The organism is Kitasatospora sp. NPDC036993, assembly GCF_055607525.1.
Map to the genome: position 1 here is coordinate 1 of NZ_JBVJRP010000017.1, position 57,671 is coordinate 57,671.

At 75.0% G+C, this 57,671-nt stretch carries 32 protein-coding genes (1 of these 32 running past the window's edge); 28 read left to right on the forward strand and 4 right to left on the reverse strand.

Translation table 11 applies throughout. The features are described 5' to 3' along the window. The 5 genes from ACZ7C5_RS29825 to ACZ7C5_RS29845 all read left to right on the forward strand — a co-directional run. A partial coding sequence (locus tag ACZ7C5_RS29825) for an amino acid adenylation domain-containing protein (RefSeq protein WP_470323816.1) occupies positions 1 to 6,770 on the forward strand: 6,770 nt, incomplete at its 5' end. 291 nt (positions 6,771 to 7,061) lie between these two features. Next, entirely contained in the window at positions 7,062 to 7,694 is a 633-nt protein-coding gene (locus tag ACZ7C5_RS29830; RefSeq protein WP_401088200.1) for a helix-turn-helix transcriptional regulator, read from the forward strand. A gap of 59 nt (positions 7,695 to 7,753) precedes the next feature. Continuing rightward, the gene (locus ACZ7C5_RS29835; RefSeq protein WP_401088202.1) at positions 7,754 to 8,344 is read left to right on the forward strand and encodes a response regulator transcription factor; all 591 of its coding nucleotides are present in this window, start codon (positions 7,754 to 7,756) and stop codon (positions 8,342 to 8,344) included. A 234-nt stretch (positions 8,345 to 8,578) separates the two neighbouring features. Next, positions 8,579 to 9,880: a diaminobutyrate--2-oxoglutarate transaminase gene (ectB, locus tag ACZ7C5_RS29840; RefSeq protein ID WP_401088204.1), complete on the forward strand. Its 1,302-nt coding sequence runs from the start codon at positions 8,579 to 8,581 to the stop codon at positions 9,878 to 9,880. A 30-nt stretch (positions 9,881 to 9,910) separates the two neighbouring features. Next, the gene (locus ACZ7C5_RS29845; protein ID WP_401088206.1) at positions 9,911 to 10,906 is read left to right on the forward strand and encodes an ornithine carbamoyltransferase; all 996 of its coding nucleotides are present in this window, start codon (positions 9,911 to 9,913) and stop codon (positions 10,904 to 10,906) included. 126 nt (positions 10,907 to 11,032) lie between these two features. Here the strand turns inward: ACZ7C5_RS29845 and ACZ7C5_RS29850 are convergent, their stop codons facing one another. Beyond that, entirely contained in the window at positions 11,033 to 18,355 is a 7,323-nt protein-coding gene (locus ACZ7C5_RS29850; protein ID WP_470323817.1) for an amino acid adenylation domain-containing protein, read from the reverse strand. 207 nt (positions 18,356 to 18,562) lie between these two features. Here ACZ7C5_RS29850 and ACZ7C5_RS29855 point away from each other — a divergent pair, with 207 nt between their 5' ends. The 3 genes from ACZ7C5_RS29855 (at position 18,563) to ACZ7C5_RS29865 (ending at position 21,543) form a co-directional block, all read left to right on the forward strand. Continuing rightward, positions 18,563 to 19,831, forward strand: coding sequence for an MFS transporter (locus tag ACZ7C5_RS29855; protein ID WP_401088209.1), 1,269 nt, complete (start codon positions 18,563 to 18,565; stop codon positions 19,829 to 19,831). 327 nt (positions 19,832 to 20,158) lie between these two features. After that, positions 20,159 to 21,148, forward strand: coding sequence for a 2,3-diaminopropionate biosynthesis protein SbnA (gene sbnA / locus ACZ7C5_RS29860; protein ID WP_401088213.1), 990 nt, complete (start codon positions 20,159 to 20,161; stop codon positions 21,146 to 21,148). Then, positions 21,142 to 21,543, forward strand: a complete 402-nt coding sequence (locus tag ACZ7C5_RS29865) for a hypothetical protein (RefSeq protein WP_470323818.1) — start codon at positions 21,142 to 21,144, stop codon at positions 21,541 to 21,543. Before sbnA ends, ACZ7C5_RS29865 begins: the two co-directional genes overlap by 7 nt. Before the next feature lie 62 nt (positions 21,544 to 21,605). On the opposite strand, the gene ACZ7C5_RS29870 is transcribed toward ACZ7C5_RS29865, so the two are convergent. From ACZ7C5_RS29870 to ACZ7C5_RS29880, 3 genes are all read right to left on the reverse strand, one after another. Further along, positions 21,606 to 24,512, reverse strand: coding sequence for a helix-turn-helix transcriptional regulator (locus tag ACZ7C5_RS29870; protein WP_470323819.1), 2,907 nt, complete (start codon positions 24,510 to 24,512; stop codon positions 21,606 to 21,608). Positions 24,513 to 24,622: 110 nt separating this feature from the next. Next, positions 24,623 to 24,826 carry a hypothetical protein gene (locus tag ACZ7C5_RS29875; RefSeq protein ID WP_401088218.1) on the reverse strand — a complete coding sequence of 68 codons (204 nt, stop codon included), beginning with the start codon at positions 24,824 to 24,826 and terminating at the stop codon, positions 24,623 to 24,625. 40 nt (positions 24,827 to 24,866) lie between these two features. Next, positions 24,867 to 27,809, reverse strand: coding sequence for a type 2 lanthipeptide synthetase LanM family protein (locus tag ACZ7C5_RS29880; protein WP_470323820.1), 2,943 nt, complete (start codon positions 27,807 to 27,809; stop codon positions 24,867 to 24,869). 597 nt (positions 27,810 to 28,406) lie between these two features. On the opposite strand from ACZ7C5_RS29880, the gene ACZ7C5_RS29885 reads away from it, so the two are divergent. From ACZ7C5_RS29885 to ACZ7C5_RS29980, 20 genes are all read left to right on the forward strand, one after another. Beyond that, positions 28,407 to 30,140 carry a peptidoglycan-binding protein gene (locus ACZ7C5_RS29885; protein ID WP_470323821.1) on the forward strand — a complete coding sequence of 578 codons (1,734 nt, stop codon included), beginning with the start codon at positions 28,407 to 28,409 and terminating at the stop codon, positions 30,138 to 30,140. Between the two features lie 19 nt (positions 30,141 to 30,159). After that, positions 30,160 to 30,591 (forward strand): hypothetical protein, encoded by a 432-nt coding sequence (locus tag ACZ7C5_RS29890; RefSeq protein WP_470323822.1) that lies wholly within the window; start codon positions 30,160 to 30,162, stop codon positions 30,589 to 30,591. 225 nt (positions 30,592 to 30,816) lie between these two features. After that, positions 30,817 to 32,664, forward strand: a complete 1,848-nt coding sequence (locus ACZ7C5_RS29895; protein WP_401088225.1) for a phage tail sheath family protein — start codon at positions 30,817 to 30,819, stop codon at positions 32,662 to 32,664. Positions 32,665 to 32,671: 7 nt separating this feature from the next. Continuing rightward, entirely contained in the window at positions 32,672 to 33,196 is a 525-nt protein-coding gene (locus ACZ7C5_RS29900) for a phage tail protein (protein WP_401088227.1), read from the forward strand. Between the two features lie 10 nt (positions 33,197 to 33,206). Beyond that, entirely contained in the window at positions 33,207 to 34,028 is an 822-nt protein-coding gene (locus tag ACZ7C5_RS29905) for a hypothetical protein (protein ID WP_401088229.1), read from the forward strand. Beyond that, a complete protein-coding gene (locus ACZ7C5_RS29910; RefSeq protein ID WP_470323823.1) occupies positions 34,021 to 34,722 on the forward strand; it encodes a hypothetical protein in 702 nt (233 codons plus the stop codon). Before ACZ7C5_RS29905 ends, ACZ7C5_RS29910 begins: the two co-directional genes overlap by 8 nt. Positions 34,723 to 34,738: 16 nt before the next feature. Then, positions 34,739 to 36,007 (forward strand): Pvc16 family protein, encoded by a 1,269-nt coding sequence (locus tag ACZ7C5_RS29915; RefSeq protein ID WP_470323824.1) that lies wholly within the window; start codon positions 34,739 to 34,741, stop codon positions 36,005 to 36,007. A gap of 19 nt (positions 36,008 to 36,026) precedes the next feature. Next, positions 36,027 to 38,081: an ATP-binding protein gene (locus ACZ7C5_RS29920; RefSeq protein WP_470323825.1), complete on the forward strand. Its 2,055-nt coding sequence runs from the start codon at positions 36,027 to 36,029 to the stop codon at positions 38,079 to 38,081. Beyond that, positions 38,072 to 38,452: a hypothetical protein gene (locus tag ACZ7C5_RS29925; protein WP_470323826.1), complete on the forward strand. Its 381-nt coding sequence runs from the start codon at positions 38,072 to 38,074 to the stop codon at positions 38,450 to 38,452. The genes ACZ7C5_RS29920 and ACZ7C5_RS29925 overlap by 10 nt, the downstream gene beginning before the upstream one ends. Next, a complete protein-coding gene (locus ACZ7C5_RS29930; RefSeq protein ID WP_470323827.1) occupies positions 38,449 to 44,553 on the forward strand; it encodes an eCIS core domain-containing protein in 6,105 nt (2,034 codons plus the stop codon). The genes ACZ7C5_RS29925 and ACZ7C5_RS29930 overlap by 4 nt, the downstream gene beginning before the upstream one ends. A gap of 66 nt (positions 44,554 to 44,619) precedes the next feature. Next, positions 44,620 to 45,159 carry a hypothetical protein gene (locus ACZ7C5_RS29935; protein WP_470323828.1) on the forward strand — a complete coding sequence of 180 codons (540 nt, stop codon included), beginning with the start codon at positions 44,620 to 44,622 and terminating at the stop codon, positions 45,157 to 45,159. Continuing rightward, positions 45,156 to 45,803, forward strand: a complete 648-nt coding sequence (locus ACZ7C5_RS29940) for a CIS tube protein (protein ID WP_401088241.1) — start codon at positions 45,156 to 45,158, stop codon at positions 45,801 to 45,803. Before ACZ7C5_RS29935 ends, ACZ7C5_RS29940 begins: the two co-directional genes overlap by 4 nt. After that, the gene (locus ACZ7C5_RS29945; RefSeq protein WP_470323829.1) at positions 45,800 to 46,153 is read left to right on the forward strand and encodes a hypothetical protein; all 354 of its coding nucleotides are present in this window, start codon (positions 45,800 to 45,802) and stop codon (positions 46,151 to 46,153) included. Before ACZ7C5_RS29940 ends, ACZ7C5_RS29945 begins: the two co-directional genes overlap by 4 nt. Further along, positions 46,146 to 47,303, forward strand: a complete 1,158-nt coding sequence (locus ACZ7C5_RS29950; protein ID WP_401088244.1) for a hypothetical protein — start codon at positions 46,146 to 46,148, stop codon at positions 47,301 to 47,303. The genes ACZ7C5_RS29945 and ACZ7C5_RS29950 overlap by 8 nt, the downstream gene beginning before the upstream one ends. 71 nt (positions 47,304 to 47,374) lie before the next feature. Further along, on the forward strand, positions 47,375 to 47,884 hold the full coding sequence (locus ACZ7C5_RS29955; RefSeq protein ID WP_401088246.1) for a phage baseplate assembly protein V: 510 nt from the start codon (positions 47,375 to 47,377) through the stop codon (positions 47,882 to 47,884). A 13-nt stretch (positions 47,885 to 47,897) separates the two neighbouring features. Further along, entirely contained in the window at positions 47,898 to 48,230 is a 333-nt protein-coding gene (locus ACZ7C5_RS29960; RefSeq protein WP_401088248.1) for a hypothetical protein, read from the forward strand. Further along, on the forward strand, positions 48,227 to 48,613 hold the full coding sequence (locus ACZ7C5_RS29965; protein WP_401088250.1) for a GPW/gp25 family protein: 387 nt from the start codon (positions 48,227 to 48,229) through the stop codon (positions 48,611 to 48,613). The genes ACZ7C5_RS29960 and ACZ7C5_RS29965 overlap by 4 nt, the downstream gene beginning before the upstream one ends. Next, positions 48,610 to 51,906, forward strand: a complete 3,297-nt coding sequence (locus ACZ7C5_RS29970; RefSeq protein WP_470323830.1) for a putative baseplate assembly protein — start codon at positions 48,610 to 48,612, stop codon at positions 51,904 to 51,906. Before ACZ7C5_RS29965 ends, ACZ7C5_RS29970 begins: the two co-directional genes overlap by 4 nt. Next, a complete protein-coding gene (locus ACZ7C5_RS29975) occupies positions 51,903 to 55,676 on the forward strand; it encodes a putative baseplate assembly protein (RefSeq protein WP_470323831.1) in 3,774 nt (1,257 codons plus the stop codon). Before ACZ7C5_RS29970 ends, ACZ7C5_RS29975 begins: the two co-directional genes overlap by 4 nt. Continuing rightward, positions 55,673 to 57,671: the 5' portion of a hypothetical protein gene (locus ACZ7C5_RS29980; protein ID WP_470323832.1), read on the forward strand. 233 nt of this gene lie beyond the right edge of the window; only the first 1,999 of its 2,232 coding nucleotides appear in the window; it begins with the start codon at positions 55,673 to 55,675; the stop codon falls past the right edge of the window. Before ACZ7C5_RS29975 ends, ACZ7C5_RS29980 begins: the two co-directional genes overlap by 4 nt.

The window sequence follows — 57,671 nt, forward strand, 5'->3', positions numbered from 1 at the left end:
CCCACATGCTCCCCACCCACTACCACACCCTCCCCACCCTCCCCCTCACCCCCAACGGCAAAATCGACCGCAACAACCTCCCCACACCCGACCAGCCGTCCTCGGAGCGCGAGTACCTGGCTCCGCGCACCGCGCTGGAAGGCGCCGTCGCGGGAGTCTGGGCGGAGTTCCTCGACGTGTCGCGGATCGGGGTGCACGACGACTTCTTCGAGCTGGGCGGGCACTCACTGCTGGCCGCCCGGGTCGCGTTCCGGCTGCGCGAGGAGCTCGGGGCCGAGCTGCCGCTGAGCGAGGTGTTCGCCGCCCGGACGGTGGCCGGGCTGGCCGAGCTGATCGAGGCGGACCCGGGCCGCGCCCGGCCCGCCGTCCTCCCGCTGCCGCCCGGGCAGCCGGCGCCGCTCTCCTTCGCCCAGCAGCGGATGTGGTTCCTCGACCGGCTGGTGCCCGGTGCCACCGACTACCTGGTGCCGCTGCCGCTGCGGCTGCGCGGGCCGCTGGACGTGCCCGCGCTGCGGGCGGCGCTGGACGCACTGGTGGCCAGGCACGAGATCCTGCGCACCCGGTACGTCGAACGGGCGGGCGAGCTGACGCAGTTGACCGATCCGCCGGGCGAAGTGCCGGTGGCGTGGCTCGACCTGGCCGAGGAGCCGGGCGGCCCGGCCGAACGGGACCGGGCGCTGCGCGAGACGGTGGCGGCCGACCTGCGCCGCCCGTTCGACCTCTCGCGAGGGATCCCGGTGCGCGCGACGCTCGCCCGGATCGGCGCCGAGGACCACCTCTTCCTGCTGACGCTCCATCACATCGCCTCCGACGCTCGGTCCATCGAGGTGATCGGACGGGAACTCGGCGCGCTGTACGCGGCGTTCCGGGCCGGCGCGCCCACCCCGCTCACCGCGCCGGCGCTGCGGTACGCGGACTTCGCCGGCTGGCAGCGCGGTTGGGCCGACGGCCCCGCCCAGGCCGGCCAACTCGCCTTCTGGCGTGAGCGGCTGGCCGGCGCCGCCACCCTGGACCTCCCCACCGACCGGCCGCGCCCGGCCACCCGGGACCCGCGCGGCCGGGACCACTTCAGCACCGTTCCGGCCGACGTGGCGCGGGCGGTGGTCGGGGTCGGGCGACGGCACGGCGCCACCCCGTTCATGGTGCTGCTCGCCGCCTTCCAGACGCTGCTCTCCCGCCACAGCGGCCAGACCGACATCGTGGTGGGCACCCCGGTCTCCGGTCGCGGTCAGGCCGAGGTCCAGGACCTGGTCGGGCTCTTCGTCAACACCCTGGTGCTGCGGGCCGACCTCTCCGGCGACCCGGCCTTCCCCGACCTCCTCCGCCGGGTCCGGGACGGCGCGCTCGCCGCCTACGCCCACCAGGACCTCCCGTTCGAGCACCTGGTGGACGAACTCGCGCCCGACCGGGACACCTCCCGCAACCCGCTCTTCCAGGTCGCCTTCGAGCTGCGGCACGCCTCCCCCGACCCGTTCGCCCTGGACGGCCTGCGGGTCGAGCCGTACCCGGTGGACTCGTCGGTCGCCAAGTTCGACCTGATGCTGTCGGTCGAGGAACTGCCCGACGGCGCGCTGCGCTGCGGATTCGAGTACGCCACCGCGCTGTTCGACCAGGAGAGCGTGGAGCGGCTGGCGGACCACTACGGCCGGCTGCTGGCGGGCCTGGCCGCCGATCCCGAGCGCCCGCTCAGCCGCTTCGACCTGCTGGACGCCCCCGAGCGCCACCGCCTCGACGAGGCCGGCCTCGGCCCGGTGGTGCCGCGCCCCGACCGCTGCCTGCACGAGCTCTTCGCCGACCAGGCCGCGCTCACCCCCGAGGCCACCGCCGTGGTCTTCGGCGCCGAGGAGCTGACGTACCGCCGGCTCGACCGGCGCGCCAACCGGCTGGCCCGCCACCTGGTCGGCCTCGGCGCCGGCCCCGAGGTCCCGGTGGCGGTGGCCCTGCGCCGCGGCCCGGACCTGGTCACCGCGCTGCTGGCGGTCCTCAAGGCGGGCGCGGTCTACGTCCCGGTCGACCCCGAGCACCCGGCGGCCCGCCGCGAGCACCTGCTCCGGGACAGCGCGGCCGCCCTGCTGATCGCCGACCCCTCGCACGACCTGCCGGAGTTCCCGGCCCACGTCGTCCTCGACGGCGGGGACCCGGCCTTCCTGGCCGGCTACGACCCCGCCGCGCTGCCGCCGGTCGACCCGGCCTGCGCCGCGTACGCCGTCTACACCTCGGGATCGACCGGCCTGCCCAAGGGCGTGCTGGTGCCCCACGAGGGAATCCGCAACCGGGTGCTGTGGACCGTCGACCGGCACGGCCTCGCGGCCGGCGACCGGGTCCTCCAGAAGACCACGATCGGCTTCGACGCGGCGATGTGGGAGTTCCTGGCCCCGCTGGTGTGCGGCGCCACGATCGTGCTGGCGCCCGACGGCGCCCACCGCGACCCGGCCGAGATGCTCCGGGCGGTGGCCGAGCACGACGTCACCGTGCTACAGCTCGTGCCGTCGGTCCTGAGCACCCTGGTCGACCAGCCGGGCCTGGACCGGTGCACCAGCCTGCGCCTGGTGTTCTGCGCCGGCGAGCCGCTGCCGGCCCGCCTCTGCGACCGGCTGCTCAGCCGGGTGAAGGTGGAGCTGTACAACACCTACGGGCCCACCGAGTGCTCGATCGACGTGACCGCCTGGCGCTACCGGGCCGACGACGCGGCCCGGATCGTCTCCATCGGCCGGCCGCTGGACAACCTGCGGATCCTGGTCCTCGACCGGGACGACAACCTCGCCCCGGTCGGCGTCCCCGGGGAGCTGTGCGTGGTCGGCGTCGGACTGGCCCGCGGCTACCTGGGCCGCCCCGGGCTGACCGCCGAGCGGTTCGCCCCCAGCCCCTTCCCGCGGCAGCCCGGCGAGCGGCTCTACCGGACCGGGGACCGGGCACGGTGGTGCGCCGACGGCCGGATCGAGTACCTGGGCCGGATCGACGGCCAGCTGAAGGTCCGCGGGGTGCGGATCGAACCCGGCGAGGTGGAGGGCGTCCTGTGCGCCCACCCGGGCGTCGCCGCGGCCGTGGTCGGCGTGCAGCGCCGCGACGACGGGGACCACCGGCTGATCGCCCACGTGGTGCCCGCGGCCGCGGCGGTGCTCGACGCGCAGCGGCTGCGGTCGCACCTGGCGGGCCGGCTGCCGGAGGCGATGATCCCCTCCGCCTTCGTCCTGCTGGACGCGCTCCCGCTGACCGCGAGCGGCAAGGTCGACCGCGCGGCCCTGCCCGTGCCCGACACCGGACGGACCGAGGCCGCGGGCGCGTACGTCGCACCGCGCTCCCCCGTCGAACAGACCCTGGCCGCGGTCTTCGCCGAGGTCCTGGGGCTGGAGCGGGTCGGCGCCGGGGACGACTTCTTCGCGCTCGGCGGGCACTCGCTGCTCGCCACCCGGGTCGCCTTCCGGCTGCGCGACGCGCTGGGCGTCGAGCTGCCGCTCGCCCAGGTCTTCGCCCTGCGCACCCCGGCCCGGCTGGCCGAGCTGATCGAGGCCGGCTACCGGGGCGTCGAGCTGCCGCCCGTCACCCCCGCCCCCAGGACCGGCCCGCTGCCGCTCTCCTCGGCGCAGCAGCGGCTCTGGTTCCTCGACCGGCTGGAGCCCGGCAGCGCCGAGTACCTGGTGCCGACCGTGCTGCGGCTCACCGGCCGGCTGGACGAGCGGGCGCTCGGCCTGGCCCTGGACCACGTGGTGGCCCGGCACGAGGTGCTGCGCACCCGGTACACCGAGGCGGACGGGGTGCCCGTGCAGGTGATCGACCCCGCGCGCCCGCTCGGCCTGGCCGCGCTGGACGTACGCGGCTCGACCGGGCGGGAGCTGCGCGAGCTGCTCGCCCGGGAGACCGGCCGGCCGTTCGCGCTCGACCGCGAGCCGCCGTTGCGGGCCGCGCTGCTGCGGACCGCGGCCGAGGAGTGGCACCTCGTCCTGACGTTCCACCACATCGCCACCGACGCCTGGTCGACGGAGCTGGTGACCGGCGAGATCGGGCGGTACTACCAGTGCCTCACGCACGGCCTGCCGCTGCCGGGCGCCGCACCCGCCGTGCAGTACGCCGACTTCGCCGCCTGGCAGCGCGACCGGCTGGACGAGCCGGTGGTCTCGGCGCAACTGTCCTACTGGAAGGAGCGGCTGGCCGGCCTCCAGCCGCTGGAGCTGCCCACCGACCGGCCGCGCCCCGCGGTGCGCGACCCGCGCGGCGAGCTGCTCGGCGTCGACGTGCCCGCCGATCTCGGCGCGGCGGTGGCGGCCGTCGCCCGGGCCCGTTCGGCGACCCCGTTCATGGTCCTGCTCACCGCGTTCCACGTGCTGCTGGCGCGCTACAGCGGGCAGTCGGACCTCGCGGTCGGCACCCCGGTGGCCGGCCGCACCCGCGCCGAGACGGAGGACCTGGCCGGCCTGTTCGTCAACACCGTGGTGCTGCGGGCCGACCTGTCGGGGGCACCGACCTTCGCCGGGCTGCTCGACCGGGTGCGGGCCGACGCCGTACAGGCCTACGCCCACCAGGACCTGCCGTTCGAGCGGCTGGTCGACGAGCTGCGCCCCGACCGCGACCCGTCCCGCAACCCGCTGTTCCAGGTGATGTTCGAGCTGCTGCACACCCGGCAGAGCCCGCTGGAGATCGACGGCGTCGAGGTCGAGGAGCTCCAGGCCGACTGGCGGGTCGCCAAGTTCGACCTCACCGTCTCCTTCGAGGAGCGGCCGGACGGCACCCTCGCCTGCTCCTTCGAGTACTCCACGGCGCTCTTCGACCGGTCCACCGTGCAGCGGATGGCCCAGCACTACCTGCGACTGCTGCGCAGCGCCGTCGACACGCCGGACGCCCGGATCGGCGAGCTGGAGATGCTGACGGAGCCGGAGCGGCGGCAGCTGCTCACCGACTGGCGCGGCACCGCGGCCGGGCAGCCGGGGCGCTGTGTGCCCGAGCTCTTCTCGGCGCGGGCCGCCGCCCGGCCCGACGCGCTCGCCGTGGTCTTCGCCGGCCGGTCGGAGATCAGTCTGACCTATGCCGAACTCGACGCCAGGGCCAACCAGTTGGCGCACCACCTGCGGGCCTCCGGGGTCGGCCAGGAGAGCGTGGTCGGGGTCTGCCTGGAGCGCGGGCCCGATGTCGTGGTCGCCCTGCTCGCCGTCCTGAAGGCCGGCGGCTGCTACGTGCCGTTCGACCCCGAACACCCCGCCGAGCGGCTCGCCTTCATGCTGGCGGACGCCGGGGCCGGGACGGTGCTGACGCACAGCCGGTTCGCCGACCGCCTGGCCGCCGGGCGGGCGCGGGTGATCAGCCTGGACGGCGACCGCGCGGAGCTGGCACAACGTCCGACGACGGCCCCGGCGGTGACCGTCGATCCGGAGCAGCTCGCGTACGTCATCTACACGTCCGGGTCCACCGGACAGCCCAAGGGCGTGCTGATCCAGCACGGCTCGTACGCCCACCACTGCGAGGTCATCGCCGAGGCCTACGACATCGGCGCGGACGACCGCGTCGTGCTGCTGTCGGCGCTCACCTTCGACGTGGCCATGGACCAGATCGCGGCCACCCTGCTGGCCGGTGCCACCGTGGTGGTGAGCGATCCGCTGTTCTGGAGCCCGGCCGAACTCGCGGACCGGCTGGCCGAGCACCGGGTCACGATCATGGAGATCACCCCGGCCTACTACCGCGAACTGCTCGCCGGCCTCGGGCCGGACGACCGCCGGCTGGACCGGCTGCGGCTGATGAACGTCGGCAGCGACGTGGTCACGGTGGACGACGCCCGGCACTGGGCCGCCACCGGCCTGCCCGCCCGCTTCCTGTGCAACTACGGCCCGACCGAGGCCACCGTCACCTGCGTCCTGCACCCCGTCAGCGGCGAACTGCCGGGCGCCCGCGGGGAGTCCACGCTGCCGATCGGCCGTCCGGTGCCCGGCACCACGGCGTACGTCCTCGATCCCGACCTGAACCCGGTGCCGGTCGGGGTGCCCGGCGAGCTGTACCTCGGCGGGGTCAGGGTCGCCCGCGGCTACCACCGCAGGCCCGCGCTGACCGCCGAGCGCTTCGTCCCCGACCCGTTCTCGCCCGCGCCCGGCCGCCTGTACCGCACCGGCGACCTGGTCCGCTACGCGGCCGACGGGGTCATCGAGTTCCTCGGCCGGATCGACCAGCAGGTCAAGATCCGGGGGTTCCGGATCGAACTCGGCGAGATCGAGGCGGTGCTCGCCCAGCACCCCGGGATCCGGGCGGTCGCCGTGGTGGCCAGGGACCTGCGGCCCGGCGACCGCCGACTGGTGGCCTATCTCGTCCCCCGGGACGGCACGGCCCCCGACATCGCGGCCCTGCGCGCCTTCCTCGGCGACCAGCTCCCCGAGTACATGATCCCCTCGCTCTGGGTGGAACTTCCCGAACTGCCGCTCACCAGCAGCAAGAAGGTGGACCGCAAGGCCCTTCCGGCCCCCGAGGCGGGCCGCCCGCAGCTGGAGCGCGACTACCTCGCGCCCCGCACCCCCGCGGAGGAGCTGATCGCGCGGACCTGGGGCGAGGTCCTGGGCCTCGACCGGATCGGCGTGCACGACGGCTTCTTCGACCTCGGCGGGCACTCGCTGCTCGCCACCCGGGTGCTGGCCCGGCTGCGCCTGGCGTTCGCGGTCGAGCTGCCGCTGCGCCTGCTCTTCGAGGCGCCGACCATCGCCCTCCAGGCGGAGGCCGTCGAACGGGCGGTCGAGGACGAGATCGCCGGGCTCTCCGACGAGGAGGTCGCGGCACTGCTCGCCGAGGAGGCGTAGCACCGGCGCCCTTCATGGGGGCATCGCCCCCATGTTTCTCCCCGGGCCCTGATGGGGGCGCGGTGGCACGCCCCACGGCCGTACGGCCCCCGCCGTCCGCCCGGCAGCCAAGTGCCGGGCGGACGGCGGGGGCCGTGGACGGGCGGCGGCGCAGGTCGGCGGCGGCCGGTGCCGGCCCGGCCCGCGGGCGGGTCGGGAAATCTGGGGGCCGTCACCCGATGCCGCCGGGCGCCCACCGGTCCATGATCTCTTCCTGTCGGGGGCACGGGGCCACATCCCGAGGAGGAGCCGATGGGCGATCCGGTGAGAGTCAGCGTCGTCGCGCAGGACCCGGTGCTGGAGGCCGGTGCGCGGATCAGCTTGCAGTGTCACGGCGACATCGCGGTGGCGCTGCCCGGGGAACAGGCGCAGGTCGCGGTCATCATGGTGGACCGGGTGACCCCGCAGGTGATGGAGACGGTGCGGGCGGCACGGGAGGCGGACCAGCGCCGGGAGGTCGTCCTGGTCGCCACGGAGCTGGCGGCCGGCGACGCGGTCCAGGCGTTCACGGCGGGCACCCGGGGGCTGCTGCGCCGCTCCGAGGCGACCGCCGAGCGGCTGGCGTGGACGGTCGTGGCGGCCGCCGCCGGCGACTGCACGCTGCCGCCCGACCTGCTGGACGGGCTCCTGGAGCACCGGGAGGCGGGTGGCACCCGCCGGGCGGGTGCGGGCGGGCCGGCGGCGCCGGCGGGGTGGGAGCTGTCGGAGCGGGAGCAGGCCGTCCTGCGGCTGGTCGCCGACGGCCGGGAGACCGAGGAGATCGCGCGGGAGCTGTGCTACTCCTCCCGCACCGTGACCACCGTGGTGCACGACGTCACCCGGCGGTTCCGGCTCCGCAACCGCGCCCACGCGGTGGCCTTCGCCCTGCGGGCGGGTCTGCTGTGATCGCGGCGACGACAGCCGCGCCGGCGGCCGTCCTCCCCACCGCGGGGCCCAGGGTGCGGGTGCGGTCGAGCGACGCGGTGGCGCGGGCGGCGGTGGAGGCCAAGCTGACCGTCGCGGGGCTCCGGCCCGACCACGCGCCGGACCCGTCCTCGCGGGACGTGCTGGTGGCCGTCGGCGACACCGCGGAGCGCGCGATCGAGGCCTGCCGCCCCGCGTTGCCAGGCGGTGGTGAGCGGCTGCTGGTGGTGGTGGCCGACGTGCTGTCCCGGCACAGCGCGCTGCGGGCGCTGCGGGCGGGCGCGCGGGCCATCCTGCTGTCCGCCGAGGCGACACCGGCCCGGCTGGCCGCGGCCGTCCACTCGGCCCACCGCGGCGAGGGCCGGCTGTCCCACCCGGTGCTGGCCTGCCTGCTCGACGGGTCGCCGGAGCCGCCCGGCCCCGGAGGGCACCCGGGCACCTCGCCGCTGACCGGCCGCCAGACCGAGGTGCTGCGGCTGATGGCGGACGGCCACGGCAACGAGGCCATCGCCCGGACGCTGCGCTGCTCCAAGCACACCGTCAAGAACGTGATCTACGAGCTGATGGGCCAGCTCCAGGTGCACAACAGGGCCCACGCGGTGGCCCACGCCGTGCGGACCGGGCTGATCTGACCCGCCGGCCGGTGCGGGTCCCGGTCCCGGAACCCGGACCGGGCCCCGCACCGGGACAAACGCGCAGTGACACCGGCGCCGAGGGCTGCCGCTCGTTCCCTGGTACCGGGCCGTGCTCCGGCGACACGCTGCTCCTGCCGATGTCCGTCCGGCGGGCATGGCGAACCCTCACTCCACCCGTGGGCGGCGCCACGAGCACTCCACCGCGGGTTCGATCGCTGCCGAGAGGACCTGATGGACATCACCCAGGACACCCGGAACACTGGCCAGGAGCCTTTGCCGGAGCACGAGTTCAAGGTCTTCGAGGAGCTGGAGTCGGAAGTCCGGCTGTACTGCCGCACGTTCCCGGCCGTCTTCGAGCGGGCCAAGGGCGCCGAGCTGCACACCGAGGACGGCCGTACGTTCATCGACTTCTTCTGCGGCGCCGGGACGCTCAACTACGGGCACAACAACGACGCCATCAAGGCCCGGGTGGCCGAGTACCTCGCCGCCGACGGCATCACGCACGGCCTGGACATGTACACCGTGGCCAAGCGGGAGTTCCTGGCCGCCTTCGCCGACACCGTGCTGCGGCCCCGCGGGCTGGACTACAAGGCGCAGTTCACCGGCCCGACCGGCACCGACGCCGTGGAGGCCGCGCTCAAGCTCGCCCGCAAGCAGACCGGCCGCACCGGCCTGGTCGCGTTCACCGGCGCGTACCACGGCATGTCGCGCGGTTCGCTCGCGGTGACCGGCAGCCGCCGGGCCCGCCGGGCGGGCGGGGTCAGCGGGCAGGACGTCACGTTCATCCCCTACGAGGACGGCCCGCAGGGCCCGTTCGACTCGATCGGGTACCTGGAACGGCTGCTCGCCGACTCCTCCTCGGGCGTCGACCTGCCGGCCGCGGTGATCCTGGAGCCGATGCAGATGGAGGGCGGGGTCTACCCGGCGAGCGCCGGGTGGCTGCGCGCCCTGCGCGAACTCACCGAGCGGCACGGCATCCTGCTGATCCTCGACGAGATCCAGGCGGGCTGCGGCCGCTCGGGCCGGTTCTTCTGCTTCGAGCACGCCGGGATCACCCCGGACGTGGTGACGCTGTCCAAGTCGCTCAGCGGCTACGGGCTTCCGCTGTCGCTGGTGCTCTTCAGACGGGAGCTGGACGCCTGGGAGCCTGGTGAGCACACCGGGACGTTCCGCGGCAACCAGCTGGCCTTCGTCGCCGCCACCGCGGCCTGCGAGCTGTGGCGGCAGGACTCCTTCCACACCGGGCTCGCCGCCGGGACCGCCCGCCTGGACCGGTTCCGCGGCGAACTGGACGGGCTGGGGCAGGGCCTGGTGACGCGCGGGCTCGGGATGGCGCTCGGCATCGACCTCGGGGCCGCCGGCGGCCCCGAGCGCGCCAAGCGGCTCCAGCGGTACGCCTTCGAGCAGGGGCTGATCGTCGAACTGTGCGGCCGTGCGGACGAGGTGGTCAAGCTGCTGCCGCCGCTGACCGTCGACCCCGCGCTGCTCGACCGGGGCCTCGACGTACTGCGGCAGGGCCTGCAAACGATCTGACATCCCGTCCCGTCACGGAAGGAGAAGGCCATGTCCCGTCCGCCACGCCGCCACCTGATCTCGATCGACGACCTCGGCTTCGAGGAGATGCACCGCATCGTGCAGCGGGGCGCCGACTTCGCCGCCGGCCGGCGCGAGGACGCCCGCCTGCCGCGCGACACGGTGGTGGGCGTCCTGTTCCGCAGGACCTCCACCCGCACCCGTACCGCCTTCTCGGCCGGAGCGCTGCGGCTGGGCGGCCGGTTGATCACCTACGGCCCCGACGACCTCCAGGAGAACACCGGGGAGACGGTCGAGGACACCGCCGCCGTGCTGTCCCGGATGCTCGACGTGCTGGTGGCCAGGACCGCGGGCAGCGAGGCCGAGCTGCGGGCCTTCGCCGCCCAGGAGCGGATGGCCGTCGTCAACGCGATGAGCGCCGCCGAGCACCCCACCCAGGCGCTCACCGACCTCACCACGCTGCTCGGCCGGTTCGGGCGGATCGAGGGCCTGCGGGTGCTCTACGCCGGCGAGGGCAACAACACCGCCTCGGCGCTGACGCTGGCGCTGTCCCGCTACCCGGGGACGGCGCTGTACCTGCGCACCCCGGACGGCTACGGGGTCGAGCGGCGCTACCTCGACCGGGCCGCCGAGTACGCGGCGGGCAGCGGCGCGCTGGTGGAGCAGCGGCACGACATGGCCGACCTGCCCGAGGTCGACGTGGTCTACAGCACCCGCTGGCAGACCACGGGCACCACGAAGGCCGACCCCGACTGGCGGCTCGCCTTCGAGCCGTTCCGGGTGGACAAGGCCGTCATGGACGCCAGCCCCGGCGCGCTGTTCATGCACGACCTGCCCGCGCACCGCGGCGACGAGGTGACCGCCGAGGTGCTCGACGGGCCCGCCTCGATCGCCTTCGAGCAGGCCGAGAACAAGTACCACAGCGCCCGCGCGGTGCTGGAGTGGTGCGTCGGCGGCCCGGAGGACAGCGGCCCCGGGAACGGCGGCCTGGAGGACGGCGGCCCGGCGGGAGACGGCCCGGAGTGATCCCGGCGAAGGGGCCGCCTCCCGGAATCCACCGGGAGGCGGCCCCTTCGGCGTGTCCGGCCGCGGGCGCGCGGAAGGGCGGCTCCCCGCGGCGGAGCCGCGGGGAGCCGCCCTTCCCTGCGACCGTCAGTCCGTCTCCGCCATCAGCCGGTCGAGCACCTCGGCGAGCCCCGCGACGTGCGGCGGACGCAGCACACCGAGGTGGTCGCCGCCGACCCGGTGCAGCTCCAGGCCGCCGGGGGTCAGCTCGGTCCAGCGCGCCAGGTAGTCCCTGAAGGGCTGGCCGGAGGCCACGTCGTGCCCGCCGCCCGCGAGTTCGTCGCCGGCCAGCAGGTGCATCCGCCCCGGGTAGGGCCGGTGCCGGTAGCCGAGGGTGGCCTGGGCCAGCTCGCGCCAGACCTTGAGCCGGCCCGCCCAGAAGGTGTCACCGGGCCGGGGCGCCAGCCGGGCGCCCTCGTCGATGACGTAGTCCAGCACCTTGAGGAACTCCCCCTGGAGGAGGGCGATCTCCTCCTCCCCCACCGCCAGGTCGAGTTCGCCGAGCAGGCTCTCGCCGCGGGCGAACATCGCCACCTCCTCCCACAGGTTCCTGCGGGTGTGGCTGTCCAGGGCGGGGTCGAGCAGGGCGAAGGTGACCTGTTCGCCGTCGCGGTGCAGCCGGTGCGCCAGTTCGCTGGTGACCGGTCCGGCGCCGCACCAGCCCAGCAGGTGGTACGGGCCGGTGGGCCGGATGGCCCGGATCCGTCCGAGGAACTGCTCGGCGACGCTGCCGATGCTCTGCGGGGAGGCGACGTCGCGGTGCAGCCCCGGCCACTCCAGGCCGACCACCTGCCGGTCCTCGGCGAGGTGTTCGGCGAGGTGGACGTACCACTGGGCGCCGCCCGGGTAGACGCAGAACAGCGGTGCCCGGTCACCCTCGCGCCGCAGCCACAGCACGGAGTCCGCGAGGCCGTCCGCGGCGTGCGCCGGGTCGGCGGCGCGGGCGGGCGCGAGGTCGGCGGCGACGGCGGGGTCGATCGCCCGGGCCAGCTCGGCGACCGTGCGGTGCTGGTAGAAGTCCCGGAAGGCGACCGCCGTCCCGTGCTCCTCGCGGAGCCTGACGATCACCCGCATCGCGATCAGCGAATGCAGGCCGAGGTCGGTGAAGGAGTCGTCCACGCCGATCCTGGGCAGGCCGAGCACCTCGGCGAGGGCCGCCGCCAGCAGGCCCTCGACCGCGGTGCGCGGCGCCAGGTACGGGGTGGCGGGGAGGCTGTCGGCGTCGGGCTCGGGCAGGGCGCCCGGGTCGACCTTGCCGCTCGGGGTGAGCGGCAGGGCGTCCAGCAGGACGAAGCCGGACGGGACGAGGTACTCGGGCAGGTGGCCGAGCAGCCAGTCCCGCAGCTCGGCGGCCCCGGTGACCGTGCCGTCGCGCGGCACCACGTAGGCGACCAGGCTGCGGTCGCCGCCGGGCGCGGTGCGCACCCGGACGGTGGTCTCACGGACCGCCGGGTGGCGGCGGAGCACGCCCTCCACCTCGCCGGGCTCGACCCGGTAGCCGCGGATCTTCACCTGGTTGTCGGCCCGGCCGCCGAACTCCAGCAGGCCGTCCTCCCGGTGGCGGGCCAGGTCGCCGGTGCGGTAGAGCCGGGCGCCCGGCACCGCCGCGTACGGGTCGGGGACGAAGCGGTCGGCGGTCAGCCCGGGCCGCTCGGCGTAGCCGCGGGCCAGCTGGGCGCCGCCGATGTACAGCTCGCCCGTGACGCCGGCCGGGACGAGCCTCAGATCGCGGTCGAGGATCCGCATCACGGTGTTGGCCACCGGCCGGCCGATCGGCACCGGGCCCGCGGGAAGCCGGTCGGCCGTGGACTTCAGGATGCAGCAGCCGACGGTGGCCTCGGTCGGGCCGTAGTGGTTGACCACCGCCGTGGCCGGGGCGTGTTCGGTCCAGGCGCTGAGCGCCTCGCGGGTGAGTTCCTCGCCGCCCACCACCAGCCGGTCGGTGGCGGCGGCGAGCGCGGCGGGCGCCAGGGTCTGGTTGAGCAGCGCCAGGTGCGTCGGGGTCAGCTTGACCAGGCCGAATCCGCCGCGTTCCAGGGCGGCCACCAGGCCGTCCAGGCCGGGGGTGCCGTCGTCCTCGGTGAGGGTGACCGGCCGGCCGGACAGCAGGGCGGGGAAGAGCGAGGTGACCGGCAGGTCGAAGGTCATCGCGGAGTACAGCGGGGAGCCGGTGCCGCGCACGTCCGGGAACTCGGCCGCCGCCCAGGAGGCGTAGTTGACCAGGGAGCGGTGCTCGATCATCACGCCCTTGGGGGTGCCGGTGGAGCCCGAGGTGTAGACGATGTAGGCCAGGTTGCCGGGCGTGGCGACCGGGCCGAGGTCGCCCGGGTCCAGCGCGTCGAGTTCCGCGTCGCGGTCGAGCAGCACCGTCCCGGCGGGGTGGCCGGCGACCAGGCCGGCCAGCTCCTCCTGGGTGAGGACGGCCGCGGCGCCGGTCTCGGTGAGCACCCCGGTCAGCCGCCGGGCGGGGTGGGCCGGGTCGAGTGGCAGGTAGGCGGCACCGGCCTTGAGCACCCCGAGCAGCGCCGCGACCAGGTCGGGGCCCCGGCGCAGCAGCACGCCGACCTTGGACTCGGGGCCGACGCCGAGCCCGCGCAGCCGCCGGGCGATCCGGTTGGCCCGGGCGTTGAGTCCGGCGTAGTCGACGGTGCCGCCGTCGGCGCGGTGCAGCGCGACGGCGTCCGGGGTGCGGGCGGCCTGCCGCTCGAACAGCTCGTGCACGCAGGCGTCCGGGACCGCCGTCCGGGGCCCGGTCGCGTAGCGGTCCAGCAGTTCACGCTCCTCGGCGGCGAGGGCGTCGGCCCCGGCGTCGCCCTGCGGGTCGGCGGCCATCGCCTCCAGGATCCGCCGGTACAGCCCGGCCAGCCGCTGCCCGTTGGCACGGCTGATCCGCTCGGGGCGGCCGTAGAGGACGAACACGCCGGGGAAGGTCGAGGCGTCCAGCGCGAACTCGTTGGGGCTGACGTCGACGACCTTGTCGGACTCGATCTGCCGGTCGTCCAGCACGTGGAAGTCCAGGTAGGTGAAGGACACCTCGATCAGCGGGGTGCCGTCGCCCCAGGCGCGCTGCATCTCGGGCAGCGGGAAGCGGCGGTGCGGCCAGGCCGCCACCTCGGCGGCGAAGACCCGCCCCACCAGCTCGCGCCACGTGCCGCCGGTCAGTTCGACGCCGAGCGGCACGGTGTTCAGGTGCATGCCGCGCACCAGCTCGCCGCCCTCCGTCTCCAGGCGGCCGTTGAAGACCAGTCCGCTGTGGAAGCGGTGGCTGCCGCTGATCGTGGCCATCGCCTTCAGGTGCGCGGCGAACAGCACGCTCTTGAGCGGCACCCCGGCGGCGGCGGCCAGAGCGCGCAGGCCGGGCTCCAGGTCGCGGAACGGAACGGCGACCTGGTACGGCTGCTCGCCGGCCGCCGGATCGGCGGCCCAGGACGGCGGCAGCACGACGCGCTCGAAGCCGGCCACCCCCTGCTGCCAGAACGTCCGGTCCTCGGCACTGGCGAGGGAGCGCCGCTCCAGCGCGATGTGGTCGGCGTAGCGGACGGTGTGCCGCTGCCCGGCGGCGGCCGGGGCCTGCCCGGCGCGGATCGCCCGGTAGTCGCGCATCACCTCGTCGATCAGCGAGTGGTGGCTCCAGCCGTCGAGGATCGCGTGGCACTCGATGAAGGAGAACGTCCAGCGGTCGTCGGCGGTCTGGTGGACGTGGAAGCGCAGCATCGGCGCCCGGCCGACGTCGAAGGGCGTCCGGCGGGTCCGGGCGGTGAACTCCGCCAGCTCGGCGCTGACCCGCTCCTCGTCGAGCCCGCGCAGGTCGTCGTAGCCGACCTCCAGGGTCGCGTCGGCGTGGACGAGCTGGAGCGGCTCGGAGTAGCCGGTGAGGTCGAAGGCGGTGCGCAGGATCTCGTGCCGCCGGACGAGCAGGGCGGCGGCCTCCCGCAGCGCGGGCAGCGCGAACGGCGCGTCGTCGACGAACGGGAAGAGCGTGATGTTGTGGTAGGGGCTCTCGTCCCGGTCCGCGAGCATCTGGTAGACCATCGCGGCCTGCACCATGGCGAGCGGGTAGGCGTCCACCAGGCCGGGCGGAAGGGCGGCGCGGTCGGCGTCCGGGAGCAGCGCGAACGGCGCCACCCGCTGCTCCTCCACGCTGGCGGGTCCGCCGGGCCTGGCGAGGTCGGCGAACCGGGCCAGGCCCTCGACGCTCTGGTGGACGAGCAGGTTCTGCACCGTCAGGTCGATCCCGCGCCGCCGCAGCGCGCCGACGACCTTGATCGCCCGGATCGAGTCGCCGCCCAGGTGGAAGAAGTTGTCGAGGGCGCCGACCCGGGGCAGTCGCAGCACCTCGGCCCAGGTCTCGGCGACGGTCTGCTCCGTGCCGGTCCGCGGGGCGACGTGTTCGGGGCCGCCGAGGCCGCGGTGGGCTTCGGGGGCGGGCAGGGCGCGGCGGTCGATCTTGCCGTTGGCCGTCATCGGGAAGGCGTCCAGCGGGACGAGGATCGCCGGCACCATGTAGCCGAGCAGCGTGCGGCCGAGGGCGGCGCGCAGCTCCGCCACGTCGAGGGTGCGGCCCGCCCCGGGCACGACGTACGCGACCAGCCGGGCCTCCCGCTCGTCGGGGCGGCGGTGCGCGATCACCAGGCTGGTCTCCACCCCGGGGAGCGCGCCGATGGCCGCCTCGATCTCGCCGGGTTCGATCCGGTGGCCGCGGATCTTCAGCTGGGCGTCGGCCCGGCCGGTGAACTCCAGTTCGCCGTCGGCGCCGTAGCGGGCGAGGTCGCCGGTGCGGTACATCCTGGCGCCCGGGGTGGTGGCGTACGGGTCGGGCAGGAAGCGCTCGGCGGTCAGCGCCGGGCGGTGCAGGTAGCCGCGGGCGAGTCCTGGGCCCGAGACGTGGAGCTGGCCCCGGACGCCGATCGGCACCGGGTTGAGGTCCGCGTCGAGGAGGTGGAGCCGCAGGTCGCCGAGCGGGCGGCCGATCGGGCTGCGCCTGGCACCGCCGGTCTCCTCGGCCCGCACCGGGCGGTAGGTGACGTGGACGGTGGTCTCGGTGATGCCGTACATGTTGACCAGGACGGGCCGCCGGTCGCCGAACCGGTCGAACCAGGGCGCCAGTTCGGCCACGTCCAGCGCCTCGCCGCCGAAGACGACGGTCCGCAGCGAGAGCGCCTCCGGCCCGAGGCCGGCCAGCGCGACGGCCTCCTGGAGGCCGCGGAAGGCGGAGGGGGTCTGGTTGAGCACGGTGACGCGCTCGGTGACCAGCAGGTCGAGGAAGTCCTGCGGCGAGCGCGAGACGGCGAACGGCACCACCACGGCCCGGCCGCCGTTCAGCAGCGCGCCCCACAGCTCCCAGACCGAGAAGTCGAAGGCGTAGGAGTGGAACAGCGTCCACACGTCCTCGGGGCCGAAGCCGAAGTCCTCCTGGCAGGAGCGCAGCAGGCGCAGCACGTTGGCGTGGGTGACCGGGACGCCCTTGGGGGCTCCGGTGGAGCCGGAGGTGTAGATGACGTAGGCGGTGTTGCCGGGATCCGCCCGCGGGGCCGGGTCGGTGTCGGGCCAGTCCTGGCCGGTCTCGTCGAGCAGCAGGGTGGTGACCGTCTCCTCGCCCGTGCTCCGGTCGGTGACCAGGGCGGTCACCCCGGCGTCGGCGAGGATGTAGGCGAGCCGGTCGGCCGGCTGGCCCGGGTCCAGCGGGAGGTAGCCCGCGCCGGACTTGAGCACGCCGAGCAGGGCCACCACGAGGTCGAGCCCGCGGTCGCAGCGCACGCCGACCAGGCTCTCCGGGCCGGCGCCGAGCGCGCGCAGCCGGTGGGCGAGGCGGTTGGCCCCGGCGTTCAGTTCCGCGTACGTCAGCGAGACGCCGTCGCAGGTGGCGGCGAGGGCGTCGGGGGTGCGCTCGGCCCACTGCCGGAAGACCTCGGGCAGGGTCTCCTCGGCGGGGTAGCTGCGGCCGGATCCGCCCCAGGAGGCGAGGAGTTCGCGTTCGGCGGCGGGCAGCAGGTCGAGCCGGCCGACCGGCCGTCCTGGCTCGGCGGCGATGCCGGCCAGCAGCCGCAGGTAGTGCCCGATGGTCCGCTCGATCGTCGCCCGGTCGAACAGCGCGGTGGCGTACTCCAGTTCGCCGGTGACGGAGCCGTCGGCGGTGGTGGTGAGCGCGAGGGTGAGGTCGAACTTGGCGGTGTGCCAGTCGACCGGCCGCTGCTCGGCGCGCAGCGCGCCCGGCTCGGCCTGGGTGTGCGCGGCGAGCTGGAAGACCACCTGGAAGATCGGGTTGCGGGAGGGGTCGCGCTCGGGCGCCAGCTCGTCGACCAGCCGCTCGAACGGGGTCTCCTGGTGGGTGAACGCGCCGAGCGCGGTCTCCCGGACGCGGCCGAGCAGGTCGAGGAAGGACGGGTCGCCGGAGAGGTCGGTGCGCAGTGCGACGGTGTTGGCGAACAGGCCCACCATGGGCTGGGTGTCGGCCTGCTCCCGGCCCGCGACCGGGGTGCCGACCACGACGTCGCTCTGCCCGCAGCCGCGGCCGAGCAGCAGCTGGAAGGCGGCCAGGAACACCATGAACGGGGTGGCGCCCTGGGCGCGGCCCAACTCCACCAGGGGATCGGCCAGTTCGGCCGGTACGGTGAACGTCTCGATGGCGCCGGCGGCGTCCCGGACCGGACCGCGGGGCCGGTCGGTCGGCAGATCGAGCGGCGTGAGGTCGGCCAGGGCGCCGCGCCAGTAGGCGAGTTGACCGGCCAGCCGGTCGCCGGACAGGTGGGCGCGCTGCCAGGCGGCGAAGTCCGCGTACTGTACGGCGGGCGGGTCGAGCGGGCTCGGCCGGCCGGCCGCGTACGCCTCGTAGAGCTGCCCGAGTTCGCCGAGAAGGACGTCCTCCGACCAGCCGTCCGAGGCGATGTGATGGATGGTCAGCAACAGTGCGCACTCATCGCCGGCGAGCCGGGCGAGCAGCGCCCGGACGGGGTGCTCGGCGGCCAGGTCGAACGGCCGCCGGCCGTCCTCGGCCACCAGCTCGGCGAGCCGCCGCTCCGCCGGCTCCGGCTGCTCCCACCGCTCCGGCTCGGCGGACCCCAGGTCGACGGTGGTCAGGGCGATCGGCCCCGGGGCGTCGATCACCAGCACCGGCTCGTCGTCCACGGCCGGGTAGCGGGTGCGCAGCACCTCGTGCCGGGCGACCAGTGCGTCCAGCGCCCGCCGCAGCGCCACCCGGTCCACCGGTCCTGGCAGCCGCAGCAGCAGCGGCATCAGGTACTCGGTGCCGCCGGGCCTGAGCCGGTCGAGCACCCACATCCGGTGCTGCGCGAACGACAGCGGGAGTGCGCCGTCCCGGGGCACCGGGGCGATCCCATCCTGCCGCTTCTTCGTCAAGCCGCGCAGGCGTCGCTGCAGCAGCTCCGTGCGGGAGCTCGGGCTCGTGCTCATCCTTCGCCTTCCTGTGCGTGCGACGGGGTCCGCGGTCCGGTGACGGTGCAGGGCCTGTCCCTCGGGTCCTTGCCGGCCGGGCGTCAGCCTGCCGACTGCGGGAAGCGGGCGGCAGGGTCAGCACGGCCGAGGTTGCGGCGGCGGACTGCGCGCGTGACTGCCGGTCCTTCTCTGGGCCCGGGGCGGCCGACCTCCCAGCATCGACCCATGACCGACACCGTGCGCGAGGAAGTCCCCGAGAAAGTCCCGCCGTTGGCGCGCAACCGGGACTTCCTGCTGCTCTGGCAGGGAGCGGCGGTCTCCGGGCTGGGCTCCAACGTCTCCGGCGTGGCCTATCCGCTGCTGGTCCTCGCGCTGACCGGCTCCCCGGCCGACGCCGGGTTCACCGGCTTCCTCGCGCTGCTGCCGCACCTGCTGTTCCAGCTCCCGGCGGGAGCGCTGGTCGACCGCTGGAACCGCAGGCAGACGATGATCTGGTGCGACGTGCTGCGCTTCCTGGCCATCGGCAGCGTCGCGGCGGCGCTGTTGCTGGACCGGCTGTCGCTGCCGCACATCCTCGCGGTCGGCTTCGTCGAGGGCACGCTGACGGTGTTCTTCCAGATCGCCGCCTCGGCGGCCGTCCCCAACGTGGTGCACCCGTCCCAGCTCGCCACCGCGCTCTCCCGCAACGAGGCGCGGGCCCGCGGCGCCACGATGCTCGGCAAGCCGCTGGGCGGCCTCCTGTTCGGCCTCGGCCGGGCGGCGCCGTTCCTCTTCGACGCCGCCAGCTACCTGTGGTCGCTGGTCTCCCTGCTGCTGATCCGCACGCGGTTCCAGGCCGAGCGGAGCCCCCGCGGCGGCCCGCTGCACCGCGAGCTCACGGAGGGCGTCCGCTGGCTGTGGCGCCATCCGTTCATCCGCACCACGACCTTCCTGATCGCGGGCAGCAACCTGCTGTTCCAGGCGGTCTTCCTGACGGTCATCATGATGGCGCGCGGCCAGGGCGCCTCGTCGGCCTCGATCGGCCTGATGTTCGGCCTGGGAGCGGTCGGCGGGGTGCTCGGCTCCCTGGTGGCGCCCGGGCTGGAGCGCCGGCTGTCGATGCGGGCCGTGGTGGTCGGCGCCAACTGGGTCTGGGCACTGCTGGTTCCGCTGCTCCTGGTGGTCCACGGCCCGTACCTGCTCGGCGCGGTGTACGGCCTGATGTGCTTCGTCGGCCCGGTGTGGAACGTGGTGACGTCCGCCTACCAGCTCGCCGTCACGCCGGACGCCATCCAGGGCCGGGTGCTCGGCGCCGTCGGCCTGGTCGCCTACGGCGCCGTCCCGCTCGGCTCGCTGATCGGCGGCCAGCTGCTCTCCCGGATCGGCGCGGACTCCACCGTGGGGGTGCTGGCCGCCTGGATGGTCCTGCTCGCCGCGACCGCCGCTCTCAGCCCCTCGGTGCGCTCCGCCCCCTCGCTCTCGGGCGCCGCCGCCGAGTCCGCTCCGACCGCCTGACCCGGGGCCCCGGCGGCAGGGCGCGCGTGCTGCTCCTGCTGCCCGTTTGTCTCTTGCCGCCGTTCCCCGGCGCCCGGCAGGCTCACCCCGTCGCAGTGTCAAACCCCGAGGCTAGGAGGGCCGTGATGGCCGAGGAAGCCACCGACACCTGCCCGTACCGGCTCGTCGCCCCCGACCGGCGGCATGCCCGCCGGCGCGCCGGCGGGGAGTGCCCGGCGCACCCCGGGACCGGGCGGACCGGGCGACGACCGCTGAGCCCGTGCCGCCGTACGGACAGCGGTGTCACCGGGGGCTCCCGTGCGCGGGTCTGACCAGGTGCCGGCCGGCGTGCTCCGGACCGTGGGCCGGACGCCGCTGGTCGAGCTGACCAGGATCGACCCGACCAGCCACTTCCGCCTGTTCGCCAAGCTGGAGGCGCACAACCCGGGCGGCTCCATCAAGGACCGCTCCGCGCTGGAGCTGCTGTCCGAGGGCATCCGCTCGGGCCGACTGGTCCCCGGCCGGTCGGTCGTCGTCGAGTCCAGCTCGGGCAACCTGGGCATCGGACTCGCCCAGGTCTGCGGGTACTTCGGGATCCGCTTCATCTGCGTGGTGGACCCCCGTGCCAACCGCCAGAACATCGCCGTCATGCGGGCGCTGGGCGCCGAGGTCGAGGTGGTCACCAGGACCGACCCGGTCACCGGCGAGTACCTGCCGGTGCGGATCCGGCGGGTGCGCGAGATCCTCGCCACGACCGAGCACGCCTACTGCCCCGACCAGTACTCCAACCCGCTGAACCCGCGCTCGCACCACGCGACCATGCGCGAGATCTGCGAGGCCGTGCCCGACGGCCTCGACTACCTGTTCTGCGCGACCAGCTCGTGCGGAACGCTGCGCGGCTGCGCCGAGTACGCGCGGGAGCACCGCCTCCCGGTGACCATCGTGGCCGTCGACGCCGAGGGCAGCGTCATCTTCGGCCGCAGCCCCGCGCCCCGGCTCATCCCCGGGCACGGCGCGGCCGTCCGCCCGGCCCTGCACCAGGACGGCCTCGCGGACGAGGTGGTGCACGTCAGCGATCTCGACTGCGTGGTCAACTGCCGACGGCTGGCGCACCGCGAGGCGATCCTGGCCGGCGGTTCGGCGGGCGCGGTGATCGCCGCGGTCCGGCGGATGAGCGCCCGGATCCCGGCCGGCGCGACCTGCGCGGTGATCCTCCCCGACCGGGGCGAACGCTACCTCGACACGATCTACAACGACGACTGGGTCGCGTCGCACTTCGGCGACGTCGCCCGCCTCTGGAAGGAGAACGGCCCGGTGGCCGAGGTGACACCATGCTGATCCTGACAGCCCGTGAGGTCCGGCAGGTCCTGGACGGTGCCGAGCACCAGGTCGTCGCGGCGGTCAGCCGGGCGTACCGGCTGCACGCGGCCGGCCGGACGGTGCTCCCCCACTCGCTCTTCCTGCGGTTCCCCGAAGCGGCCCGCGACCGGATCATCGCCCTGCCCGGCTACCTCGGGAACGCCGGGGGCTCCGGGGGCTCCGGGGGCTCCGGGGGCTCCGGGGACGAGGAGCCGGTCGCCGGCATCAAGTGGATCTCCTCCTTCCCCGGCAACCTGGACGCCGGGCTGGGCGTCCTCGACCTCGCCGTCGCCGTCGCCGACCTGGTCCGCCGCAGGGCGCGGGAACAGGGCCTCGGCACGGACGTCCCGGACTTCCTCAGCCCCGAGGCGTAGGGGCCGTGACTGCGCCAGGGGCGTGCGCCGTGACGCCGCGAGGGGAGTGTGCCGCGGGCCGGTCAGTCCCCGCACAGCGCCCGGGCGAGGCCGCACAGCTCCGCACGGTCCGCGCAGCCGGTCTTCTGGAGCAGGCTGGAGATGTGCTTCTCCACCGTGCGGGGCGAGATCGACAGCCGCTGGGCGATGTCCTGGTTCCCCGGGCGCTCCACGAGCAGGGCGAACACGTCGTACTCACGCGGCGTCACCCCGACCCTCCGCAGCCCCTCCGGGATCAGCTCCCGCCCGGTGCGCCGCTGGGCGACCACCACGCCCGCCTGCCGGATCAGCGACCGGCAGGCACCGGCCACCGAGCGGACGCCGGCCTGGTGGAAGTGCTCCTCCGCGGTCCGCAGCCAGGTGACCGGGTCACCCCAGCCGTCGGCGAGGGCCGCCTCGGCGACCAGGCGCAGCCCGAGGTGACGGGCGGTCGGGAAGCCCCGGAACTCCTGCGACGCCAGCTCCACCAGGCCCGCGGCCTCCCGGCCGCGGCCCTCGCGCCCGAGCAGGACGGCCTCGGCGAGCACCAGGAACTGCCGGTTCCACGCCAGAGCCGCGGCCGGGGCCGCCAGGACCGTCGCGTACACCGAACGATCGGCGGTGTCCGCGATGACGGCGAGCAGCGGGCCGAGGCCGTGCCGTCCGCTGATGTAGAACACGCTGGGGTGCCGGTCCTCCCAGGCGGCCGAGGCGGCCAGCTCCTCCAGCGCCTGGGCGCGGTTCTCCTCCAGCAGGGCGCAGAAGGCCCGGCACAGGCCGTGCAGGACCGGCGTGAGGAAGGAGGCGGAGTCGTCGGCCCGCTCGAAGCGGAGCAGTTCCCGCTCCATCTGCCGCCGCCGGCCCTGGTGGGCGGCGACGGCTGCCGCCACCAGCAGCAGGTAGCGGTGGATGCCGAGGTTGCGCATCCGGGCGCTCGGCTCCAGGCAGCGGTCGATGATCTCCCGGGCGGCCGTGAAGTCGGCGCGTTGCAGGGCGTCCATGGCCAGCAGGCCTTCCGCGTTCTGGGCGAGGACGAGGGCGCCCAGGTCGCGGGCGGCGTCCCTGGCCTCCCGGATCCGGCGCGCGTCACCGGTGCGCAGGAAGGCGTTCCCGCCGAGCCGCAGCAGCGCCTCCACCCGCCAGACCGGCAGGGCGTGCTCCTCCGCGACGGCGAGCATCCGCTCCAGGCACGCGTCCGCGTCGTCGAAGCCGTGCTCACGGGCCAGCAGGGCGAGCAGCTGCCAGGCCTGGCAGGCCACCACGGGGAGCTTCTCGCGCTCGGCGACCTCGGCCGCCTCGCGGGCCAGCCGCTCGGCCTCCGCCCTCGCCCCGCCGTGGCCGGGCAGCAGCGCCAGGTGGCCCTCGACCACGGCGAGGGCGGCGTTCTGCCGGGGATCGCCGGCGCCGCCGAGCTGCGCACGGGCGGCGGCGAGCTGCGCCACGGTGTCGGCGGCGCGCTCGGCGATCACCGCCACCCAGGCGAGCCTGGTGTGCAGGGCGACGCGGCGTTCGATGTCCAGCGCGCCGGCCCCCGCGTCCGGCAGCGACTCGGCCAGCGCGAGCACCCGGTCCAGCTGCCCGGCCTCGGCCAGCGCGTAGACCAGCGACTCGACGACGTCGGTGCGGTCGGCCGCCGCGGCCAGCTCGTGGGCCCGCTCCAGCAGTTGCACGGCGGTGGCCGAGGCGCCCGCGGCCAGCGCCCGGCGGCCCGCCTCGGCGTACAGCAGCGCCGCGCCCGGCCCGTCGCCGCCCAGTTCCCGCAGGCGCGCCACCAGCTGGCAGCGCCCGTCCCAGAGTGCCGGGTCGGCCTCCAGGATCGCCTCGGCCGCCCGCCTGGCCAGCACCGCCCGCTCGGCCGGCGGCAGCCCGGCGAGCAGCGCCTCCGCGGTGAGCGCGTGCCGGAAGGCGTACTGGTCGACGGCGGTGAAGTCGGGGACGACGAAGCCCGAGGCGGCCGCCTCGGCCAGGTGGTCGAGCAGCAGCCGCATGCTGTGGCCGGTGATCAGTTCGAGCGTGCCGAGCGAGAAGCCGGTGCCCAGGGTGGCGGCGAGCAGCAGCAGGTCGCGCACCTGCGGATCGAGCTGCTCCAGCCGGTGCCGCAGGCCGCTGACCACGCTGGCCGGGACGGCGGCCGCCAGGTCGCCTGCGACCCGCCAGCCGCCGTCGTCCTGGCGCAGCGCCCCCGAGCTGACCATCTCGGTGAGCAGTTCCTCGACGAGGTAGGGGTTTCCGTTGCTGAAGGTGCTCAGCCGGTCGACGACGGCGGCGGGCACCTGCTCGGAGCGCAGCTCCAGGCAGCCGGCGGCGAGCGCGCCGATCTGGCGCGTGCCGAGCGGCTCCAGGGCGGCCAGCGAGGCGACCCGGCGCCGCTCGCCGCCCCGGGCCAGCTCAAGGGCGGCTCCCGGCTCGGGCCGCAGCGTGGCGACCAGGAGGATCGGCAGTCCCGCCAGGTTGTCGACCAGGTAGTCCACCACGGCGATGGTGTCCGAGTCGGCCTCGTGCAGGTCCTCCAGGACGAGCAGGCAGCCGCCGTCCCGGCCGAGCACGGTGAGCAGCCGCAGCATCGCCTCGGCCAGCTCGACCGCGCTCTCCGGGTAGCCGGGCACGGCGGTGTGCCGCCACTCCGGGATCACCCGGCCCAGGGCGGGACGGTAGGGTTCCAGCTCCGGGTCGTCGGGGACACCGATGACCCGGAAGCGGGAGTTCAAAGCCTCGATGAGCGGGCGGTACGCGATCCCGGCACTGGTCGGGCTGCCGCGTCCGCGCAGCACCGGCAGGCCCAGTGACTCGGCCCGGCCGGCGCAGTCCCCCGCCAGCCGGGACTTGCCGATCCCCGCCTCCCCCGCCAGGAAGACCGCGTGACCCGCATTGTGCTGAAGATCACTCAGGACACGCTGGATCAGCCCGAGTTCGCTCTCGCGGCCGATGGTCGTCGGGGATGTGTTGCGCACATTTGCAGGCTACTGTGCCGAACTTGTGCTGAGTAGTGATCTCCGTAGGAAGATAATCTTGCTTCCTCGGGAACACCGGCCTGTTCCGGCCGGTCCGCCCGACTGGACGGTCAGGGGCGCTCGTCAGCGACCGGGACGACGATGGTGGTCCACCCGACGGTGGTACGGAACGCCGAGGGCGCGTGCAGCAGCCGGGACCGGCGGCCGAGCGCACCGCCGCCGCGCAGCCGGATCTCACCCGCCGGGTGGTCGGCGGTGGCTCTGTTCCCGCCGACGGGCTGCTGTGCGTGCGGCGCGAGGTCGGTGGTGTTCATGAACGGTGTCCTTCCGCTGAGGATGGTCTCGGGGGCGACGTCAGATGGTCCCGGAGGTGACCGCACCTCCGGACACGGGTCGGGCCTGCGGGGTTTCGAGGCCCCGTGATGGTTCGGAGACCGACGGTGGTTCAGGGGCCGGTGCCCGCATCAGCAGCACCGACGGGACGCGGTCGGCGAAGCCGAGCCGCAGCAGGCCGTGGCCGAGGCCGGCCAGGCCGGTGAGCAGTCCGGGCGACGCGATCCCGCCGGAGGCCGCGCGGCGCGGGCCGCTCCGGACCGCACCGGCGGCCCGGTCCCGCGGGGCCGGACGGCCGGGCGTCAGGTGCAGCAGCTCCAGCGCGCCCCACTCGCCGTGGCACAGGCCGGGGTCGGGCAGCGGTCCGGCGCCCGCGAGCCGCCCGAGGGCCTCGGCGACGGCCTCGGCCGGCCCCGGGTCCGCCATCGCCTCGGCCCGGTCGGCGACCGCCAGCGCCACCCCGGACAGACCCGCGCACCAGGAGAGGTCCGCTCCGGCGGACGGCAGCGCGGCCACCGCCGACCGCAGCGCGGCCAGCCCCGCCCGGCGGTACCGCTCGCCTCCGCCGGCGGCGGCGAAGCCGAGCAGCGCCCAGCCGACCCCGGCGGCGCCGGTGGCGAAGCCCGGCGCCGCCGGGACGGGCGCGGCGGCGAGCCGGTCGGCGCAGGCACCCGCGCCGCGCCAGAGTTCGGCCGACGGGCGCACCCGGTGCGCGGCCAGCAGCGCGGCCAGGCCACCCGCCGTACCGTCGAGCACACCGGTCGGCCGCTCGGCCCCGGCGGCCCGGACGGTCAGCGCGGCCGCCGGACCGGTCAGGGCGCGCAACCCGGCGTCGTCCAGGGCGGCCGCCGTCAGGGTGAGGGCGTGCAGGATGCCGCCGAGCCCGGTGAAGCCGCCCGAACCGACCGCGCCGAGGTCCTCGTCCGGGAGCGCGGCGAGGCGGTCGAGCAGCTCCGGCACCGGGCGCAGCGCGTCGAGCGCCGTCCCGGCGTAGCGGTCATCGCCGGTGACGGCGGCCAGCTGGGCGAGGAACAGGGCGATCCCCGGGTATCCGTGCCCCAGGTCGGCACCGCAGGGCCCGAGCCTGCGGTACCGCTCGCCGAGCAGTTCCGTGCCCAGCCAGTTCGCCCGTCCCCGCGCCCGGTGGGCCTGCCCGACCAGCAGGTCGCCGAGTTCCCGGGCGGCGGCGAGCAGCAGTTCGGGGGCGGGCGGTTCGCCGAGGTGCGGGCCGGGCACGTCGGCACCCGGGCCCGGCACGGCCGCGGGGTGAGCCGCTTCCGCGGCACGGCAGGCCAGCGACGCCCGGACGATCCGCTCCTGCCCGGCGAGGCCGGCCTCGTCCATCGCCGCGAGGCGGTCCGTCACCCGGGCCAGTCCCGGCCGGTCGAGGGCCCCGGGGATGCGGGTGCCGGTGCCGCTCCACAGGTCGACGCGGCCGGGGCGGGCGGTGAACACCGGCACGTCGCCGTCCCACAGTTCGGCGACCTCGTGGTCGAGCAGTCCCGGCCAGCCCTGGTCGTCCACGGCGTCCGTACCGAGCAGCCGCAGCAGTCCCTCCCGCTCGCCCGGCTCCCGCAGCACGTCGGGGTGGGTGGCCTCGGCGAGGACCGTCGCGTAGACCTGGGTGGCCCGGGTGACCACCCTGACCTCGTCGTCGGCGAAGCGGCGCAGCAGCCCGGTCAGCTCCCGCCGGCCCGCCAGGATCGCGCGGTAGCCCGCGCGGAAGCCCGTCACCAGTGCCTCGGCGTGGGCGGCGGGCTCGGCGTCGGCGCCGCCCAGCCGGGGGCGGTTGGCGCCGCCGCCGACCGTGCCGGGCCGGCGGACCAGCCGCATCCCGTCGGTGCCGGCGTCCTCCCAGCCGACCGTCTCCAGCGGCGCGTGGTGGTCGGTGCCGCCGCCGAGGCCGGAGAGGTCGAGCGCCGCCTCGTCCCCGAGCACCAGGTGCGGCAGCAGGCCGGTCCGCTGGACGGAGGCCTCCAGCGCGCGGCCCGCCGGGTCGTCGGCGGCCGGGTCCTCGGGCCTGGGCGGGTGGAAGAGCGTCTCGACGTCCACCGGCACCGGGTGGTCGGCGCAGGCGATCAGGTTCTCGAAGTGCAGGTCGGTGAGGTCGAGGAGGTGGGCGAGGGCGAGCAGCGCGCCCTGGCGCCGGTAGAACCGGTCCAGCTCGGCCCGGGAGGTGCAGGGGCGGGCCTCGACGAACTCCGACCAGCCGTGGTCGGGGCGGGTCAGCAGCGCGGGTGTGCGCAACCCGGGTGTCCCGGGGCGGGCGTTGAACCAGTCGACCAGGTCGCCGAAGTGACGGTCGGCCGCGAGCGGGCGGGGCTTGTAGACCACCCGGCTGCCGTCGGCGAAGCGCAGGACGGCGACCCGGCGGCCGCGCCGGTGCGCGTCGCCGGTGGTCCGGTCCACGGCGACCAGCGGCCCCGGGTCCCGTCCGGCCAGCAGCCGGGCGACCAGGTCCGGGCGGTCGGCGGTGTACCGGGTGAGCAGCTCCGCCATGGCCTCGACGGCGTTCACACAGGTACGGCCGACCAGCAGGGCCAGCAGCGGGTACCCGGCGCACAACCGGGCCAGGCCGGACCGGGTGCCGGTGGTGGCGACGAAGTCGCGGAACCTGTCCTGCGGGGTCGCGCCCGACAGCCGTCCCTCCTCCCGGGCCCCCCGGAGCTCCAGCACCAGCGCGCGGGCCGCCAGATCGCCCAGCGCGGTGGCCGTGGCGGCGGTGAACTCCTCAGCGATCCCGGGCAGTCCGGCCGACCGGCCGACCGCCGGGCCGAGCGCGGCGAGCAGCCGCTGCCCGGCCAGGCGTGCGAACGGTGCGAGCACGAGGGCGAAGCCGGCCGTACCGGGCAGCGGCCCGGACGGCGGGACGGGGTGACCGGGTGCGGTGGCGAGAGCGGCCTCGACGAACCCGGCCGGGCCGACCTCGGCCGGGCCGAGGTGTCGCGGGCCCGGGAACGGCACCGGCGTGAGAGTCGGCGACCACCGGGGCGGGGCGACCGCCTCCGCTGTCACGAACGCTCTGTCACCGATCACGGCGAAGAGCCTGTCAGTCCGCGCGGTGACGGCGCAAGAGGTGAAATCCTGCCGGAATTACCCTACCCGGCGGCGGCCTTGAGGGGCCCTCACGTGCCCCGGGGGCCGGCGGGCGGGGCGGATGCCGGCTGAGGCCCGGAGCACGAACCGGCGGCGCTGACCGGCGGACGGGGGATGGCCCGGCAGATGTCCCGCCAGGGCCACGGCTCTCCGGCCTCGGCCGCCGTCCGCCGACGGCCCCGCGCGTCCGGTGGGGTGACCGGCGGGGTGACGGGCGGTGAGCGGGAGGCCTGGAGTGACGTCGGAGCCGCCGCATCCGCCCGAGCGGGATTGCCCGTGGCATAAGGCCGCGGGACAGGACACCGCGAGAGGGTCGCAAGAACACACAACCTGCGCAAAAAACAAGGGAGTTGATGTTCAGTCAGCTGTACCGTGGAATGAGCATGACGCTCCTGGCCGGCGCCCGTGCCCCGGGTCGGGGCCGGCCGGCCGTGGCTGCCATCGGCGCAAAGGGGGAGCTTCCTGATGGCATACGCGAAGGGTTATGACGTCTCCGACTTCCAGTCGGGCATTCCGGGAGACGCGGAGTTCGTCTTCATCAAGGCCAGCGAAGGCGGCCACACCGGCCAGTCGGGGTACGCCGGCAAGCTCGCGGACGCCCGGGGGCGGGGGCTGGTGGTCGGGCACTACCACTTCCTGCACGCGGAGAACCCGGTCGACGGCGAGGTGGAGCACTTCTGCCGGGTCGTGGGCGGGGTTCCCGCGGGCGAGCTGCTGGTGCTGGACTTCGAACCGTACGGGCAGTCGGTCGGCGACGGGGACGCGACCGCGGCGAAGAACCGCTGGCTGGCGGCGGTCAAGCAGCGCTACCCGGACCGCCTGGTCGGGCTCTACACCAACCGGGACTACTGGTTCAGGACCGACGACAACGCGGGCGACTTCCTGTGGATCGCGGACTACGTGTCCGCGGGCTCGCCGCGCATCCAGGCCTCCTGGCGCTTCCACCAGTACAGCGACGACCCGCTCGACGCGGACGTGTTCAACGGCTCGCTGGACGAGTTGAAGGCGTGGGCCGGCCTCACCCGGGCCCCCGCCCCCGAGCCGCCCGCGCCGGCGCCGGACCCCTCGCCGCAGTCGCCCGACTGGCCGGGCCTGCAACTGGTGAACCGGGACCAGTGGGGCGCGCGGCCCTGGCGCGAACCCAACGGTTCGATCCCGTACGCCGGTCCGCGCGCCGGGGTGAAGGTGCACTACCTCGGCACGGCGTACACCTTCGACACCCATGACACCTGCCCGGCCTACGTACGGCGGCTCCAGGCCTCGCACATGGACGACGACGGCTGGTCGGACATCGGCTACAGCTTCGTGGTCTGCGAGCACGGCCACGTGTTCGAGGGCCGCGGCCTGAACCGGCGCAACAGCGCCAACGGCGACGTCCCGCTCAACGAGGCGCACTACGCGGTGTGCGGACTGCTCGGGTGCTCCGGGTCGACCGAGCCGACCCCGGAGCTGCTCAACGGGCTGCGGGACGCGATCGAGTACTGCGCGCGACAGGGCCCGGCGGGCCCGGAGATCAAGGGGCACCGCGACGGCTACTCGACCGACTGCCCCGGGCCGGGCCTGTACGCCTGGGTGACCTCGGGTGCGCCGCGCCCGTCCGGGACGGTGGTCACCCCGCCCCAGCAGCCCGCGCCGCAGCCCGACCCGACCCCGGCCCGGTACCAGAACGGCATCGGCGGCCTGTCGTACGGCTACGGCGCGCACGGCCCGCACGTCACCGCCGTCGGCGAGGCGCTGGTGGCGGCGGGCTTCGGCTCGCACTACGGCGAGGGCCCCGGCCCGGACTGGACCGACGCCGACACCCTCAACTACGCCGACTACCAGCGCAGTCTGGGCTACTCCGGCGGGGACGCGGACGGCGTGCCCGGCGAGGCGACGCTGCGCCGGCTGCTCGGCGGGGCCGTCCCGCTGGCCGAGGTGTCCAAGTCGAACGTGGTCGCGGCGGCCCGGCAGGACCCGGACGCGCCCCAGGGCGCCACCACCCACGCGGACGACGTGTACACGGTGGAGCGGGCGCTCGTCGCCGAGGGGCTGCTCGACCGGCAGTGGGCCGACGGCTCGTTCGGCACCAGCACCATCGCCGCCTACTCCGCCCTGCAACGCGGGTACGGGTACAGCGGGCAGCAGGCCGACGGCGTCCCCGGCATCGACTCGCTGACCCGGCTCGGCCAGGCGCACGGCTTCACGGTCGTCGGCTGACGCCGACTGAGGAGGACCGATGTACCAACTCGCCCTGTCCCTGTGGCGCACCTGTGTGCCCTACATCGTCGCGTTCCTGGTGGTGCAGGCCGCGCGACTCGGCCTCCACCTGGACAACGCCTCCGTCACCTCCGCCCTGGTCACCGGCTTCGGCACGGTCTACTACGCGGCGTTCCGGTTCCTGGAGCACCGGTACGGGGCGACCTGGGGCTGGTTCCTGGGGGCCGCCCGGCCACCGTCCTACGAGCCGCCGGCCACCCCGGCCGCACCTGCTCCGAGCGCCCCGGCCGCACCTGCTCCGACCGCTCCGGCGACGACTCCGCCGTCCGCGCCCGAGCCCGCGACGCCCGCGCCCACTCCCCAGCCCGAGCCGACGCCGACGCCCGAGCCGACGCCGGCAGTCCCCCCGACGGCCCGGCCCGACTACCGCAACCTTCCCGAAGGCGGCTGACCGGCCCCACCCGGCACCGCCAGGGGGGTGCGGATTTCCCATGCCCACACCCCCCCACATAATTATCACAGTAATACAATTGGCTTTCCCAGTTCGGGTCTTGACGAATAGTCAACCCGAATATGAGACTGAGCCTGCCACCAATGCATCAGGACCTCGCGGCCCGTCCGCGATCCGATTCATTTCTCCGGGTCTCTTGATGCACGAAGTGAACGGAGGGGGAATTTGCCGACGACACCGACCTATCCGGGCGTCTACATCGAAGAGCTTCCCAGTGGCGTCCGTACCATCACCGCGGTCAGCACCTCGGTGACCGCCTTCGTCGGGGCCACCCGGCGCGGTCCGCTCGACCAGCCCGTCACCATCACCAGTTTCGCGGACTTCGAACGCCGTTTCGGCGGGCTCGCGAGCCAGAGCCCGGTCAGCTACGCCGTCCAGCAGTTCTTCCTCAACGGGGGCTCGCTCGGCGTCGTGGTCCGGGTCGCGGCGGCCGGCACCGGCGCCGCCGCGGGCGTCACGATCGGCTCGACGCAGACCTCCACCGCCACCCCGGCACTGGAGGTCACGGCCGTCGAGCCGGGGGCCTGGGGCGCGGCGCTGCGGGTCGCCGTGGACTACCGGACGCCGACCCCGGCCGAGACCTTCAACCTCCAGGTCTTCGACACCTCGGGCGCCGTCCGGGAGTCCTTCGCGGACCTGTCGGTCCGGGACACCGCTCCCCGGTTCGCCGAGACGGTGGTGAACAGCGGCTCGGCGGTGGTCCGGGTGAAGGTCCTGGCGGAGAGCCGGCCGGACCCGGTGGGCACCGTCTCCAAGCCGTTCGCGGCGACCCTGCCGGACCTCACCCACGAGATCCAGGTCAAGATCGGCGACGTCTCGCGGACCGTCAGGATCCACGACCCCGCCGCGGACGGCGCCGCGCCGGCCACCGTCGCCGAGCTGGCCCTGCTGCTGGAGCGCAAGCTGCGCGCACTGCCCGACGCCCCTGGCCGGCGGGCCTTCGCGGGCACCCGGGTGGGTGTGTTCGGCCGGCAGCTCCAGGTCGTGGCCGGCTCCTCCGAGCCCGCCGACGTGGTCCGCTTCCTCGGCGAGGCCGCCAACAACCTCGGGCTGGAGGGCTCGGTCAGCCCGCCGGTCCACGCGCTCGCCGGCGGCCAGGACGGCGGAGCCCCCGGCCTGACCGACCTGATCGGCAGCGAGGCGGGCAAGACGGGCATCCAGGCACTGCGCGACGTGCAGGACGTCAACCTGCTGGTGCTGCCCGAGCTGGCCGGCTACGCCTCGATCGACGACGCCGTCACGGTCGTCTCGGCCGCCCAGGCGCTCTGCGCGGAGAAGCGGATGTTCCTGATCGTCGACCCGCCGCAGGCGTGGACGACGCTGGACGCCGCCAGGGCGGGCCTGTCCGCCTTCGACTCGGTGCGCAGCGACCACGCGGCGCTGTACTTCCCGCACCTGGAGCTGGTCGACCCGCTCACCGGCCGACTGCGCGGCTTCCCCCCGTCGGGCACCGTCGCCGGGGTGATGGCGCGCACCGACGGCCGGCGGGGCGTCTGGAAGGCGCCGGCAGGCACCGAGGCCGGGCTGCCCGGGGTGCGTGCGCTGACCGTCCCGCTGACGGACCGGGAGAACGGCCTGCTGAACCCGCTCGCGGTGAACTGCCTGCGGACGTTCCCCGTGGTGGGCCCGGTGGTGTGGGGCGCCCGGACCATGGCCGGCGCCGACGTGCTCGGTTCGCAGTGGAAGTACGTCCCGGTGCGGCGCCTCGCGCTGATGCTGGAGGAGAGCCTCTACCGCGGCACCAAGTGGGTCGTGTTCGAGCCCAACGACGAGCGGCTGTGGGCGCAGATCCGGCTGAACGTGGGCGCGTTCCTGCACTCGCTGTTCCAACAGGGCGCGTTCCAGGGCACGTCCGCGCGTTCCGCCTACTTCGTCAAGTGCGACCGGGACACCACCACGCAGGACGACGTCAATCGCGGCGTGGTGAACGTCGTGGTCGGATTCGCACCGCTCAAGCCCGCGGAATTCGTGATCGTCAAGATCGAGCAACTCGCCGGACAGTTCGAGGTTTAGGATCTCCATGGTCGAGTTCACCGTCAATCCCCACCGGTTCGATCCGTACAAGAATTTCAAATTCCTGGTCGTCTGGGACGGCCGGGTCGTCGCCGGAATCAGCAAGATCAGCCCGCTGAAGCGCACCACCGAGGTGGTGAAGCACCGCAGCGGCGGCGATCCGAGCTCGCCGCGCAAGTCGCCGGGCCGCACCGACTTCGAGGCGGTCACCCTGGAGCGCGGCGTCACCCACGACCCGGAGTTCGACCGCTGGGCCAACAAGGTCTGGATGGTCGGCGCGGGCCGCGGGGCGGAGGTCTCGCTGCGGGACTTCCGCAAGGACCTGGTGATCCAGGTGCTCAACGAGTCCGGCCAGGTGGCGGTCGCCCACAAGCTGTACCGCGCCTGGCCGAGCGAGTACCAGGTGCTCGGCGAACTGGACGCCAACGCCAACGCGGTGGCGATCCAGAGCCTCAAGCTGGAGGTGGAGGGCTGGGAGCGGGACGAGGAGACGCCCGAACCGGAAGAGCCGTCCTTCCAGCAGCCGGCCTGAGCGGCGGACGATGGAACTCGCCGGACAGGCCGCCCTGTTGGCCACCTGGGAGGCCGGTCTGGCGGCCGGCCGCGCCGGACGGGCCCTGCTGCTGCACACCGTCGCCCGTCCCGGCGTCGGGGCGGCGGAGCTGCTGGCCGTGCCGCTCGGCGAGCGGGACGCCGAACTGTTCGGCCTGCGCGTCGAGTTGTTCGGCGAGAAGCTCGACGTGCGGGTCGGCTGCCCGGGGTGCGCGGAGGAGATGGAGTTCGCGTTCGAGGCCGGGCAGCTGCTCGGTGCCGCGCGGCCGGCGACCGGGCCACCGACGGCGTCCGCGCCACGGCCGGTGTCCGCACCGCAGCCGGCCACCGCACCGCAGTCGGTCACCGGGCCGCAGTCGGTCACCGAGGCACTGCGGGTGGAGCTGGACGGCTGGCGGGTCCGCTTCCGGCTGCCCACCCCCGGCGACCTGGCCGCCGCCGAACAGGCCCCCGGGGGCCTGGCCAGGGCCGTACTGCTGGAGCGGTGCGTCCTGACCGCCGAGCACGACGGGGAGCCGGTGGCCGCCCGGCAGCTCCCCGAGCCGGTCCAGCGGCGCCTGGCCGAGGCCGCCGCGGCCGCCGACCCCTGCGCGGACGTCCGGCTGAACCTCAGCTGCCCCGGGTGCGGCGAGCCGGCCCTGGCCGAGCTGGACATCGCCTCCTACCTCTGGGAGGAGCTGGACGACTGGGCCCGGGCGACCCTGCTCGACGTCCACCTGCTGGCCACCGCCTACGGCTGGAGCGAGACGGAGATCCTGGCGCTGAGCCCGCTGCGGCGCCGCTACTACCTGGAGCTGTGTGCAGATGCCTGACCACTTCGACCGCCTGGTGGCGAAGGGCGCCCCGGGCCGGGCCCCGGCCGGGGCCGAGGTGCGCGTGCGCCCGCGCCTGCCCGGGCCGTTCGAACGGCTCGACACGCTCGGCCCGGCGCTGCCGGCCGTCCACGAGGAGCCGGCCGTACCGGGCCGTACCGTCGGGCCGCCGGTCTCCGCACCGCTCCCCCGGCCGACGGCGGCGCCGCGCCCGGCACCGGCCGGGGGAGCGCCCCGGGCGGCGGCCGGCGACGACCGGCCGGCGGCCGCCGCGCCCGTCCTCCCGCTGCCGCGCCCGCCGCTGCTGGTCACGCCGCCGAACGCCGCCGCCGCACCGGCCGCCGAGCCGGTGGTACGGGCCGCGGCCGCCCGCCCGGCAGCCGGCCCGTCCGTCGCCGTACCGCCCCGGGCGCCCGCGCCCGGGCTGCCCACCACGGCACCGCCGACGCCGGTACGGCCCGATCTCTCACCGGCCTCCGGACGGCGGGCCGCCGTGGCGGCCGCCCCGGGCCGCGCCTCAGGGAACGCCGCCCGCGGCCGGCAGCGGCCCGTCGAACAGGCGGTCCGGGTCCTGATCGGACGGGTCGAGGTCAAGGCCGCCGAGCGCACCCCGGCCGCCCCGCGCAGGCCCGCGGCGGCCCGCCGGGCCCCCGCCCTCGACCTGGACGAGTACCTCGGCCGGGAGCCCTCATGACCGGACGGGAGGACCCATGAGCAACCACCTCGCGATCGCGACCGTCAGCGAGGCGCTGCGGCTGCTCATCAGCCGCGCGCTCTCGCCCGACATCCCGTTCGCGGTCGAGGTCGGCACCCGCAAGCCGCCGACCGAGCCGCCGGCCGACCCGGCCATCACCGTCTTCCTCTACCAGGTCACGCCCAACGCCTCGCTGCGCAACCGCGACGCGCCCACCCGCGCGACGGACGGCACCGTGCTGACCCGGCCGGCCGCCGCCCTCGACCTGCACTACCTGATCAGCTGCTACGGCGAGGAGTCCCAGCTGGTGGGCCAGCGGCTGCTCGGCTGCGTGGTCCGGGCGCTGACCGAACAGCCGGTGCTGTCCCGGCAGTTGATCGAGGAGGCGGCCGACCAGCCGTACCTGACCGGGACGGACCTGGCCGCCGCGCCGCAGCGGGTGCGCTTCACGCCCACGACCATGGACGTCGACGAGATGTCCAAGCTGTGGAGCACGCTGCTCCAGACGCCGTACGCGCTGTCCGTGTCCTACCAGGCCACCGCCGTCTTCGTGGAGGGCAAGACCGATCCGGTGGCCGGCAAACCGGTGCTGCGCCGCACCGTACGGGCCGTGCCGTCCCGCGGGCCGGTCGTCGAGCGGGTGCGCTCCCGGCCGGCCGGGTCGCGGGGCGCCCCCGAGGAGGGGCCGGTGACCAAGGACCGGGAGCTGGTGGTGGACGGCTCCGGGCTGCGGGCGGACCTGGTCGTGGCCCGGCTGGGCGGACGGCGGGTGCCGGTCGGCCCCGCCGGAGTCCGGGACGACCGCCTCGTGGTCGCCGTACCGGAGGACCTGCCGCCCGGCGTGCACCGGGTGCAGGTGCTGCACGGACTCGCCCTGGACGGCCGGCCCGCCGCCGAGCACCTCGCCGTGGAGTCCAACGCCCAGACCTTCGCCCGGCAGCCGCGGATCGTCGCGCCGGTCGGCACCGCGGACCGCGACGACGGACCGGCCGGGGTCTCGGCCCGGCTGGACGTCCGGCTGGACCTGCCGGTCCTGGACGACCAGCAGGTCCTGCTGCTGCTGGACGAGTTGGACCCGCCCGCCGGGCGGCCCGGGGCGAGCCACCAGTTCCGCGCGCCCGCACCGCCGCGGCCGCGCCCCGACCCGTTCGAGGTCCGGGTGCCGGTCGTCGGCGTCCGCCCGACGGCGTACCTGGCCCGGGTCCAGGTGGACGGCGTACCCAGCGAGTTGACGGTGTCCGCCGACGGGTCCTTCACCGGCCCCGTCGTGGACCTGACGCACTGACCGCAGGACGGGGGACGGGATGAGCACGCGCCGAAGGCAGGGCCGCGACGGCCCGGCGGACGAGCCGCACCGGCGGTCGCTGTCGGCCGCCGTCACCGCCGTGCTCGAACGGCTCGACGCCCACGCGGCCGGCCGCACCGACCGGCCGCCGTCCGGCGGGCCAGCACCGACCGGTGAATCCGCACCGTCCGGTCAACCCACGCCGCCCGGTGAACCCGCGCCGCCCGCTCCCGCCGGCCGCCGGGGCGGGCGCCGGCAGCCCGCCACCGCCCTGGACGCGCTCACCGCCTCCTTCGGGCTCACCCCGTTCGAGCGCGACGTCCTCGTGCTGGCCGCCGCCCCCGCGATCGACCCCACCACCGCCGCCCGGTGCGCCGCGGCGTGCGGCGACCCCGGGCACACGTACCCGACGTTCTCGCTCGCCCTCGCCGCCCTGGACCAGCCGCACTGGAGCGCGCTCACCCCGGTGGGCCCGCTGCGCCGCTTCCGGCTGGTCGAACCGGACGACGAGACGGCGCTCACCGCCTCCCGGCTGCGGATCGACGAGCGGGTGCTGCACTTCCTGGTCGGCGTGCCGTACCTGGACGTACGGCTGCACGGCCTGCTCACCCCGGTCCGGCCGCCCGGCGAGCTGCCGGGCCCGCACGAGCGCTGCGCGGCCGAGCTGGCGCACGGATGGACCGCGACCGGGCTGACCGGCCCGCCGCACACCGAACTGACCGGCGCCGACCGCCGTACCCGCTGGGAGATCGCTGCGGCGGCGGCCCACCGCGCCGGGCTCGGCCTCTACGCCGCCCACCGCGAGGACCTGCCCACCGAACCCGCCGAGCGCGAGCGGCTCGCCCGGCTCTGGCAGCGGGAGGCGATCCTGATCCCGGCCGCGCTGCTGGTGGAGGGCGGGGAGCCCGGCCGGGAGCGCCCGCAGGCCCCGAACGGCACGGAGGCCTTCCTCGCGAGCCTGGCGGTGCCACTGGTCGTGTCCGGCGACGAGCCCCCGCCGGCCGGTACCTCGGACCGCGCCCGGCTGACCGTGCCCCCGCTCGGCCCCGAGGAGCAGCTGGCGATCTGGGCCGCGGCGCTGGACGGTGCGCCGGGCATCGCCGAGGGCGAACTCCGCGCACTGGCCGCGCAGTTCTCGCTGCCCGGCCATGTGATCCGGTCGGCGGCGGCGACGGCCCGGCGGGCGGCCGAGGACGGCGGGGACAACGGCGCGGACATCAGCCCACTGGCCTGGCACGCCGGGCTGGTGGAGGCCCGGATGTCCCTGGACGAGCTGGGCCGGCGGGTCGAGCCGCGCGCCGACTGGGAGGACCTGGTCCTGGAGGAGCGCCAGCGCGCGACGCTGCGCGAGATCGTCGCCCACGTCCGCCGGCGCGGCACGGTCTACCAGGAGTGGGGGTTCGAGTCGGTGCTGCGCCGCGGCCTCGGCGTCACCGCGCTGTTCGCCGGCGGGTCGGGCACCGGGAAGACGCTGGCGGCCGAGGTCGTCGCCGGGCGGCTCGGCGTGGACCTGTTCGTCATCGACCTCTCCCAGGTCGTCAGCAAGTACATCGGCGAGACCGAGAAGAACCTCCGGCGGGTCTTCGACGCGGCCGAACGCGGCGGCGCGCTACTGCTGTTCGACGAGGCCGACGCGCTGTTCGGCAAGCGCAGCGAGATCAAGGACAGCCATGACCGCTACGCCAACCTGGAGGTCAGCTACCTGCTGATGCGGATGGAGGCCTACCGGGGCCTGGCCGTGCTCACCACCAACATGAAGAAGGCGCTGGACCCGGCGTTCATGCGGCGGATCAGGTTCGTGGTCGACTTCCCGTTCCCCGGGGTGCCGGAGCGCGCCGAGATCTGGCGGCGGGTCATCCCCGAACAGACCCCCAGCCGGGGCCTCGATCCGGAGCGGCTCGCCCAGCTCACCGTGGCCGGCGGCTCGATCCGCAACATCGCGCTGTCCGGCGCCTTCCTGGCCGCGGACGAGGGCTGCCCAGTGGAGATGCGGCACCTGCTGGCCGCCGCGCGCACCGAGTACCTGAAGCTGGAGCGCTCGCTGACGCCCTCGGAGGTCGGCGGATGGATCTGACCGAGGGGCTCGGGGCAAAGCAGAGCGACCCCGGGCGGAGCGACCCCGGGCACAGCGGCGCCTGGCCCGGGGGTACCAGGCCCGGGGGTACCCGACGGATCGAGGTCGAGATCGGCGAGCTGGTCCTCGACGGCTTCGCGCACCTCGACCACGACCGGCTGGCGGCGGCGTTCCGGCGCGAACTGACCCGCCTGGTCGAGGCGCGCGGCGTGCCGCTCGCGGCCGGCGGCGACCGCACCCTCGACCTGCTCTCCGGGCTGCCCCCGCTGCCGCCGGGCACCTCGCCGCAGCGGCTCGGTGAGGCGCTCGCCCGCGCCGTGCACACCGGGCTGTCCGGCGGCGGCCGGCCGCCGGGACGGGGGCGGACATGACGCGACTCGCCGCCGCCGCGAAGGATTCCGCACCGGACAGCAGGCAGGGCTCGGCCCGGCGGAAGACCCGGACGCCGAAGGCCAGGACGCCCGAACCGAAGGAGATCGTCTCCGGCGCCGGCCAGCCGCTCGACCCGGGCGTGCGCCGGGAGCTGGAGGCCAGGCTCGGGCACGACCTCAGCCGGGTCCGGGTGCACACCGACCGGGACTCCGCCGCGCTGACCGAGCTGATCGGCGCGGACGCCGTCGCCGTCGGCCCCGACCTCTTCTTCGGCGAGGGCAGGTACCGGCCGGCCGCCGAGGACGGCCGGCGGCTGCTCACCCACGAGCTGCTGCACACCGTCCAGGCCCCGAACCCGCTCGGCGCGCTGCGGGCCGGCCGCGACCTGGGCGCGGTCAGCCTGCCGCAGGACGCGATCGAACGGGAGGCGGAGCACGGCGCGCGCGCCGACCGGCCGACGGCGGCGACCCCGGGAGCCACCCCGGGCTGGCTCCGCTACGCGACCGTCGACGCCGACCGGTTCCGCACCGAGCGGCTCGATCCGGCGACGCTGGTCGACCGGCTGGCGGCCGGCATCCTGCGCTCGCTGCGCGGCGACCCGACCGACTCCTCCGGCCGGGTACGCCTGCAACTCGCCCGCTTCGCACCCGAGTTGCAGGAGTCCGTGCTCGCCCGGCTGGAGGACAGGCTGCCCTCCTCGGACTACACCCGGGTGCTGGAGCTGGTCGAGGCCGCCGAACACCGCCCGGCCGACGGGGACGGCGCGCAGACGCCCGAGCCGGTCACCGGCGCCGCCGAGCGGGCCGAGGACGAGCGCGAGCAGGACGACGACCCCGGACCCGAGCGGGACCGGCGACCGGCCCAGGAGGCGGATCAGGAGGCGGACCGGCCGGACGGCCCGAAGGGGCGGCGCAGGCACCGCAAGGGCCGGGACGGCGAAGCGGAGGACACCGAGGAAAGCCCGAAGCAACAGGACGAGCAGCCGGCACCGCCCGCGGAGGGCGAGGCGGGCCCGGCACCTCAGGGCGCGCAGCCGGCCGGGCAGCCCGCGGCCGGTCAGGAGCAGCCCGCGTCCGTCCCCGAGACGGCGCCGGAGGCTCCCGTCGCGGCGGAGGCGGCCGCCGCCCCGCCGGTGGCCGTCCCCGTGACCGGCGCGCCCGGGGCCGGGCAGCCGGACACCGCCGCCCAGCCCTCGGCCGGGACGACACCGCAGGAGCCCGCCGCAGGACCTCCGCCGCAGCCCGCACCCGTCAAGCCCGAGCGCCTGGACGCGATCGCCCAGGCGCCGGACAGCCCGCTCGCCCGGCACGGGCTGCTGGAGGGCGACCACCCGCAGGGCGAAACCCGGGACGAGGAACGGCCGTTGGGCGTGGAGCCCGGCGCGGACGCCGAGGTCCACGACACCCCGGGCGCGGACCAGGAGCGGCAGGCGCAGTCGACCGGCGCCACCGATCCGGAGCTGGGGCCCGGGGACTTCCTGCCCTCGTCGGACCTCGACGTGTCCGCCGTCCCGACCGTCGACCGGATCCCGCTGTCGGCGGACGGCGCACCCGCGGCGAACGCCGAGGCACCGGCCTTCCCCGAGCCGCCCGCGACCAAGGCCGAGCAGGTCCAGGAGGAACGCGAGAGCCGGCCGGAGACCGACGAGGAGCCGGCGGCACCACCCGAGCCGGCCCAGCCCGGGGCCGCCCCCTCCCCGGCCCCCGCGGCGGGGGCCGGGGAGGCCGAGGACCGCGGTGGCCGCGACCTCCAGCCGGAGCGGCCGGTCGAGCAGGAGGTCGGCCCCGATCCGGCCCAGGCCCGGGCCGTCGAACCCGTGGCCCCGGAGCCGCAACCGGAGGCTGAGCCGGAGCAGCGGGAGCCGGAGGCCGCGGCGGCGCCCGCCGGGACGGCGCGGGAGGCCGAGCCCGCGGCGTCACCCGAGCCCGCCGTCCCGGAGCCCGTCCCGGAGCGCGGCGCGGCCCCCGGCGCGGCGGGGCCGGTCGGCGGCGAGGGCCCGGGCGGGCCCGCCGGCGTCCGGGACAGCGCGCCCGAGACCGCGCCCGACACCATGCCGGGCGCCGCCGGTCCGGCGGCCGAGCAGGCCGACGCACCGTCCGCGCTCGCCGGCGGGCCCGCCCAGGACGCCTCCCTGGAGGCCGGCGGCGGCGCCTGCGCGGGCCCGCAGCAGCCCACCACCGAGGCGGAGCCGGACGGTGCCCCCGGTGGCGGTGGCGGCTGCGCGGCCGGAGCCGCCGGCGGCGCGGGCCCGGCCCCGGCCAAGGAGGAGGAGAAGCCCGCCCCGCCCGACGTCTCCGCCCAGGACCCGCAGAGCGCGCTCGCCACCGCCGCGAGCCTGCCGCCCGATCAGCTGGCCGCCACGCTGGACGGCGTGGACGGTTCGGTGGACCGTACGGTCGCCGAGCAGCACGCCGCCCTTCAGGCGTCCCCGCCGGCCGCCCAGCGCCCGTCCGGGGCGCCGCAGACCCAGTCCGGCACGCCCGAGGCCGCGCCGCCGGCCGAGGCGGTGACGGAGCGGCTGGAGCGGGTCGGTCCTGCCGGCCCGGACGGCGAGCAGCAGGAGGCCGAGCGGAAGAAGGTCGCGGGCCGCAACCCCGGCGACCGGGTCGCCGCACCCCACGTCGCCGACGACGCGGGCAACCAGGTCTCGGCGCAGGAGGTGCAGCAGGTCCAGGGCGCGGTCGACGGTGTGCCCTCCACCGACCCGGCGCTGAACACCACCGTCGGCCGGGCGCCCACGGTCGAACTGACCGGCGAGAGCGATCCGGCACGGACCGACCGGCAGGCGGCGAAGCTCAAGGACGGCTCCGCCAGGATCCTCGGCGTCGGCCGGGAGGACGCCGCCAAGCCGATGGGCGAGGACCGGATCTACCCGGACGTGCCGAAGGAGACCCTCACCGCCTCCGTCCCCGGCGGCAGCCGCAGGCGCGGGGGCGCCGGCGCCGGGAGCGCGGTCGACACCAAGCCGGGCATCGGCATCGTGACCCGGCAGGAGCGCGGCCCGCAGATCCAGGCCGCGGTCGGCCGGGGCCAGGGCCGGCTGGCCTCCGAACAGGCCACGCGGAAGCAGGGCGAAGCCGACGCCCGCCGACAGAACCAGGCCGAGGTCGACCAGGCGGTGGCCGACAACGCCCAGTCCCAGGCCGGCGAGCGGGGCGAGGCCGCGGAGAAGGTCACCGCCGAACGCGAACAGTGGCGCACCGAGCAGGACCAGCAGATCTCCGGCGCGGACCGGGACGCCGACGCCGAGCACAAGGACAGGACCGGCGCGATCGACAAGAAGCGCACCGAGGCCGACAAGGACGTCCAGGACCGCCGGCAGCAGGACAACCAGAAGATCCAGGACAAGCGGAAGGAGGCCGAGGAGAAGGCGCGGAAGGAGAAGGACCGCAAGAAGGAGGAGTCCGAGGGCTGGTGGGGCTGGGTCAAGTCCAAGGTCAAGGCGGCCTTCGACGCGCTGGTCGAGGCGGTCACCAAGGTCTTCGACTACTTCCGCGGCCTGATCAACGACATCATCGACGGCTTCCGGAAGTTCGCGGACTGGGCGATCGACCAGGCCAGGAAGTTCGCCGTCGAGCTGATCGACAAGCTCGCGGACGCGCTGATCAGGATCTGCGACGTCCTGCTGGCGGCGTTCCCCGAACTGCGGGACAGGTTCCGCAGGAAGATCGAGGAGTGGCGCGACAAGGCCGTCGCCAAGGTCAACGCGTGGGCGGACCGGCTCAGGAACGCCGTCAACAAGCTGCTCGACGCGCTGGCGGCCGGGCTGAACGCCCTGCTGGACGCGCTGGAGACGGGGCTCAAGGCCGCGATCGAGGCGGTCCGCACGGCGGTGATGGACGCGATCGACTTCGTGCGGAAGGCGATCGCGGTGTTCGGCGAGTTCGCGGCCCTGATCGGCGACATCGCGCCGGACCCCGGCGGGTGGCTGAAGAAGCTCGGCACCGCCGCGGTCGACGGCATCCAGCACTACCTGTGGGGTGCGATCAAGAGCGCGGTGCGGACCTGGTTCGACGAGAAGGTGGAGTCGGTCGTCGGCCTGACCTCCACCCTCGTGAACGTGCTGGTCAAGGGCTGCGTCTCGATGGCCCAGATCGGCCGGATGGCCTGGCAGGCGATCGTGGCGGCGCTGCCCGGGATGATCGTCTCGATCGTCGTCGAGAAGCTGGTGTCGATGATCGTGCCGGCGGCGGGCGCGATCATGGCGATCATTCAGGGCCTGACGGCCGCCTGGAACACCATCAGCAAGATCATCGCGGCGATCGGGAAGTTCGTCGCCTTCCTCAAGGCGGTCAAGTCCGGATCGGCCGCCTGCCTGTTCGCCGAAGCGGTCGCGGCGGGCGTGGTCGCGCTGCTGGACTTCATCTCCAACTTCCTGCTCAGCAAGCTCAAGGGGGCCGGCAAGGCGGTCGGCACCAAGCTCAGGGGGATAGCCCAGAAGATCCTCAAGGGCCTGGCCAGGGCCGGCCGGGGCACCCGCGAGGCGGCCGGACGGGCGGTCAACAAGGCCCGGGCCGGCCTGCGCCGGGCCGGCCAGTCGCTGCGCCGTCGGCCCTCCCCCGCCCACGGCCGACCCGCCCGTACCGGCCCGGCCCGGCACACCGTCCGCCGCGCGGAGCACCACCAGGAGACCGCCCCCGGCCGCCAGCGCCGCCAGGTCACCCACCCGAAGTCCACCCGGCCCCGCCGCCCCACCTCCCCCGTCGGCCGCGCCCTCAACACCTCCCGCCAGACGGTCAAGGCGGCACTCAACCGCGTCCGGGTCGCGGCCCGCACCCTCGGCCGCAAACTCCTCAACAGCAAACTCGGCCGCGCCCTCACCAACGGCGCCCACCGCATCCGCGACGCCTACCGCAAACAGCGCGACCGCCTCCGCGCGTGGCACCAGAAGCGCCAACAGCAGCGCGCCCAACGCCGCGCCCACGAGAACTCGCGGGCGGCCAAGGAGCAGCGGCTCTCTCTGATCGTTGCAAAGATCACTCCGAAACTGCAGGGACTGCTCCACCGCGGCGCCTCTGACATCACCATTCGAGCCGTACTCGCGGCGATGCGGACCTGGTACCGACTTTCCGGCCTGGAGTGGCTCGGAGAGCGGAGTATCCGCTTCCGTGCCTGGCTCAATCCCGACATCGTCTTCCTGCACGGCGTGGCTTTCCCGATCGATGATCTGCTGGCGTTCGTCCGCAAGGTCGGCGCAGAGGTCGTGCGAGCGCCGCAGTGGGCACGTACCGCCGGAGTCAGCCAGGATTCGATACCCGGCCCCACCTCCATACCGACATCCGCCGGCCGGGGCTACGAAGTACACGAACTCGGCAACCGCTCCGGCGCGGAGGTACAGGAGTATCTCCGCGGGCGCCCGGGAACAACCATGTGGCAGGTGGACATCCAACGCTATCGGGATCAGTCCGGAGCCGCCCTCGACGTCGACTGGCAGCAATGGTGGGGGCGAGTCACGAGGAACCGAGGGATCCTTTTCAGCATTCCTTACCGTTCGGAAGAGAAACAGCCGTGGCGAGGTGAGCGAAAAAGAGCTCCGTCCCGCAGGGACAGCATGGGTCTGTCATATAAGGAGATTGCAAGTCTGTTCGACTCGTGGCAGGGACGACGCGGCGCCCTGAAGCAGCAGGTGATCGCCCAACAGGCGGTCGGAATCCTCGGTGGAAGAATGCCGGACGGGCCGAACCGGCGCTTCACCGCAGAGTTGACTTCGCTGATGATCCAGCAGGAGGGCCTGCGGAACGTCGGAACCATGTCGACCGGTGCCATGCTCCTGGACATGGCGGCACGTGGCCATGTCACCCTCGCGGACGCGGCACGACTCCACCCGATGGCGCCCAAGGATTCACAGGCAGGGGCCAGGGAGTTGCGCGCGTCCATCTTCCAGGGAGCGGACCGGACGTCTTTCGCGGAACGGCTACGCGATCGGGAAGTCGATGTCGTCGAGGCGTGGGTCCGAAGCCTGGGCAAGGAAATCGTCGTGGATTCCTATGCCACCGGACAGGAGAAGCGAAAGCGACTCATGCAGCAGATCCGAGATCGAATTCACCGGATGTACAATATCGACCCGCGCTACACGGCGCTTCGGAACGGAATGGACTGATCGATGCGGAACTCGAAATTCAAGACAACCAGAATCGTGTTGCGCTCGTACCCGGCGGAGGACGAGGTGGACGAGTTTGCCGGCCTCCACGGCTGGCCGAGGAGAGCGGAAGTGGAGGCCCGGCGCGAAGGCGGAAGCCCGTACACCGTCTCCTGGGATCTGGGTGATGAAAGCGTCCTCGATTATGTCGAGGACGGCATGTCGAAGAATTGCTATCTCATCGTACACGGCCCGACCCGCGAGAGCGTGGAACCAGTCGGGGAGATGATTTCCGAGGAGCTCTTCCCGTGGGACCACACCGAGTTGCTCTGGTGTGTCGACAACGCACCGAATCCCATTGAACTCGGCCTGTCAATCATTCGACTCGCGCTCGGATCTCCGGATGGCTTTCACGACGAGACATTTCGGCGGGTCAAAAGCGGGCTGACCCATCCGGATTCCCAGGTGCGGGACATGTCACTGTGGGCCAGCACGTATTCACCGTGGGCCGAGTACATCCCGCTGCTACAGAATCTGGCAGCACAGGATCCCGTCACCGAGATTCGCGAGCGGGCAGGGCTCGTCCTTGAGGCCTATCGCGTCCGAGGGGGAGGTGATGGGTCATGACCGGGTACACGGACACCCCCAGGCCCATCAGGGCCGGGCTGGTGATCGTCGATGCGCTGCGCGGGACGCCGCAGCGGGTCGTCGTGTTGCAGTTCAACCCCGACAGTCTGGAGCGCTCGCTCGCCCCGCAGGCCGCGGGGGCCGACGGGACCGGGGACCGGACGGAGGCGTTGCGGCTGAAGGGTCCGGCGGTGGAGACGTGGAAGTTCACCGCGGAGCTGGACGCGACCGACCAGTTGGAGCTGCCGGCGCCGAACGGGATCCATCCGCAGCTGGCCACGCTGGAGTTGCTGGTGCAGCCGGCCAGCGCCCGGCTCAGGACCAACCAGGGGCTGGCCGCCGTCGGCACCCTGGAGATCACCCCGGTCGAGGCCCCGCTCACCCTGTTCACCTGGGGCAGCAAGCGGATCCTGCCGGTGCGGCTGACCGAACTCACCATCACCGAGGAGGCGTTCGACATCGACCTGAACCCGATCAGGGCCACCGTCGGGATCGGCCTGCGCGTCCTGACCGTCAGCGATCTGCCGACCGGCCACCGTGGGGCCGAGCTGTACCTGGCGCACCTGGCGCAGAAGGAGCGCCTGGTCGGTTCCGCGGCCGACGGCCGGCTGAGTGCGCTCGGCCTGGGAGGAGGATTCCGGTGACCGCCGACCACCCGCTGGACGCGCTGCCCGCGCCCTCGCCGTACCCGCCGACCAGCCGGTACCACGGCGTCCCGGTGGCGTTGCACACGGCACCGGACGGACGCCAGGTCCCCTACCTGCGACGGCGGTTGCTGCCGGGCACGGACGGTCTGACCCCGCTCGCCGAGCACACCGTCAGTGCCGGCGACCGCCCCGACCTGCTCGCCTACCGCTATCTCGGCAGCGCCGACCAGTGGTGGCGGATCGCCGACGCCAACCCGGTGCTCGACCCCCGGGAGCTGACCGCGACGCCGGGCCGGCGGATCGTCGTCGCGCTGCCCGGCGGGGTGCCGGGGGTGGGGAATGCCTGACGCCCCGGCCGTCACGGGCGGCGGGCCGATCGGGTCGGTCCACCTGAGTCTGCTGATGGGTCCGCAGATCCCGGTGCCGGTGCCGCAGCCGGTGACCGACGCCCTGCTGTCGGCGCAGGTCACGGTGGCGTCCGGGCAGCGCAGCGGCTTCCAGCTCGCCTTCGACCTGTCGAAGCGCGGGCCGATCAACACCGCGCTGCTGCCGGGCGGCTTCTTCGACCCGAAGATCAGGGTCGTGCTGATGGTGACCGTCACGGGCACCCCGACCGTGCTGATGGACGGTGTGATCATCCGCCAGGAGGTCGGCATCAGCAACCAGCCCGGCCAGTCCACGCTGACCGTCACCGGCGAGGACCTGACGGTGCTGATGGACCTGGAGGAGCGGGCCGGGGTGCCGTTCCCCGCGATGTCCCCGGCGGCCCGGGTCGCCGCGATCATCGGCACGTACGGGCAGTACGGCATCGTGCCGCTGGTCATCCCGGAGCTGGTGCCGCAGACGCCGATGCCCACCCGGCGGATCGACTTCCAGAAGGGCACCGACCTCGGATACGTCAACGAGCTGGCCAAGGCCAACGGTTACGTGTTCTACCTCGATCCGGGGCCGGTCCCCGGGACGAGCCGCGCCTACTGGGGGCCGGAGAACCGGCTCGGCGTCCCGCAGCACGCGCTGAACGTGAACATGGACGCGCTGTCCAACGTCGACCAGCTGACCTTCGCCTTCGACGGGACCGCCCGCGAGGAGCCGGAGGCCCGCATCCAGCTCCCGGCGACCAGGGTGTCCGCCGTCCTGCCGGTGCCGGAGGTCAGCATCCTGCGCCCGCCGCTCGCGCTCAGGCCCGCGCCGGCGCTGAAGAAGAAGGTCATCGCGGACACCGCCAAGAAGGACACCGCCCAGGCCGTCGCCGAGACCATCGCCAAGGCGATGCAGTCGGCGGACGCCGTCTCGGGCTCCGGGCAGCTCGACGTCGTCCGGTACGGCCACGTCCTGCGGCCGCGCGAGCTGGTCGGCGTCCGCGGCGCCGGGCTCACCTACGACGGCCTGTACTTCGTCAAGAGCGTCACCCACAACCTCCAGCGCGGCTCGTACACCCAGAACTTCACGCTGACCCGCGAGGGCCTGATCGCCCTCCAGCCGACCGTCGTCCCGTAGCGCCACACCGTCGTGGCGGCACAGTCCCGCGGCGCCACACCATCGAGGCACCACAGTCAGGAGTTGCCGGCATGGCCGAACCGACCCGCTACCTCGGCAAGTTCCGGGGAACGGTGGTGAACAACGTCGACCCGCTCGGGATCGGCCGCATCCAGGCCCAGGTGCCCGACGTGCTGGGCGAGGTCACGTCGACCTGGGCGATGCCGTGCTTCCCGGTGGCCGGCCCCGGCATGGGGCACTACGCGGTCCCGCCGGTCGGGGCGGGGGTGTGGCTGGAGTTCGAGCAGGGTGACCAGAGCTACCCGGTCTGGACGGGCTGCTGGTACGGCTCCGCCTCGGAGGTCCCGGTGGAGGCGACGACCGGCCCGCCGGGCGTGCCGAACACGGTGCTGGAGACCTCCGGGCGGCGGGTGATCGTCCTGTCCGACGATCCGACCACCGGGATCACCCTCCGCACACCGGGCGGAGCCTCGATCGTGATCAACGACACGGGCATCCGGATCAGCAACGGCCAGGGCGCCGAGATCTCGCTCGTCGGCGCCACCGTTTCCATCAACCAGGACGCCCTGAGCGTGACCTGACGGGGGGATTCTCGTGCCCGGAAATCTGCTGCACGTCAATGCGACGGTGACCTGCCCGCACGGCGCCCAGGCGACGGCCCGGCCCGCCCAGGCCCGGGTGCTGGTCGCCGGCCAGGCCGTCACCGGCACCGCCGACCCGTACACCGTGACCGGCTGCCCGTTCACGGTGGCCGGCAAGCCGCAGCCCTGCGTCACGATCCGCTGGGTGGTGCCGTCCGCCCGGATCCGGGTGAACGGCTCCCCCGCGCTGCCGCGGTCCGCCGTCGGACTGTGCCAGAGCGCCGAGCAGATCCCGCAGGGGCCGCCGGTCGTGACCGTCGTCCAACAGCGGGCGGTGGGGACATGAGCACCGCACCCCCGGCCAGGACGGACCTCGCGTTCCCGTTCCGGATCGACAGCCGCGGGCGCACCGCCGAGGCGGCGTACGACGACCACGTACGGGACCTGATCGAGCAGTTGCTGTTCACCAGCCCCGGCGAGCGGGTCATGCACCCGGACTTCGGCTGCGGACTGCTCGACCTGGTCTTCGCCCCGAACAGCCCGGAGCTGGCGGCCACCCTGCAACTGTCCGTGCAGGCGGCGCTGCAACGGTGGCTCGGCGACGTGATCGAGGTCGTCTCGCTCGACGTGGAGAGCGAGGACAACGTGGTGCGGGTCGAGCTGGCGTACGTCGTGCGCCGGACCGGTGCGCAGCGGCAGGACGTGTTCGAGGGCGGGGTGGCGGCATGACCGGCCGATCCGAAGTGACCGGGCAGTCCGACGTGACCGGGCAGTCCGACGTGACCGGCCGATCCGAAGTAACGGGGCAGTCCGACGAGGCGACGGCCCGGTGCGGGACGGAACTCCGCCGCGCCGACGTCCGCGCGGCCCGCCTGCTGGGCCTGGACGGCGCCGAGCCGGACGACGACGGGCGCACCCTGAGCGTGACCTTCCTCGGCCGGGCGCCGGACGAGCTGGGCCCGGAGAACATCCGCGTCGACGGCGGCCGGCGGATCACCGGCCTGCGCGCCCTCGCGGTCGACATCGAGCGCGCCGACGACCCGGAGCTGGACGACCGGATGCACGTCACCCTCGACCGGGCCGGCGACACCTCCCGCTACCGGCTGACCGTCGTCGAGGCGGACGCCTACGGCCGGCCGGGCAGCCGCCCGTACCCGGGCTTCGACCCGAGGTACGCGAGCACCGGCTTCTCCTTCGGCGCCGACTGCCCCTCCCCCTACGACTGCCGCGCCGAGGAGAGCTGCCCGCCCGCCGTCCGGCCGGCCCCGGTGATCGACTACACCGCCCGCGACTACGAGAGCCTGCGCCGGCTGGTGCTGGACCGGATGAGCCTCACCACCCCGGGCTGGACCGAGCGGCACCTGCCCGACCTCGGCGTCACCCTGGTCGAGCTGCTCGCCTACACGGCCGACCAGCTCTCCTACCAGCAGGACGCGGTGGCCACCGAGGCGTACCTCGACACCGCCCGCCGCCGGGTGTCGGTGCGCCGGCACGCCCGGCTGGTCGACTACCCCGTGCACGACGGCTGCAACGCCCGCACGTTCGTCGCGCTGACGGCCGACCGCCCGCTCACCCTGCGGCACGGCACCTTCCGCTTCGCCGCCGTCGACGTCAGCCGGCTCGGCCCGCAGGAACGCCCGGACCTTTCCACGGTGATCCCGGACGAGGAGCTGGACGCGCTCACCACCACCGCCGCCGTCGAGGTGTTCGAGCCGCTCGGCGGGGCGGACCTGGTGCTGCGCCCCGCGCACAACACCATCCGGTTCTGGTCCTGGGGCGACCAGGACTGCGTCCTGCCCCGGGGCGCGACCGGCGCCACCCTGCGCGACGACTGGCACCGGGCCGACCGGCCGCAGGACCGCGACCGCGGCCGGCACCTGGCGCTGCGCCCCGGCGACCTGCTGGTCATCGAGGAGGTGCTCGGCCCGCGCACCGGCGCCGCCGCCGACGCCGACCCGGCGCACCGCCAGGCCGTCCGGCTCACCTCGGTCACCCCCCTGGTCGACGAGCTGTACGAGCAGCCCGTGGTCGAGGTCGCCTGGGCGGCGGAGGACGCGCTCTCCTTCCCGGTCTGCCTGTCCGCGCACGGCGGGAGCGACTGCGGCCCGATCGCCGACGTGAGCGTCGCCCGCGGCAACGTCGCCCTGGTCGACCACGGCCGCTCCCTGACGTTCTGCGGCGCGGCCCCGGAGACCTTCGCGGTGCCACCGGAGCCGGTCCGCGTGGCGCCCTGCGGGCCGGACGGCTGCGGCTGCGCGGACCGCGCCGAGGGCAGCCCCGCGGCGGAGGCGATCCACGCGCTGCTCGACCAGGCGAGGACCGGCCGCCGGCTCGGCCCCGGGCAGGTCCGCGAGCTGGACGCGCTGGTCGGCGAGGCGGCCGTCCGGCGGGCCGGGCTGAGCATCCGGCTCGCGCCCGGCGCCAACCGGGAGGACGCGGAGAACGCGGGCGCGGAGGGCGGGGACGGCCCGGGCGCGGTGGTCGAGCCGCCCACCGCCGACGCCCAGGCGGAGGCGCTGGAGACGCTGCTCGACCAGACCCGCTACCCCGTCCTGCCGCAGCCCTTCCGCCCGCTGCTGCGCCACGCGCCGGTCACCCAGGCGGCCGCCTACCCGGACCGGGCGCACGTCTGCGCCCGGCAGGCCGCCCTGCTCGCCGGCGTTCCCGGACTGGTCCGGCAGCGGCTGGAGGAACTGTGGCACCGGGCGAGCCGCGGCCACGACCTCTCCCGCGCCGAACTCGCCGAACTGACCCTGCTGTTCGGCGCCCAGGTGGTGCACGAGCTGCGCCTCGCCGAGCGGCCCGCCGCCGCGCTGCGCGAGCTGCTGGCCCGCCGCACCCGCCTGCTCGCCGCCAAGCTGCGCCGCCTGGAGGTGCTCACCGCGCGGGCCCGCTCCGGCGGGGTGCTCCGGCAGCCCACCGTCTGGGAGGTCGCCCAGAGCTGGGGCGCCCGGTACGCCGCCGGGCTCGACCCCGACTCCCCCGCGCTGGCCGGCCCGGCGAGCGGGATCACCGTCCAGGACCCGCGTTCCGCCCTGCCCGCGGTCCTCGCCACCGCCGAGGGCCAGGAGTGGACGCCCCGCCGGGACCTGCTCGCCGACGGCCCGCGGGACCGGCACTTCGTGGGCGAGCCCGAGGACGACGGCGGGCTCGCGCTGCGCTTCGGCGACGGCCGCCACGGCCTGCCGCCCCGGCCCGGCACGGAGCTGCGGGTCGCCTACCGCGTCGGCAACGGCACGGCCGGGAACGTGGGCGCGGAGGCCGTCAACCACCTGGTGGTCTGCCGGGACCGGCCTCCCCACCCGCGGACCCGGCCGCGGGACGCGGTGCTCCGGGTCCGCAACCCGCTGCCCGCGACCGGCGGCGTCGAGCCCGAACCGCTCGACCGGGTCCGGCAGCTGGCCCCGCTCGCCCTGAGCCGCACCCGGCTGCGCGCCGTCACGGCCGCCGACTACGCGGAGCTGGCCGCCACCCTGCCGGGCGTCCGGCGGGCCGCCGCCGAACTCCGCTGGACCGGCAGCGGCCAGGAGGTCCACGTCGCCGTCGAACCGTACGGGCAGGCCACCGCGGACACCGCCCTGCTGGAGGCGGTCGGACACGGCCTGGAGGCGTACCGCCGGATCGGCCACGACCTGGTCGTCCGTCCCGCCCTGCTGGTGCCGCTCGACCTCGGACTGCTGATCTGCGCCGCCGCCGGCCACCAACGCGGCCATGTCCTCGCCGAGTTGCGGCGGGTGCTGGGCAGCCGCGCCCTCCCCGACGGCCGCCCCGGCTTCTTCCACCCGGACGCGCTGGGCTTCGGCGACCCGGTGCGGGTCTCCCGGCTGGTGGCCGCGGCCGCCGCCGTGCCGGGTGTGGTCAGCGCCCAAGTGACCCGGCTGCGACGGCAGTTCGGGCGGGACGACGGCGAACCCGCCGACGGGCTGCTGCGGCTCGGCGCGCTGGAGATCGCCTGCTGTGACAACGACCCCGACCGGCCGGAGAACGGCCGGCTGTCGATCGTGATCGGAGGTGGCCGATGAACGGCCAGTGCACCTGCGGCTGCGCGGGCACCGCCACCGCGACCCCGGCCCCGCTGTTCAACCCGCCCGGGCTGGACAGCGTCGGCTACCGCGTCGGCCACTACGGGGAGTTCCTCGCGAGCCTGCTCGCCCGGCTGTCCGGCCCCGCCTACCCGGCGCTGCGCGACCTGACGGTCCGCACCCCGGACGACCCGGCGATCGCGCTGCTGGACTCCTGGGCCGTGCTCGCCGACGTGCTCACCTTCTACTCCGAGCGGATCGCCAACGAGGGCTACCTGCGCACCGCCACCGAGGAGAGCTCGCTCGTCCTGCTCGGCCGGCTGGTCGGGCACCGGCCCCGGCCCGGCGTGGCCGCCGACACCTACCTCGCCTACACGCTCGACCACGACCCGCGGGCCGCCGAGGACCCGACCGTGACCATCGCGCGCGGCGCCCGCAGCCAGAGCGTCCCCGGCCCCGGCGAGGACCCGCAGTCCTTCGAGACCGCCGAGGACCTCGCCGCCCGCTCGGCCTGGAACGAACTGGCCGTGCTGCGCCGCCGCCCGTACCAGCTGACGCCCGGTCAGTTGAACCCCGGCGGCCGGGCCGAGCTGTTCGCCGCGGGCACCGCCAACAACCTCAGGCCCGGCGACCGGCTGCTGTTCGTCTTCAGCGCCGACAAGGCCGCCGACCCGGTCCACCGGGTGCTGCGGCTGGTGCCCGAGGTGCGGCTCGACCGCGAGAACGACGTCACGGTGATCGGGCTGCCCCGGGACCTGCGCACCCTCAGGGACCTGCGCGCCGAGCTGACGGACTGGATCACGGTCTCCGAGGGCGCCCCGAACCCCAGGCCCGGGCGCAGCCGGATCATCCGGGACTTCGACGACCAGGTGCTGGCCCCGCTGCGCGCCGACCTGGACCGGCCGTCCGGTCCGCTGGGCAGCCCGGCCGGGTTCGCCGACCGGCTCGTCCCGGTGATCGCCCGGGCGGCCGAGGCCGCCGAGCTGGCCGGGGCCCGGCAGCCGGTGGCCGACTGGTTCGGCCGCCTCGGCGAGGAGCTGGCCGGCCTGCGCGGCCGCGCCCACCAGCTGGAGCCGCCGCAGGCCCCCGACGAGCCGGGACCGCCCGGCTCCGGAGCCGCCGACCCGGCCGTCCGCGGGCTCGGCTCGCTGCTGGCGGCGCTGCGCACCGCCCCCACCCGGCCCCCGCTCAGCGCCCGGGACCTCGCCCGCGACCCGCAGCGGCTCTTCGCGGCGGGCTCGGACCTCGGCGCGCAGCTGCTGTCCGCACTCGACCCCCGGCTGCGCGACGGCCTCTACCCCGCCTGGCGGCGGATCGACCTGACGGCGCCGCTGGCCGTGCACGAGATCCAGGCGATGCGGGTGGTCGCCACCCCGTTCGGCGCCACCGCGCCGCTCAAGCCGGTCTACGGCACGGACGGCCGGATCGACCGCTACGTGGACTGGCCGCTCGCCGGCAGCACGCTGATCGGCGTCCGGGTCACCTTCGACGCCGCCGGCACCGTCCCGAGGACCGCCGACTTCACGTACGTCGAGGCCGGCAGCCTGGTGCACAGCGGCTTCTCGCTGCCGTGGGACCACACCTTCCCGCTCGGGCCCGGCCAGGTCAAGGTGGTCACCACCGAGCCGCCGGTGCCGCTGGCGCCACCGCCGCCGGACCCGCACGCCGCCGCCGTGCCCGCTCCCGGCCAGGAGCCCGGCGTCAGCGCCCGGTTCCTCGCCGAGCTGCCCGAACGCACGGTCCTGGTGTCCCGCCCGCAGGCCGACGGCCGCGTCCACGTGACGGTCGACGGCGGCCCGGGCCCCGCGCTCGACTACCGGCTCGACCCGGGCCAGGAGAGGACCGGCGAGTCCGGCGAGCTGAACGTCCGGGTGCACCGCTACACCGCCACCGACCAGTCGGACCCGGCGGTCGAGGTGGTGTTCACCACCAAGCTGCAGCCGGTCTCCGGCACCGTCCTCACCCTCGACGCCGTGTACGACCAGATCGCGCCCGGCAGCTGGGTGGTCGTCCAGCGCCCCCGCAAGGGGATCGACGGCGGCATCCCGGGCAGCCGCGACCTCGCCGAGGTCGTCACCCGGGTGACCGACGTGCGGGTGATCTCCCGCGCCGACTTCGGCATCACCGGCAAGGTGACCGAACTGTCCCTGCAACAGCCGTGGCTGGACGACAGGGACACCCAGCTCTCGGACATCAGGGACGCCACCGTCTACGCCCGCGGCGAGTCGCTGCGGCTCGCCGACGAGCCCGTCACCGAGGACGTCCACGGCGACCGGATCGAACTCGCCCGGCTCTACGACGGGCTGACCCCTGGCCGGTGGATCACGGTCGGCGGCGAGCGGACCGACATCCCGGACACCACCGGCGTCCGGGCCACCGAACTGGCCATGATCGCCGGCGTCGGGCAGAGCGTCGACCCGCGGCTGCCCGGGGACACCGTCCGCACCACGATCACGCTCAGCGCCCCCCTCGCCCACCGCTACCGGCGCGACACCGTCCAGGTCCTCGGCAACGTCGTCCGCGCCACCCAGGGCGCCACCCGCGACGAGGCCGTCGGCAGCGGCGACGCCGGCGTCCCCGGCCAGCGCTTCGCGCTGTGGCAGTCGCCGCTCACCTGGCTGGCGGCCGACACCCCCAGGGGCGCGCGCAGCACCCTGGAGATCCGGGTCGACGGGGTGCGCTGGACCGAGGTCGACAGCCTCGCCGGGCGCGGCGCGGACGAACGCGTCTACGTCACCGGTACCGCGACCGACGGCCGTACCACCGTCACCTTCGGCGACGGCGTGCACGGTTCGCGCCTGCCCACCGGCCGGGAGAACGTCCGCGCCCGCTACCGGATCGGCATCGGCGAGGCGGGCAACGTCGGCGCCGGCCGGATCACCCAGCTCACCACCCGGCCGCTCGGCGTCTCCGCCGTCGTCAACCCGCTGCCCGCCACCGGCGGCGCCGGCCCGGACGGTCCGGGCCTGGCCAGGCGCACCATCCCGCTCGCCGTCACCGCCCTGGACCGGCTGGTCTCGGTGCCCGACTACGAGGACTTCGCCCGCTCCCGGGCCGGCATCGGGCGCGCCAGTGCCGGCCGGCTCTCGGACGGCAGGCGGGAGCTCGTCCACGTCACCGTGGCCGGGGTGGACGACATCCCGCTCACCGCCGACTCCGACCTGATCCGCACCCTGCACGCCGCGCTCACCGCCTACGGCGACCCGAAGCTGCCGGTCCTGGTCGCCCTGCGCGAACTCGTCCTGCTGGTCGTCGCGGTGAACGTGAAGGTCGACCCGGACCACTCCTGGGACCTGGTCGAACCGGCGCTGCGCCGCGCCCTGCTGGAGCGCCTCGGCTACGCCGGACGCCAACTCGGCCAGAGCGCCCACCTGTCCGAGGTGCTCGCCGTCGCCCAGGCCGTCCCCGGCGTGGACCGGGCGGACGTCGACGCCTTCACCGGCGTGCCCGGCAGCCTCACCCCGGAGGGCCTGGAGCACCTGTCCGACCTGCTCGCACAGCCGCAGCCGACGGTCCAGGCCCGGCTCGCCCGCTACGAGGAGCAGCGGTACCGGGTGCGCGACCCCGCCGGGGAGTCCCTCACCGACATCGCCGCCCGCAACGGCATCCCGGTCGCCGAGCTGCTGCGCCTCAACACGGCGGTCACCGACACCCGGCCGCTGCCGGCCGGCCGGGTGCTGACGGTGTTCCGCGGCATCCGCCCGGCCCAACTCGCCGTGCTGTCACCGGATCTGCCCGACACGTTGATCCTCAAGGAGGTCCGCGCATGACTGACCCGAGCGGCCGGGACCCGGACGGACTGCTGGAGCTGCTGCCGCGGTGGCACCGGCTGCGGGACGCCGACGGGGGCGAGCCGCTGCGCGCCCTGCTGGCCGTCGTCGCCGAGCAGGTCGACGTGGTCCGCGACGGCATCGACCAGGGCTACCGGGACTGGTTCGTGGAGACCGCCGCCGACTGGGCCGTCGCCTACCTCGGCGACCTGGTCGGCTACCGGATCCTGCCCGGCTACGAGGAGGTGCTCGCCACCGGGCTGCACGGCGGAGCCTCCCCGGAGCGGGCGGCGGCCCGCGACCGGCTCGCCGCCCGGCTGGCGCCGCGGCACGACGTCGCGAACACCGTCGCCAACCGCCGGCGCAAGGGCACCCTCGCCCTGCTGGAGGAGCTGTCCGCCTCGGTCGCCGACTGGCCGGCCCGGGCCGTGGAACTCTCCCGGCTGCTCGGCGCCACCCAGCCGGTGCGGCTGCTGCGCCCGGACGAGGAGCCGGCCGACCGTCAGCGGCTGGGCCGCGGCCGGCTGGCCGACGTCCGGAGCGGCGCCGCGCTGGACCTGCTCGGCGGGCCCTTCGACGCCCAGGCGCACACCGTGGACGTCCGCCGGGCCGCCTCCGGCCGCCGCCAGGGCGGGCGTACCCCGGCCGGTGTCGCCCTGTACGTGTGGCGGCTGAAGCCGTACCCGGTCACCCGGGCGCCGGCCTACTGCGTCGACCGGGCCAGGAACCTCTTCACGTTCTCGGTCCTCGGGAACGACGCCCCGCTGTTCACCCGGCCCGAGCCGGAGCCGTCGGCCACCCACCTCGCGGCGATCGACAACGTGCCGGCCCCGATCCGGCGCCGGCAGCTGGCCGAGCGCCCGGCCGACTACTACGGGCCCGGCAAGAGCTTCGCGATCTGGCGCGACGGCGCCCAGGAGCCGGTCCCGCCCGCCGAGATCACGGTGGCCGACCTGACCGACTGGACGTACCGGCCCAAGCGCGGCCAGGTCGCCGTCGACCCGCTGCTCGGCCGGATCGCCTTCGGTGCCCGATCCGCCCCGCGCCGCGGCGTCTGGGTCGACTACCACTACGCGTTCGGCGACGACACCGGCGGCGGGGAGTACCCGCGCGACCGCCCGCAGGCCCGGCGCCGGTCGCTCTACCGGGTCGGCCCCGGCGAGCCGTACGAGCGGATCAACGACGCCTACCGGCAGTGGCGCGCCGAGCAGCAGGACGGCAGCGCGGGCGGCGCGGCCGTCATCGAGATCACCCACAGCGGCGCCTACCAGGAGCAGCTGGACTTCGACCTGGAGGCCGACGACCGCCTCGAACTGCGCGCCGCCGAGGGCACCCGGCCGGTGATCCGGCTGCTCGACTGGTACAGCAACCGGCCGGACGCGCTCAACGTGCGGGGCGTCCGCCCGGGCGGGCGGCTGGTCCTGGACGGCCTGCTGGTCACCGGGCGCGGGGTCAACGTCACCGGGCCGGTCGCCTCCGTCACCCTGCGGCACTGCACCCTGGTGCCCGGCTGGTCGCTGGAGCCGCACTGCGAACCGCACGCGCCGCAGGAGCCCAGCCTCGTGCTGGACCACACCACGGCCTGCGTCCGGATCGAGCGCGGCATCCTGGGCTCGATCCAGGTCGTCGGGGACGAGGTGGCGGACGAACCGCTGGAGATCCACCTCACCGACAGCGTCCTGGACGCCACCGGGCCCGAGCGGCCGGCGCTCTCCGGGCCCGACTGCGAACACGCGTACGCGCTGCTGCACGCCCACCGCTCCACGGTGGTCGGCGAGGTGCACGCGCACGCGGTGCCGATCGCCGAGGACTGCCTCTTCACCGGCCGGCTGCGGGTCGCCCGCCGCTCGCTCGGCTGCCTGCGGTTCTGCTACGTCCCCCCGGGCTCGCGCACCCCGCGCCGGTACGAGTGCCAGCCCGACCTGGTGCGCTCGGCGGTGACCGACCTGGTCGAGCGCGGCGAGCTGCACCCGGCGCGGGCCGCCCGGCTGCGCG

Bases quoted from the DNA above. Each gene is read 5' to 3' on its own strand.
- ACZ7C5_RS29830 (WP_401088200.1), top strand. From the start codon at position 7,062: ATGGGCGATCCGGTGAGAGTCAGCGTCGTCGCGCAGGACCCGGTGCTG.
- ectB (WP_401088204.1), top strand. From the start codon at position 8,579: ATGGACATCACCCAGGACACCCGGAACACTGGCCAGGAGCCTTTGCCG.
- ACZ7C5_RS29845 (WP_401088206.1), top strand. From the start codon at position 9,911: ATGTCCCGTCCGCCACGCCGCCACCTGATCTCGATCGACGACCTCGGC.
- ACZ7C5_RS29850 (WP_470323817.1), bottom strand. From the start codon at position 18,355: ATGAGCACGAGCCCGAGCTCCCGCACGGAGCTGCTGCAGCGACGCCTG.
- ACZ7C5_RS29855 (WP_401088209.1), top strand. From the start codon at position 18,563: ATGACCGACACCGTGCGCGAGGAAGTCCCCGAGAAAGTCCCGCCGTTG.
- ACZ7C5_RS29865 (WP_470323818.1), top strand. From the start codon at position 21,142: ATGCTGATCCTGACAGCCCGTGAGGTCCGGCAGGTCCTGGACGGTGCC.
- ACZ7C5_RS29875 (WP_401088218.1), bottom strand. From the start codon at position 24,826: ATGAACACCACCGACCTCGCGCCGCACGCACAGCAGCCCGTCGGCGGG.
- ACZ7C5_RS29885 (WP_470323821.1), top strand. From the start codon at position 28,407: ATGGCATACGCGAAGGGTTATGACGTCTCCGACTTCCAGTCGGGCATT.
- ACZ7C5_RS29890 (WP_470323822.1), top strand. From the start codon at position 30,160: ATGTACCAACTCGCCCTGTCCCTGTGGCGCACCTGTGTGCCCTACATC.
- ACZ7C5_RS29900 (WP_401088227.1), top strand. From the start codon at position 32,672: ATGGTCGAGTTCACCGTCAATCCCCACCGGTTCGATCCGTACAAGAAT.
- ACZ7C5_RS29905 (WP_401088229.1), top strand. From the start codon at position 33,207: ATGGAACTCGCCGGACAGGCCGCCCTGTTGGCCACCTGGGAGGCCGGT.
- ACZ7C5_RS29910 (WP_470323823.1), top strand. From the start codon at position 34,021: ATGCCTGACCACTTCGACCGCCTGGTGGCGAAGGGCGCCCCGGGCCGG.
- ACZ7C5_RS29915 (WP_470323824.1), top strand. From the start codon at position 34,739: ATGAGCAACCACCTCGCGATCGCGACCGTCAGCGAGGCGCTGCGGCTG.
- ACZ7C5_RS29920 (WP_470323825.1), top strand. From the start codon at position 36,027: ATGAGCACGCGCCGAAGGCAGGGCCGCGACGGCCCGGCGGACGAGCCG.
- ACZ7C5_RS29925 (WP_470323826.1), top strand. From the start codon at position 38,072: ATGGATCTGACCGAGGGGCTCGGGGCAAAGCAGAGCGACCCCGGGCGG.
- ACZ7C5_RS29930 (WP_470323827.1), top strand. From the start codon at position 38,449: ATGACGCGACTCGCCGCCGCCGCGAAGGATTCCGCACCGGACAGCAGG.
- ACZ7C5_RS29940 (WP_401088241.1), top strand. From the start codon at position 45,156: ATGACCGGGTACACGGACACCCCCAGGCCCATCAGGGCCGGGCTGGTG.
- ACZ7C5_RS29950 (WP_401088244.1), top strand. From the start codon at position 46,146: ATGCCTGACGCCCCGGCCGTCACGGGCGGCGGGCCGATCGGGTCGGTC.
- ACZ7C5_RS29955 (WP_401088246.1), top strand. From the start codon at position 47,375: ATGGCCGAACCGACCCGCTACCTCGGCAAGTTCCGGGGAACGGTGGTG.
- ACZ7C5_RS29965 (WP_401088250.1), top strand. From the start codon at position 48,227: ATGAGCACCGCACCCCCGGCCAGGACGGACCTCGCGTTCCCGTTCCGG.
- ACZ7C5_RS29970 (WP_470323830.1), top strand. From the start codon at position 48,610: ATGACCGGCCGATCCGAAGTGACCGGGCAGTCCGACGTGACCGGGCAG.
- ACZ7C5_RS29975 (WP_470323831.1), top strand. From the start codon at position 51,903: ATGAACGGCCAGTGCACCTGCGGCTGCGCGGGCACCGCCACCGCGACC.